Annotated in this window: 45 protein-coding genes and 2 pseudogenes; 19 read left to right on the top strand and 28 right to left on the bottom strand. The window is 71.1% G+C overall.

Features of this window, described 5'->3' with window-relative positions; translation table 11 throughout:
- Positions 1-317: 317 nt before the first annotated feature.
- Entirely contained in the window at positions 318-725 is a 408-nt protein-coding gene (locus ACFVX4_RS34690) for a hypothetical protein (protein ID WP_389985321.1), read from the top strand.
- Here the strand turns inward: ACFVX4_RS34690 and ACFVX4_RS34685 are convergent.
- Positions 651-1,532 (bottom strand): universal stress protein, encoded by an 882-nt coding sequence (locus ACFVX4_RS34685; RefSeq protein ID WP_389985318.1) that lies wholly within the window; start codon positions 1,530-1,532, stop codon positions 651-653. The genes ACFVX4_RS34690 and ACFVX4_RS34685 overlap by 75 nt on opposite strands.
- Before the next feature lie 515 nt (positions 1,533-2,047).
- On the opposite strand from ACFVX4_RS34685, the gene ACFVX4_RS34680 reads away from it, so the two are divergent.
- The 4 genes from ACFVX4_RS34680 (at position 2,048) to ACFVX4_RS34665 (ending at position 5,436) form a co-directional block, all read left to right on the top strand.
- Positions 2,048-2,944, top strand: coding sequence for a pyridoxamine 5'-phosphate oxidase family protein (locus ACFVX4_RS34680; RefSeq protein ID WP_389985315.1), 897 nt, complete (start codon positions 2,048-2,050; stop codon positions 2,942-2,944).
- Between the two features lie 142 nt (positions 2,945-3,086).
- Entirely contained in the window at positions 3,087-3,908 is an 822-nt protein-coding gene (gene ppk2 / locus ACFVX4_RS34675) for a polyphosphate kinase 2 (RefSeq protein ID WP_266424005.1), read from the top strand.
- A gap of 396 nt (positions 3,909-4,304) precedes the next feature.
- Positions 4,305-4,766 carry a cyclic nucleotide-binding domain-containing protein gene (locus ACFVX4_RS34670; protein ID WP_389985312.1) on the top strand — a complete coding sequence of 154 codons (462 nt, stop codon included), beginning with the start codon at positions 4,305-4,307 and terminating at the stop codon, positions 4,764-4,766.
- 46 nt (positions 4,767-4,812) lie between these two features.
- The gene (locus ACFVX4_RS34665; RefSeq protein WP_389985309.1) at positions 4,813-5,436 is read left to right on the top strand and encodes a CBS domain-containing protein; all 624 of its coding nucleotides are present in this window, start codon (positions 4,813-4,815) and stop codon (positions 5,434-5,436) included.
- 173 nt (positions 5,437-5,609) lie between these two features.
- Here the strand turns inward: ACFVX4_RS34665 and ACFVX4_RS34660 are convergent, their stop codons facing one another.
- The 3 genes and pseudogenes from ACFVX4_RS34660 to ACFVX4_RS34650 form a co-directional block, all read right to left on the bottom strand.
- Positions 5,610-6,638: a zinc-binding alcohol dehydrogenase family protein gene (locus tag ACFVX4_RS34660; RefSeq protein WP_389985306.1), complete on the bottom strand. Its 1,029-nt coding sequence runs from the start codon at positions 6,636-6,638 to the stop codon at positions 5,610-5,612.
- Positions 6,639-6,796: 158 nt separating this feature from the next.
- Positions 6,797-7,008 (bottom strand): annotated as a pseudogene (locus ACFVX4_RS34655) (hypothetical protein); the annotation flags it as partial.
- A gap of 352 nt (positions 7,009-7,360) precedes the next feature.
- Positions 7,361-8,242, bottom strand: a complete 882-nt coding sequence (locus ACFVX4_RS34650; protein ID WP_389985303.1) for a universal stress protein — start codon at positions 8,240-8,242, stop codon at positions 7,361-7,363.
- Positions 8,243-8,705: 463 nt separating this feature from the next.
- On the opposite strand from ACFVX4_RS34650, the gene ACFVX4_RS34645 reads away from it, so the two are divergent.
- Positions 8,706-9,167 carry a cyclic nucleotide-binding domain-containing protein gene (locus ACFVX4_RS34645; RefSeq protein WP_389985300.1) on the top strand — a complete coding sequence of 154 codons (462 nt, stop codon included), beginning with the start codon at positions 8,706-8,708 and terminating at the stop codon, positions 9,165-9,167.
- A 359-nt stretch (positions 9,168-9,526) separates the two neighbouring features.
- Here the strand turns inward: ACFVX4_RS34645 and ACFVX4_RS34640 are convergent, their stop codons facing one another.
- The 3 genes from ACFVX4_RS34640 to ACFVX4_RS34630 all read right to left on the bottom strand — a co-directional run bounded on the left by ACFVX4_RS34640 (position 9,527) and on the right by ACFVX4_RS34630 (position 12,274).
- Complete coding sequence (locus tag ACFVX4_RS34640; protein WP_389985297.1) at positions 9,527-10,717, bottom strand: acyl-CoA dehydrogenase family protein; 1,191 nt, start codon at positions 10,715-10,717, stop codon at positions 9,527-9,529.
- A 121-nt stretch (positions 10,718-10,838) separates the two neighbouring features.
- Positions 10,839-11,996: a methyltransferase gene (locus ACFVX4_RS34635; RefSeq protein ID WP_389985294.1), complete on the bottom strand. Its 1,158-nt coding sequence runs from the start codon at positions 11,994-11,996 to the stop codon at positions 10,839-10,841.
- Between the two features lie 77 nt (positions 11,997-12,073).
- Positions 12,074-12,274 carry a hypothetical protein gene (locus ACFVX4_RS34630; protein ID WP_266423914.1) on the bottom strand — a complete coding sequence of 67 codons (201 nt, stop codon included), beginning with the start codon at positions 12,272-12,274 and terminating at the stop codon, positions 12,074-12,076.
- A 250-nt stretch (positions 12,275-12,524) separates the two neighbouring features.
- Between ACFVX4_RS34630 and ACFVX4_RS34625 the strand changes: the two genes are divergently transcribed.
- Positions 12,525-13,349, top strand: coding sequence for an endonuclease I family protein (locus ACFVX4_RS34625; RefSeq protein ID WP_389985291.1), 825 nt, complete (start codon positions 12,525-12,527; stop codon positions 13,347-13,349).
- A 101-nt stretch (positions 13,350-13,450) separates the two neighbouring features.
- On the opposite strand, the gene glsA is transcribed toward ACFVX4_RS34625, so the two are convergent.
- The 3 genes from glsA to ACFVX4_RS34610 all read right to left on the bottom strand — a co-directional run bounded on the left by glsA (position 13,451) and on the right by ACFVX4_RS34610 (position 15,760).
- The gene (gene glsA / locus ACFVX4_RS34620; RefSeq protein WP_389985288.1) at positions 13,451-14,806 is read right to left on the bottom strand and encodes a glutaminase A; all 1,356 of its coding nucleotides are present in this window, start codon (positions 14,804-14,806) and stop codon (positions 13,451-13,453) included.
- Between the two features lie 12 nt (positions 14,807-14,818).
- Positions 14,819-15,385, bottom strand: coding sequence for a hypothetical protein (locus tag ACFVX4_RS34615; RefSeq protein ID WP_389985284.1), 567 nt, complete (start codon positions 15,383-15,385; stop codon positions 14,819-14,821).
- A 144-nt stretch (positions 15,386-15,529) separates the two neighbouring features.
- A complete protein-coding gene (locus ACFVX4_RS34610) occupies positions 15,530-15,760 on the bottom strand; it encodes a DUF1269 domain-containing protein (RefSeq protein ID WP_389985281.1) in 231 nt (76 codons plus the stop codon).
- A gap of 144 nt (positions 15,761-15,904) precedes the next feature.
- On the opposite strand from ACFVX4_RS34610, the gene ACFVX4_RS34605 reads away from it, so the two are divergent.
- Together ACFVX4_RS34605 and ACFVX4_RS34600 are read left to right on the top strand one after the other, a co-directional pair.
- A complete protein-coding gene (locus ACFVX4_RS34605; RefSeq protein WP_389985278.1) occupies positions 15,905-17,020 on the top strand; it encodes a chemotaxis protein in 1,116 nt (371 codons plus the stop codon).
- A gap of 299 nt (positions 17,021-17,319) precedes the next feature.
- Positions 17,320-17,643: a plasmid stabilization protein gene (locus ACFVX4_RS34600; RefSeq protein ID WP_266423899.1), complete on the top strand. Its 324-nt coding sequence runs from the start codon at positions 17,320-17,322 to the stop codon at positions 17,641-17,643.
- A 27-nt stretch (positions 17,644-17,670) separates the two neighbouring features.
- Here ACFVX4_RS34600 and ACFVX4_RS34595 read toward each other — a convergent pair whose 3' ends face one another.
- The 7 genes from ACFVX4_RS34595 to ACFVX4_RS34565 all read right to left on the bottom strand — a co-directional run bounded on the left by ACFVX4_RS34595 (position 17,671) and on the right by ACFVX4_RS34565 (position 26,535).
- Positions 17,671-20,058: a phosphoketolase gene (locus ACFVX4_RS34595; protein ID WP_389985275.1), complete on the bottom strand. Its 2,388-nt coding sequence runs from the start codon at positions 20,056-20,058 to the stop codon at positions 17,671-17,673.
- 22 nt (positions 20,059-20,080) lie between these two features.
- The gene (locus ACFVX4_RS34590; protein ID WP_389985272.1) at positions 20,081-21,505 is read right to left on the bottom strand and encodes an NADP-dependent succinic semialdehyde dehydrogenase; all 1,425 of its coding nucleotides are present in this window, start codon (positions 21,503-21,505) and stop codon (positions 20,081-20,083) included.
- Between the two features lie 179 nt (positions 21,506-21,684).
- On the bottom strand, positions 21,685-22,188 hold the full coding sequence (locus ACFVX4_RS34585; protein WP_389985269.1) for an ATP-binding protein: 504 nt from the start codon (positions 22,186-22,188) through the stop codon (positions 21,685-21,687).
- Positions 22,189-22,338: 150 nt separating this feature from the next.
- A complete protein-coding gene (locus ACFVX4_RS34580; protein WP_389985266.1) occupies positions 22,339-24,438 on the bottom strand; it encodes a xanthine dehydrogenase family protein molybdopterin-binding subunit in 2,100 nt (699 codons plus the stop codon).
- Positions 24,439-24,480: 42 nt separating this feature from the next.
- Entirely contained in the window at positions 24,481-25,467 is a 987-nt protein-coding gene (locus tag ACFVX4_RS34575) for an FAD binding domain-containing protein (protein ID WP_385327786.1), read from the bottom strand.
- The gene (locus tag ACFVX4_RS34570; protein ID WP_389985263.1) at positions 25,464-26,030 is read right to left on the bottom strand and encodes a 2Fe-2S iron-sulfur cluster-binding protein; all 567 of its coding nucleotides are present in this window, start codon (positions 26,028-26,030) and stop codon (positions 25,464-25,466) included. Before ACFVX4_RS34570 ends, ACFVX4_RS34575 begins: the two co-directional genes overlap by 4 nt.
- 115 nt (positions 26,031-26,145) lie before the next feature.
- On the bottom strand, positions 26,146-26,535 hold the full coding sequence (locus tag ACFVX4_RS34565; protein WP_389985260.1) for a hypothetical protein: 390 nt from the start codon (positions 26,533-26,535) through the stop codon (positions 26,146-26,148).
- A gap of 258 nt (positions 26,536-26,793) precedes the next feature.
- Between ACFVX4_RS34565 and ACFVX4_RS34560 the strand changes: the two genes are divergently transcribed.
- Both ACFVX4_RS34560 and ACFVX4_RS34555 read left to right on the top strand, forming a co-directional pair.
- Entirely contained in the window at positions 26,794-27,126 is a 333-nt protein-coding gene (locus tag ACFVX4_RS34560) for a DUF6479 family protein (protein ID WP_266423879.1), read from the top strand.
- Positions 27,127-27,263: 137 nt separating this feature from the next.
- Positions 27,264-28,091, top strand: coding sequence for a VOC family protein (locus ACFVX4_RS34555; RefSeq protein ID WP_389985257.1), 828 nt, complete (start codon positions 27,264-27,266; stop codon positions 28,089-28,091).
- 24 nt (positions 28,092-28,115) lie between these two features.
- Here ACFVX4_RS34555 and ACFVX4_RS34550 read toward each other — a convergent pair whose 3' ends face one another.
- A complete protein-coding gene (locus ACFVX4_RS34550; RefSeq protein ID WP_389985254.1) occupies positions 28,116-28,631 on the bottom strand; it encodes a DUF6328 family protein in 516 nt (171 codons plus the stop codon).
- Between the two features lie 211 nt (positions 28,632-28,842).
- Here ACFVX4_RS34550 and ACFVX4_RS34545 point away from each other — a divergent pair, with 211 nt between their 5' ends.
- On the top strand, positions 28,843-29,232 hold the full coding sequence (locus tag ACFVX4_RS34545; protein WP_389985252.1) for a VOC family protein: 390 nt from the start codon (positions 28,843-28,845) through the stop codon (positions 29,230-29,232).
- A gap of 70 nt (positions 29,233-29,302) precedes the next feature.
- Here the strand turns inward: ACFVX4_RS34545 and ACFVX4_RS34540 are convergent, their stop codons facing one another.
- The 4 genes from ACFVX4_RS34540 to ACFVX4_RS34525 form a co-directional block, all read right to left on the bottom strand.
- Complete coding sequence (locus ACFVX4_RS34540) at positions 29,303-29,794, bottom strand: GNAT family N-acetyltransferase (RefSeq protein WP_389985249.1); 492 nt, start codon at positions 29,792-29,794, stop codon at positions 29,303-29,305.
- 55 nt (positions 29,795-29,849) lie between these two features.
- Complete coding sequence (locus ACFVX4_RS34535) at positions 29,850-30,254, bottom strand: DUF1992 domain-containing protein (protein ID WP_389985246.1); 405 nt, start codon at positions 30,252-30,254, stop codon at positions 29,850-29,852.
- A gap of 136 nt (positions 30,255-30,390) precedes the next feature.
- Complete coding sequence (locus tag ACFVX4_RS34530) at positions 30,391-31,332, bottom strand: hypothetical protein (protein ID WP_389985243.1); 942 nt, start codon at positions 31,330-31,332, stop codon at positions 30,391-30,393.
- A 168-nt stretch (positions 31,333-31,500) separates the two neighbouring features.
- A complete protein-coding gene (locus ACFVX4_RS34525; RefSeq protein WP_389985240.1) occupies positions 31,501-32,298 on the bottom strand; it encodes a tyrosine-protein phosphatase in 798 nt (265 codons plus the stop codon).
- A gap of 505 nt (positions 32,299-32,803) precedes the next feature.
- Between ACFVX4_RS34525 and mutA the strand changes: the two genes are divergently transcribed.
- The 3 genes from mutA to meaB are packed head-to-tail and all read left to right on the top strand — an operon-like array spanning position 32,804 to position 37,869.
- Positions 32,804-34,666: a methylmalonyl-CoA mutase small subunit gene (gene mutA, locus ACFVX4_RS34520; RefSeq protein WP_389985237.1), complete on the top strand. Its 1,863-nt coding sequence runs from the start codon at positions 32,804-32,806 to the stop codon at positions 34,664-34,666.
- Positions 34,666-36,867 (top strand): methylmalonyl-CoA mutase, encoded by a 2,202-nt coding sequence (gene scpA / locus ACFVX4_RS34515; RefSeq protein ID WP_389985234.1) that lies wholly within the window; start codon positions 34,666-34,668, stop codon positions 36,865-36,867. The genes mutA and scpA overlap by 1 nt, the downstream gene beginning before the upstream one ends.
- A 12-nt stretch (positions 36,868-36,879) precedes the next feature.
- Positions 36,880-37,869: a methylmalonyl Co-A mutase-associated GTPase MeaB gene (meaB, locus tag ACFVX4_RS34510; RefSeq protein WP_389985232.1), complete on the top strand. Its 990-nt coding sequence runs from the start codon at positions 36,880-36,882 to the stop codon at positions 37,867-37,869.
- Positions 37,870-37,937: 68 nt separating this feature from the next.
- On the opposite strand, the gene ACFVX4_RS34505 is transcribed toward meaB, so the two are convergent.
- The gene (locus tag ACFVX4_RS34505; RefSeq protein ID WP_389985230.1) at positions 37,938-38,819 is read right to left on the bottom strand and encodes a GNAT family N-acetyltransferase; all 882 of its coding nucleotides are present in this window, start codon (positions 38,817-38,819) and stop codon (positions 37,938-37,940) included.
- Positions 38,820-39,195: 376 nt separating this feature from the next.
- On the opposite strand from ACFVX4_RS34505, the gene rho reads away from it, so the two are divergent.
- A complete protein-coding gene (gene rho / locus ACFVX4_RS34500) occupies positions 39,196-40,353 on the top strand; it encodes a transcription termination factor Rho (protein WP_389985227.1) in 1,158 nt (385 codons plus the stop codon).
- Positions 40,354-40,438: 85 nt separating this feature from the next.
- Positions 40,439-41,437, top strand: coding sequence for an aldo/keto reductase family protein (locus ACFVX4_RS34495; protein ID WP_385327811.1), 999 nt, complete (start codon positions 40,439-40,441; stop codon positions 41,435-41,437).
- A gap of 61 nt (positions 41,438-41,498) precedes the next feature.
- Here ACFVX4_RS34495 and ACFVX4_RS34490 read toward each other — a convergent pair whose 3' ends face one another.
- The 5 genes and pseudogenes from ACFVX4_RS34490 to ACFVX4_RS34470 form a co-directional block, all read right to left on the bottom strand.
- Positions 41,499-42,860 carry an NAD(P)/FAD-dependent oxidoreductase gene (locus ACFVX4_RS34490; protein WP_389985224.1) on the bottom strand — a complete coding sequence of 454 codons (1,362 nt, stop codon included), beginning with the start codon at positions 42,858-42,860 and terminating at the stop codon, positions 41,499-41,501.
- Between the two features lie 131 nt (positions 42,861-42,991).
- A complete protein-coding gene (locus tag ACFVX4_RS34485; protein ID WP_389985221.1) occupies positions 42,992-43,333 on the bottom strand; it encodes a hypothetical protein in 342 nt (113 codons plus the stop codon).
- Positions 43,334-43,362: 29 nt separating this feature from the next.
- The gene (gene ctaD, locus ACFVX4_RS34480; protein WP_389985219.1) at positions 43,363-45,093 is read right to left on the bottom strand and encodes a cytochrome c oxidase subunit I; all 1,731 of its coding nucleotides are present in this window, start codon (positions 45,091-45,093) and stop codon (positions 43,363-43,365) included.
- A gap of 456 nt (positions 45,094-45,549) precedes the next feature.
- A pseudogene (locus ACFVX4_RS34475) lies at positions 45,550-45,864 on the bottom strand (SDR family oxidoreductase); the annotation flags it as partial.
- Between the two features lie 272 nt (positions 45,865-46,136).
- Positions 46,137-48,359 carry an NADP-dependent isocitrate dehydrogenase gene (locus ACFVX4_RS34470; RefSeq protein ID WP_266423832.1) on the bottom strand — a complete coding sequence of 741 codons (2,223 nt, stop codon included), beginning with the start codon at positions 48,357-48,359 and terminating at the stop codon, positions 46,137-46,139.
- 234 nt (positions 48,360-48,593) lie between these two features.
- On the opposite strand from ACFVX4_RS34470, the gene ACFVX4_RS34465 reads away from it, so the two are divergent.
- Positions 48,594-49,523, top strand: coding sequence for an LLM class F420-dependent oxidoreductase (locus ACFVX4_RS34465; RefSeq protein WP_389985216.1), 930 nt, complete (start codon positions 48,594-48,596; stop codon positions 49,521-49,523).
- 144 nt (positions 49,524-49,667) lie between these two features.
- On the top strand, positions 49,668-50,161 hold a 494-nt coding region (locus ACFVX4_RS34460; protein WP_389985213.1), incomplete at its 3' end, for a hypothetical protein.

Raw genomic sequence — 50,161 nt, 5'->3', positions numbered from 1 at the left:
TACCGCCTCCACGGCCGCACGACGGAAAAGCGACCTCGCGAACGATCATCGCGGACCCGCCCTCACCCCCGCAGTGAATTGGGCAGCAGAGTCCTGACCGACTCCAAAACCCTGCCGGACCGTCGCACGCTCTTCTGGGACGTCCGGCTCTCGTCCCGCTGTCCGACCATCGAGGTGCGGGCCGCCGACATCCCCGTGATGGCCGAGGAGAGCGCCCTGCCGGCCGTGCTGGTGCGGGCGCTGACCATCACCGCCCTGTGGGCCGTCGAGCGGGGTGACCCCGGCCCCGAACCGTCCGCCGAACTGCTGCGGGCGGCGTGCTGGCGCGCGACGGGCTGCGCGGCGAGACCATGGATCCGCGAACGGGGCAACTGTCACCGGCCGACGGCCAGGTCCTGTCCCTGCTGCGCCACATCGGCCCCGCTCTGGAGGAGACCGGCGACCGGGAGACCGCCGTCGCGCTGCTCCGCCGGCTGACGGCCACCGGCACGGGTGCCGACCGGCAGCGCGCCGTCCACGCGCGCCGCGGTTCGCTCCTCGACGTCGTGGACGCACTGGTGGCGCAGTCCCCTGCCGTCGGGTTGCGCCGCCCCCGGGCGGCCGGACCGGCGGCGCCGGCTTTCCGGACCGGCTCCGTGCGGTCGCCCGGATCAGGGGTGGGGGACGACGGCGACGGGGCAGCGGGCGTGATGGATGGCGGCCTGGGCGACGGATCCCAGGTGTGATGCCGGGGCGGCATGGTGCTTGCGCCGGCCGACAACCAGCAGCCCGGCGCCCTGGGCGGCGCCCACGACAGCCTTGGCGGGGCTTTCGAGAACGATGCCGTCGTCCACCTCCACGTGCGGGAATTTGTCCCGCCAGGGGCGGAGGATCTGATCGAGTTGCTTCCGCGCGTCCTGAGCGATTTCTTCCGCCACGTCGTGATCCACACCCCAGGGCGTGTACGCGGCCACCGGCAGGCTCTGGCCGTGGACGGCCCGAAGAGGCACGCCTCGCGCCGCAGCGGTGGTGAAGGCGAATTCGAGGAGGTGGTCGCAGGGGCCGTGCAGTTTCAGTGCCACCACGACACCGCCTTCCTCAGCCGGTGCGGGTGCGGGGTGCGGCCCCCGTCCGGTCGTCCCGGCGCGTACCAGGACCACCGGCCCGTCGGCCCGCGCCACGACGGGCATGCTGATGTCTCCGAGGAAGTAGCTCTCGACGGGCACGAGTCCACGCGAACCGAGCACGGTCATCTCGGACTCCGCCGCCGCTCGAAGCAGCGCGTGCTGGGCGTCGTCGGCGACCAGGCTGCCGACGACGGGAAGGCCGGGGTGGCGCTTCTGGAGCTCCGCCCGCGCCTTGTGCACGATCCGCCTCGCCCAGTAGTTCTGATCCATCTCCGACGGGACGTGGGCCGGCTCCGGCACCAGCAGCGGCCACGCGTGCAGGAGGCGCAGCGTGAGCTTGCGCCGCTCGGCTTCGTCGGCGGCCCAACGAGCGGCGGCAAGGCTCTCGGGTGAGCCGTCGAGGCCCACGGTGACGACTGGCTCCATGGCGTCTGTCTCCGTCTCGTGAGTCCCGTACGGCCTCGTGAAGGCCGGAATGACGGCGAGCGGGGCCGCCTGCCCCGCCTGCTGTCGTCCCTGTGCCCTCGGCCGTGACCGGCCGGACGGGATGAGCGGCCGTCGATGGTGCGAGCATCCGCGCCGGCGAGCCGATCACGGCTTCTTCTCCTTCGAGGAGTACCGCAAATCTCCTGATGCCGCATGCCGACCCCGGTGCGACAGAACCCGTGGGGCCGGGGATTCCCGCACGGCCCTGCCCCAATGCCTCATGGGCCGGTGGTGCGGGAAGTCCGGACGTCGTCGGTGCGGTGGGCGACGGGCCGAGCGGATCGGGACCGGTCGGCCGCGAGCGGCGCAGGTGGGCCGCCCCGGCTCGCCGGTGGGCCGACGGGCCCGGTGCCGGCCCGCTCGGCCCCGCGGAATCACCGCTTCCCATCCCGTGCGACGGCACGTCACGCGTGGCACGTTGGGTACAGCAACACGATGAGGAAACGGCGGCGATCATGCGAGCTCACCTCGGCGATCAGCTTGTTGTCGAAAGCCAGACCACCGGCGCCGGCAGGCGCGACGGCGAGATCGTCGGCCTGCACCATGAGGACGGAACCCCTCCCTACGACGTGCACTGGTCGGACACCGGCCAGGTGACGCTCGTGTTCCCCGGGCCCGACGCCCATGTCCGTCACCTCAAGGACAGACCACTCCCGCCGGCCATGGCGGCCGGGGACGGTGCCGAGTCCGCCGGGGCCCGGCCCGACGGGGCACTCAACCCCGGCGACATCGGCCGGCGCTTGGCCATGGAACGCGAGCGACAGGGGCTCAGCCGCGCAGAAACGGCCCGCCGCGCCCGCATGGCGCCGGACTACCTGGCCTACCTCGAACAACGGCCCGCCGACCCGAGTCCGGCGAGTCTCATCAGCCTGGCCGACGTGCTCGGCACCACCGTGGAGGCCCTGCGCGGAGGCGGCATCGATCTGCCACCCGGCCGGGGCCGGGCGCCCCTGCATCCCCGGCTGGAGGACCTGGCCCCCGACGAATGCCGCGCCCGGCTCTCCACGCACGGCGTAGGACGCATCGCGGTGTCGGAACCCGACGGCCCGGCGGTCTATCCGGTGAACTACGAGGTCATCGATGACACGATCGCTTTCCGGACCACGCCCGAATCGGCGCCCGTGAGAGCCGGGGGAACCGATGTCGCTTTCGAGGTCGACCACGTGGACGAGGCCATGAGCCAGGGCTGGAGCGTGCTTGCCGTGGGCCCGGCCCGGATCGTCACGGAGCCCGACACACTGCGGCGGCTTGCCGAGGGCGCCCACACCACGCCCTGGGCGGGGGGCGACCGCACGACGTGGGTGTCGATCCGGCCCACGCGCCTCACCGGGCGGCGCATCGGTCCGGCCTGATCGGTGACCGACCGGCAGCGGACCGCCGCCGGTCCGGTGGTCTTCCCAGGCCACGATCCGGTCCTGACCGCACAGTGGTCCCGGCAGCCCGCTCGGCGCTGACACTTGACTTCGGGGGTGGTCCCCTCCGTAACGTCGTCCCATGTCGGACGAGAAGAGCTCGGGCACGCCCGGAAAACTGCCGCGCTCGCTGTACGAGCGGGAGCTGTACCGGCTCCAGACCGAGCTGGTGAAGCTTCAGGAGTGGGTACGCGCCGAAGGCGCCCGGCTCGTCGTGGTGTTCGAGGGACGTGACGCGGCGGGCAAGGGCAGCACCATCAAGCGCGTCACCGAGCACCTCAATCCCCGAGTGGCACGTATCGTCGCGCTGCCGCGGCCCACCGAGCGCGAGCGCGGCCAGTGGTACTTCCAGCGCTATGTCGAGCACCTTCCGGCGGCGGGGGAAGTGGTTCTGTTCGACCGGAGCTGGTACAACCGCGCCGGCGTCGAGCGCGTCATGGATTTCTGCACCATGGAGGAGCACCAGCGGTTCCTTCGCCAGTGTCCGATCTTCGAGCGCATGCTGGTGGAGGACGGCATTCTGCTGCGCAAGTACTGGTTCTCGGTCAGTGACGCGGTGCAGCAGGAACGGTTCCGGCGCCGGCTGCGGGATCCCACTCGCCGGTGGAAGCTCTCGCCGATGGACCTGGAGTCGATCACCCGCTGGGAGGCCTATTCGCGGGCGAAGGACGACATGTTCATCCATACCGATATCTCGGAGGCTCCGTGGTACGTCGTCGAGAGCGACGACAAGCGCCGGGCCCGGCTGAACATGATCGCCCATCTCCTGTCGACCGTGCCGTACGAGACAGTCGCTCCGCCGGTGATCGAACTGCCCCCGCGACCTCCGGCCACCGGGTACCAACGGCCGCCGAGAAGCCTTCAGACGTACGTGCCCGACCACGCCTCACGTCTCGGGAAGTGAGGCGAGGCGGGGCTCGCACGATCGGGCCGCGAGAGGTACGACGGCCACCGGGCCGGTCCGGCCGGACACGGAACGTTCGCCTCGTCGTGGTCCGGCCGGACCGCACGCACGACGTGCTCCTCGGCAACAGCGGGACGGGCGTCGGATGTGCTCGTCGCCGCCCCGCGTCCGGTTGGCCCACGAGGCGCGTCGGGCCATAGTGGAGGGACCGGGCGGCCCGGTCCCTCCCGCGATCGGGCGCAAGGGGTGACTCGGCCGACAGGGCCGCCAAGTGCTCCGGGATCGCAGAGCCTGCCCTCCCAGGGCCGGACGGCCCCGCGGCAGGGGCCGGACGGCCCATGTCCGCGTACCGACTGCCCGGCGATGCTGAACCGGAGACCACAGAGGAGGCCGCCGATGAACGCTTCTCCGACTCGCATCACGGCAGCTCTGCCCGCCGAGTACCGTGCCCGTCTGATGGGGATCGGACAGGAGGTCAATTTCGCCCAGGGAACCCGTCTCTTCCAGGAAGGGGATCACGCGGACCGCTTCTGGATCCTGCGCTCGGGCACCGTCACCCTGGACATCCGCGTGCCGGGCAGTGTCCCGGCGGCGATCGAGAGCCTGGGTTCCGGCGAACTGGTCGGCTGGGCCTGGCTGTTCAAGCCCTACATCTGGCACCTCGGGGCAGAGGCGATGACGCCGGTCCGTACCCATGAGTTCGACGCGGAGACGGTGCGCACGATGATGGACGCGGATCCCGCCTTCGGTTCGGCCATCGGCCATTGGGTCGGGGAGGTCCTCGCCCACCGGTTGCAGGCCACCCGGATCCGTCTGCTCGATCTCTACGCCCCTCATGGCAGCGGTGGGTTCATGTGAGTGCGCCGTCGTGCCACCACCCAGGAGTCATGCCCGAGGAGCACCCATGGCCGCGTCCCCGTACACCGTCGATGACGTCATGACCCACACGGCCGTGGCCATCGGTCGCGAGGCCTCGTACAAGGAGATCGTCGAGCTGATGCATCGGTGGAGGGTCAGCGCCGTGCCGGTCCTTGAGGGCGAGGGCCGCGTCGTCGGGGTCGTCTCCGAGGCGGACCTGCTGCCGAAGGAGGAGTTCCGGCAGGACGACCCGAAGCTGCCCGGCCAGTTGGAGGAGGCGTCCAAAGCCGACGCCGTGCTGGCCGAGGAGCTGATGTCGAGTCCGGCCGTCACCGTTCACGCCGACGCCACCCTTGCCGAGGCCGCCCGCATCATGGTGCGCAGGCGAGTGAAGCGACTGCCCGTCGTGAACGATCTCGGCATGCTGGAGGGCGTGGTGAGCCGCAGCGACCTGTTGAAGGTGTTCCTGCGCCCGGACGAGGAGATCGGCGAGGAGATCCAATCCGCTGTCGTCGCCGAAATGTCTCCCCCGGACCAGGTGGAGTTCACTGTGCTGGACGGTGTCGTCACCGTTCGAGGGCCTGTCCGGGACCGTGCTCTGGTGCCACTGCTGGCTCGGGCCATTCGTGCGGTCGAAGGCGTCGTGGACGTACGCATGGAGCTTGGCTGAGGCAACCCGGAGGGCGGCTTCCCAGGCCGCCCGGAGCATGCGGACCGGCCCGGGACCGGCCCGGACGGCAGCTCGACCGCGACCGAGCCGTCCGCTGCACTCCGCCGTACGCGGATGCCGTACACAGTTGCCGTACGCGGATCCAGCCCCGCCGCTGAGCACGTCGCGGCGGGTCAGCCGGGCACGAGGACGGCGGCGCCGCTGACCCGGTCGGCGGCCAGGTCCCTCAGCGCCCGGTCGGCACGGCTCAGCGGATACGGGCTGACGGTGACCCGTATGCCGATCCGCGCGGCGGTGTCCAGGAAGTCGCGTCCGTCCTGCCGGGTGTTGGAAGTGACGCTGCGCAGGTTCCGTTCCTCGAAGAGATGGCGCCGGTAGTTGAGCACGGGGATGTCGGTGAGGTGGATGCCCGCGACGGCGAGCGTTCCCGAACGGTCCAGTGCCTCCAGTGCCACGGGCACCAGATCACCTACCGGTGCGAACAGGATCGCGGAATCCAGTGGTTCGGGCGGTCGGTCGTAGGCGCCGCTCACCGAGGAGGCGCCCAGGTCTAGGGCGAGTTCGCGGGCGCGTGCCGAACGGGTCAGCACGTGCACGGTCGCTCCTTCGGCCAGGGCGACCTGCGCCGCCAGATGGGCCGAGGCCCCGAAGCCGTAGATCCCGAGCCGGCCGCCGGGCGGCAGGGCGCTGCGGCGCAGAGCCCGGTAGCCGATGATCCCGGCACACAGCAACGGCGCCAGCAGCGCGGCGTCCTGGTCGTCCGGGAGCCGGTAGGCGTAGTCCGCCGGAACGAGGGTGACATCGGCGAAACCGCCGTCCGCGTCCCAGCCGGTGTAGAGGGAGGCCGGGCAGAGGTTCTCGCGACCGGCCCGGCAGTAGCGGCAGTGGCCGCAGGTGCTGCGCAGCCACGCCCCACCGGCCCGGTCACCGACCCGGAACCCCGTGACGGACGCGCCGACGGCGGCCACCCGGCCGACGATCTCATGGCCGGGAACGGTCGACGCCCGGTGCGGGCGCAGGTCTCCTTCGGCAAGGTGCAGGTCCGTGCGGCAGACGCCGCACGCCTCCACGCTCAGCAACAGCTCACCGGGCCCCGGCGAGGGCACGGCACGCCACACGGGCACCAGTGGGCCGTCCGCCATCGGACCAGGACTCTGAACAGCCCACCCGGTCAGCACGTTCGAAGCCGGTTTCCCGACCATGTTCCCAGCCTGGCGCCGGCCGACGGGCCCGGCAAACGCAGGCGGGACAAGCCGGCTCGGCAGGACTGCGCCGCCATGGCGCCGATGTGGTCGTCACCGACCCCGCGAGCTGCTGCCCCCGGAGAGGACCGAGGTCAGGGCCCGGAAGGGTCAGCCCGGCCGTGCACCAGGCTGCTGAGGGGCGAACCGTGACTGGTGCGAGCCAGGTAGCAGAGCCGACCGTCCCGTGCCGCCTCTCGTCGTCGAGCCGGTATCCGAGACGGTCGAAGAGGGACCTCAGCCCGGCGGGGCGGAAGAGGTGGCCGGGCATGAGTGCGTCGGCCTGCTTGGACGCCTGATAGCGATTGGCCGTATCCCCCTCGGGCTCCAGGCTGGTCCGGCACGGCTTCCGGGGACCGATCCCGACCAGCGCCCACACCGCCCGGCCTCGCCGAGAACGGCGGCCTCGGCCGCCCCGGCCCTCCGCTGCTGCTGCCTCCGGAGCGGTTCCCGGGTGCCGAGGTGCTGCTCACGGAGTCGGCGTACGGCGGCTGCGCACCCCACACGACCTATGTGGTCCACGACGGACACCACCCACGGTCCACCGCCTCGGTCCGGTGGGTCACGCGGTGCTGCACTACGCGTCCGGCCCCGTCGCCGTGGTCCCGGACACCCGCTGAGCGCGTCCGCGGCAGCGGCGCTCGACGGGCGCCTCTGATCACGTGCTCCCTTTGATCAAGCGGTCAAGGATGGGGAACGAGGACGACCGGGCAGTGCGCGTGGTGCAGGACAGCATGCGTCACACGGCCGAGCGGCGAGCCGACGGAGTGGGAACGCCGACGTGATCCGATGACGATCATGTCGGCGTCGGCGGTCGCTGCCACCAGCACCTCGGGGACGGACCCGGCACGAACGACGTGTTCGGTCACCGTGAGGTCCGGGAAGTCCTTGCGCACGGGCGCGACGAGCCGGGCCGTCGCGGTCGCCTGATCCGCGGCGAGCCGGTCCACACCGTCGAACATCGTCGCCATGCTGCCGACGTTCTCGAGGAGGACCCATGTGCTGAGCACCCGGAGCGAGACACCTTCCCGGGCGGCCAGAGAGGCGGCGACGCGCAGCGTTTCCTCGTCACGCTCGTCCCGGACCGCGGCCAACACGACACCTGCCGGTTCACGGTCCTCACCGCCAGGCACGACGACGACCGGGACCTGGGAGCGCGCGGCCACCCGGAGCGAGTCCGAACCGACCAGCAGGAAGGCGAATCCGCCGCGTCCACGGGAGCCCACGACGATCGTGGCATCGGAACCGGCTTCACCGAGCAGGCATGCTGTCGTCTCGCTCTCGCACACGGCCGTCGTCACGGGGACGGCGGGAGCAAGTCGACGTACGAGCGCGGCAGCCTCTTCCAGCACGCCTTCCGCGAAGCCGTCGATCTGCTGGATGTCCGCCCTGGAGAGGTACAGACCTCCGTGGCTCGTCCCGGTGGCGTACACGATCCGCAGTGGCCGACTGCGAGCAGCAGCCTCGCCCGCGGCCCACCGCACGGCCCGCGCCGCATGGTCGGAACCATCGGTGCCGACCACGACCGGTCCCGTCACGGTCACGCTTGATCGAGTGCTGTCCATGGTCTCTCCTCGAAGTCACGAGTGCCGATCCGCCGGCGTCTTCGTAACTGCGCGGGCGGCTCGGCCTCCACCTCGTCCCGCTCCGTCTCCCCCCGGCACCTGATGCGCTGTTGTCGTCATCCAAGCGTGGTCCGGATCGGTACCGTGGCGCCAGCCAACCCCATGCCTGCGGGCAGGAGCGGACGCCACCGTCTGTGTGCGCCGTGCGGCCCGCGGCATGGGCTGAGCGGGTCGCGGAACCAGGCCAGTGGGCCCAAGCGCCATCCGTCCCGGGCGGCACGCGATGAAGTGGACGTGGAGCAGCGGAACAGCGGCGGGCCCGCTGGCTGGACCGGATTCCCATGAAGGACGCGTGGGCATGACGCTCCGCGCCACCCGGCACGGCCGAGCGCCCCTCCGGAAGCACGCCTATCGTTCAGAGCGGGCGTGCGGGTACACACCGCCCGCCGGGAACGGAGGTTCCATGTCAACGGCCAGAAGTCTGCTCGACGTGATCCCGCCCGGGAGCCGGGCCCGCCTGCTCGACGAGGCGGCCTGCGAGGTGCCGCTGGTCCTCGGCGCACGGCTCTTCGAGGAAGGCAGAAGGGCCGACCGCTTCTGGGTCATCCGCTCGGGGCAGGTCGAGGTCGACCTCCATGTGCCCGGCCGCCGTGCGGCGGTCGTCGAGACGCTGGGACGGGATGATCTGCTGGGCTGGTCCTGGCTCTTCCCCCCGCACGTGTGGCACCTGGGTGCGCGTGTGATCCAGGCGGGGCAGGCAGTGGAATTCGATGCCGCTGCCGTCCGCTCGCTGTGCGAGGCCGATGCGGCACTGGGCCGGGCGGTGTACAGGTTCGTCGCCGAGACGGTCGCGGAGCGCCTGTACGGAACACGGACACGGCTGCTGCAGCTGTACGGTCCCCGGGCCGACGCTCCCGAGGCCTGAGCGGACCGGGGAACGGGCCGTTCGGCCCTGGTGATCGCCCGGCAGCGTGCCCAGCCGACGGTGCGCCTCTCCGCAGTGGCCGGATCCCCTTGTCGCCCTTGCCGCCCACGGTGCCTCCGTCGTGGCCCGCACGCAGCGTGGCGGGCCACACCTTCACGGCAGTGGCCCCGCGCCGAGAAGCATCCGGTGGACGGCGACCGGCCCGGACGAGCGTCTCGGGCGTCGTTCCCGGCCCCTGCCGCGCTGTGCCGGGGGCCGACGCGGCCGAGGACCGGGCGGCAACGGCCCATGACGGGCTCGCGGAGCACGACGGCCAGTTCCGGGACCGGGTGTCGTCCGCCGGGGAAGGCCGCCCGTCCTCACCGCCGTACGCGCGGCATCCCCAGGCCGATCCAGGAGATGATCTCCCGCTGGATCTCGTTGTTGCCGCCGCCGAAGGTGAAGATGACGGCGGAGCGGTACCCGCGTTCCAGTTCGCCGTGGAGCACGGCGCCCGCCGAGCCTTCCTTGAGCGGTCCCGCCGAGCCGACGACCTCCATCAGCCAGACGTAGGCGTCGCGGCGTGCCTCGGAGCCGTAGACCTTGACGGCGGAGGCGTCCTGCGGGGTGAGGGTTCCGTTCTGGACCGCGGAGACCATCTGCCAGTTGAGGAGCTTCATGGCGTCGAGCCTGGTGTGGGTGCGGGCCAGCAGGGCGCGGACCCAGCCGAGATCGATCACGCGGCGGCCGTCGGCGAGCCGGGTGTCAGACGCCCAGCGCTGGACGTTGTGGAGGGCTCGGATCGCCATGGTGCCGTGGGCGGCGAGGGTGACGCGTTCGTGGTTGAGCTGGTTGGTGATGAGCCGCCAGCCCTTGTTCTCGTCGCCGACGCGGCGGGAGACGGGGACGCGGATGTTCTCGTAGTAGCTGGCGGTGGTGTCGTGCGAGGCGAGGGTGTTGATCAGGGTGCAGGAGTAGCCGGGGTCCGTGGTCGGGACGAGCAGCATGGTGATGCCCTTGTGCGGCGCCGCGTCCGGGTCGGTGCGGACGGCGAGCCAGACCCAGTCCGCGGTGTCGCCGTTGGTCGTCCAGATCTTCTGCCCGTCGACCGTGTAGTGGCCGGTGGCCTCGTCGCCCTCGCGCACGGCCCGGGTCTTGAGGGCTGCGAGGTCGGTGCCCGCGTCGGGTTCGCTGTATCCGATCGCGAAGTCGATCTCGCCCGCGAGGATCTTCGGCAGGAAGTACGCCTTCTGCTCGTCGGTGCCGTACCGCATGATCGTCGGGCCGACGGTGTTGAGGGCCATCAGCGGCAGCGGGACGCCCGCCTGTGCGGCCTCGTCGAAGAAGATGAACTGTTCCATCGGGGACAGTCCGCGTCCGCCGTACTCCGTCGGCCAGCCGACGCCGAGCCAGCCGTCGGTGCCGAGGCGGCGGATCGTCTCCCGGTAGAAGGTCTTCTGGGCCGCCGGGGCGGCGTAGCGCGCATATGCGTCGTCGGGGACCAGCCCGGCGAAGTAGCTGCGCAGCTCGGCGCGCAACTGCTGCTGTTCAGGCGTGTATTCGAGGTGCACGGCCCCTCCGGGAGTCTCGCGGTCGCGTCGTCCGTGTGCGGCGGCGCACACAGTAGAACGTGTTGCAAGAATCCGGAAGGGCCGGGAAGGTTCCGGCGGGGTCGGTGCCTGGCGGCGGGGGTCAGCGCTTGACGGCTCGCAGCACGACGAACTTCGGGTCACCGGCGACCGTGACGCAGTTGCCGAAGATGCGACGGAGCCGGGTGTGGTAGCCGAGGTGCCGGTTGCCGACGACCCACAGTTCGCCGCCGGGCCGCAGTGCGGTGCGGGCCCCGTGGAACATGGTGCGGGCCGTCGCGTCGGTGGTGGCCTGGTGGGAGTGGAACGGCGGGTTGTTGAGGACCAGGTCCACACTGGCGGGCGGCAGTTCCGCCGGCCCGTCGCCGACCAGGAACTCGGCCTTGGCGTCCGGGCCGGTGTTGGCCCGGAAGGTCTCCTCCGCGGAGGCGACCGCCTGGTACGACTCGTCGATGAAGGTGACCGCCGACTCGGGGTTGGCGAGCGCCGCGGCCAGCCCGACGACGCCGTTCCCGCAGCCGAGGTCGACGACCCGGTCGGGGCCGCTGCGCGCGGGGAGATGGCCGAGGAAGAACCGGGTGCCGATGTCGAGGCGCTCGGCGCAGAAGATCCCGGCGTGGTTGGTGACGGTCCGGCCGGAGACCGGGCCGAGCCCCTCGGGCAGGTCGTAGCGGTACGGCCAGGGGCTGGGCGTACGGGCCGTTCCCGGGCCCGGAGTGCTGAAGATGAGCCGGGCCTTCTTGACGGCCAGGGAGGTGCGGGTCGGACCGATGATCCGCTCGAAGAGCTTGAGGGTGGAGGTGTGGATCTCCTTGACCATCCCGGTGCCGATCACAACGGTGCCCGGGTGGACGGCCGGCGCGAGCCGGTGCAGCTGGTCCTCCAGGAGCGCGAGGCTCTTCGGGACACGCACCAGCAGGACGTCGATGCGGTCCGGCGGCGTGTCCCTGGCCGACAGCAGGCGTACCGCGTCCGCGGCCACGCCGTTGCGGTCCAGATTCGCCAGGGTCGCGCGCTGCGCCAGGTAGGAGTCGGTGATCTGTACGGGCCGGTGCCCGGCGAGTACGGTGCTCAGCGCGCCCCAGCGGTCGCCCACCACGACCACGGCGCCCGACAGATCGACCGGATCCGTCCCGTCGGCCCCTTCCAGTCGCCGCAGCAGATACTCATCGGCAGCGTCCCAGGCGCGGAACGGGTCGCGCGGGTCCTCGGGGTAGCGGGCGAGCTCGAACCCGGCCCCTGACGTCGTCAAACGGTTCATTGTGCACCCAGGCTAGCCGAGCCGCGGGGAGCGCCCATACACTCCCCGCGCGCCGGCCACCGGGCCGCCGTGTCCCGCTACGGCAGCGCCTTGTCGATCGCCGACCGGCCCTCCCGGGCGAGCCTGCGCTCCGCCCACTGAAGATTCTTCGGAGTCAGGTCCCGCCCGGAGGCGAGCACCAGGTCCTCTGCCGACGGATTGTCGCTGCCGCCGGTGTGCAAGAGGCTGTCGGGAGTCACTCCCCGAGATGCGAATACGGATTCGGGCTCGTCGCTCATGCCGCCTCCTCGTCCTTTCGGTCATTCTCGCCCCGCGCCAGGTCCGCCGCATCCGAGGCCCCGCGATCCGCTCCCGGCGTCGCAGTCGAGCCATCACTTGACCTGCACATGATAGGTACGCGCTGTTCACACCATGGTCACGGTGCGTGTGGAAGGCTCCCGGCTACCACGTACCACACGATCGCCGCGGCGCCGCCCCCCACCTTGTGACGGTGTCGTGGCGCACGCATTTCCGGAGAGGACACCCCACATGTCCCGTCGTCACCTTCGTTACCGGCGCCCGCTGCTGGCGACCCTTGCCGCCTTCGCGGTGCTCGGCGGCACCGCCGCCGCCGCACCGGCCGCCACGCCCGAGGCCACGCACACCACTGCGACACCGCTGCGGGTACTCGACGACACGTACTACCAGGACGCGCTCGGCAAGACCGGGACCCAGCTGAAGAGCGCCCTGCACGAGATCATCAGCAACCAGACCAAGCTCTCCTACAGCCAGGTCTGGGACGCCCTCAAGGACACCGACGAGGACCCCGCCAACAGCTCGAACGTGATCCTCCTCTACACCGGACGTTCCCAGTCCAAGAACTCCAACGGCGGTGCGGTCGGGGACTGGAACCGCGAGCACGTCTGGGCCAAGTCCCACGGCGACTTCGGCACCGCCACCGGCCCCGGCACCGACATCCACCACCTGCGCCCGGAGGATGTCACCGTCAACTCGATCCGCGGCAACAAGGACTTCGACAACGGCGGCAGCGCGGTCAGCGGCGCACCGGGCAACTACACCGACAGCGACTCCTTCGAGCCGCGCGACGCGGTCAAGGGCGATGTGGCCCGCATGCTCCTCTACATGGCGGTGCGCTACGAGGGCGACGACTCGTTCCCCGATCTGGAACCCAACGACAAGGTGTCCAACGGCTCCGCCCCGAACATCGGCCGCCTGTCGGTACTGAAGGCGTGGAGCCAGGAGGACCCGCCGGACACCTTCGAGAAGCGGCGCAACGACGTCATATTCGACCAGTACCAGCACAACCGGAACCCGTTCATCGATCACCCCGAGTGGGTCGAGTCCATCTGGTAGACCCGAGCGCCCCGGACGACCGGCGGACATCCGCCGGACCCGTTGCCGTCCCCGTCACGTCGCCGGCCCGCCCGTCGACGTGACGGCGCGGGCGGCGGCGCTCAGAGGCTGTCGGGCCCGCCGCCCGTGCACCAGGTCACGGCCTCCGCGCGGGTGGCGAAGCACCGCAGGGCCGTCGGTCCGTCCTGCCGTCCGGGGCCGGGCAGGGCGAGCCGGTGCGCCGGGTCGGCAACGGCGGTACGCACCCCGTCCGCCGCGATCCGGCCGAGCCCGCCGCGCAGCATCGCCCGAGCCACCCCGTCGACGCCGGTCACCTGTCCCAGGTCCAGGACGACCGGTTCCGTCGCCCGGGGGCGCGACTCGTCCAGCGCATACAGCACCCGCTCGGCCGCGGTGAAGTCGATGGCGCCCTGGGCGGCCACGACGGCGACCCGTTCGCGCGGGACACGGTCCTGCGGAGCGGCCCCGGCGGCGGGCAGCTCGTCGGCGGTGGCGACGAGTGTGACGGTGGTGCCGGCCAGCGCCGGATTGTGCATCAGATGCAGCCCGAGCCGCTCCGACAGGGCACCGAGAGCGGCGCGCCCGCGCACCGAGGTGCCGGTCGGGTCCAGCCGCGGGCTGTAGGTCGCCAGGCCGAACCGCGCGGGGCCGGCGGCGATCAGCCCGCCGGACACACCGCTCTTCGCGGGCAGCCCGACGCGCAGCAGCCAGTCGCCCGAGGCGTCGTACATGCCGCAGGTCGCCATCACCGCCAGCACCTGCGCGGCCACCGGCCCCGGGACCACCGCGTCACCGGTGAGCGGGTTCACGCCGCCGTGCGCGAGGGTGGCGGCCATCGCGGCCAGGTCCAGTGCGGTGACCCGCACCGCGCACTGCCTGAAGTACGTCTCGACCGCCGCGACCGGGTCGACGGGCAGCGGGCCGGTGCTCCGGAGCAGATAGGCGAGGGCACGGTTGCGGTCGCCGGTGGCGGCCTCGGAGGCGTACACCCGCTCGTCCACGTCCAGCCGCCGGCCGGCGAACCGGCTCAGGCAGGCGAGGATGCGGTCGAACCTCGGGACGTCGGGGGTGTCCGGGATCAGCGCGGTGGTGATGATGGCCCCCGCGTTGACCATGGCGTTGTCGGGTCGCCCGGTGTCCGGTTCCAGACTGATGGCGTTGTACGCCTCGCCGCTGGGCTCGGCATTGACCCAGCGGCCCACCTCGTCGAGCCCGAGGACGGACAGGGCGAGGGCGTAGACGAACGGTTTCGACACGGACTGCATGGTGAACGGGGCCTCGGCGTCACCCGCGCTGTATCGGTGGCCGTCCATGCTGATCAGCGCCAGCCCGAAAGCATCCGGGTCGGTCAGGGCCAACTGCGGGATGTAGTCGGCGGGTCGGCCGTCCCGCAGCCCGGTGAACCGTGTGTGCAGTTCCCGCAGGGCGTCGGTGACGGCGTCGGCGGCGGCACTCACCCGGCCCGGCCGTCAGCTGCGCTCGGCCTGGGCGATCCGGGGGAAGGTCTTGACGCCGGCCGCCTTCCGGCTGTTGGCGTGCTGGCTGACGGTCCGTCCGGGCGGGGCGTCCGGGAAGCCGAGCACCACGGAGTCGAGCAGCTTCCCGGACGCGTCGACGAAGTCCACCTTGACGGCGTAGAAGGCGGCCTTGTCCGTCGGGTTGGTGACGCGGACGAGGGCGCTGCGGAACCGCTCGGACTTCGCGACCGGCTGCCCGGTCACCGAGACGTCCTTGACCGCGTTGCCCCGACCCTGCACGCCCGCGAGCCGCTTCACCGCCTGCTGCCGGTTGCGCTCGGCAGCGGCGGAGACCGAGGCGGCGAATTCCCGCTGGGTACGGGGGGTGGGACTCGCGGAGGGGGTCTTGGCCGGTTCGGGGGAGACCGTACGGGTGCTCCTGGCCGTGCCCGTCGAGGTGGTGTTGGAGCCGCCGCAGGCGGCGGTACCGGTGATGATCACCGCGGCCAGCACGGCCGGGGTCAGATTGCGGACTGCGCGGCCGCCGAGGGCGTGCCGCAAGGGACTGGTCGGGTTCACGGACGCTCCGTCTGCTCGGAAGGGCCTAGGAAGAGGGAGGGACAGGGAAAGGGAAGAGGGACAGGGGAAAGGCAGGAGGGACAGGGGCATGAGGGAGAAGGGGACAAGTGCGGGAGAGCGCGGTCGCCGCTCTCCCCCGGCCGGTCAGGCCGCTTCGTCACCGAAGACCTCGCGCAGCCGCTCCTCGCTCCGCGCGTCCAGGTTGCTGTGGAGCAGTTCGGCACCGCCGTCGGGCAGCGCGTCGCCGATCCGGTCGGGCACCTCGTTCGTGGTCAGCAGGAACAGGGCCGAAGTGCCCGGTGTCATCCCGTCCTCCTGAAGGGACTTGAGCGACGTCTCCATGCTCTCCGCGCCCTCGGCGACCGGAACTTCCACACGGTGAGCGTGGACATCGCATGCACCTCCTGAGAACAACAACGAAGAACTCGCTCATATTAGGATCAAAAGGTATGAATTGACTCGTCGAGTTCACCCGCTTCGCTCGGGAGCGGATACCGGCCGAAACCCTGGGAGAGAACGATGGATACGGACGCCCTGACCGTCGGCCTGTTGCAGGAACTACGGGCGGTCAAGCCCTATCCGGCCCTGTCCCTGACCATGCCGACCCACCGCCGCGCTCCGGACAATGCCCAGGACGCCGTTCGGCTGCGCAACCTGGTGGCCGAGGCCGCCGGACGGCTGGAAGCGGACCCCGAGGTCACCCGCGAGGCCCGGACCGCGCTCAAGGAGCAGCTCGACCGGGCGGTCACCGAGGTGGACCCCCGCCGGGCCCTGGACGCCCTGGTCCTCCTCGTCACCGCCGACGAGCACCAGATCTGGCAGCTTCCGCGCACCGCGCCCGAACGGGTGGTGCTCAGCGACACCTATCTGACCCGCAACCTGGTCGCCGCGAAGGCACAGGCCCAGCCGTTCTGGGCACTCACCGTGTCGGCCGACCGGGCGGCCCTGTGGAGCGGCACGACGGACGCCCTGCGCCAGGAGCAGGCCGACGGGTTCCCGCTGACGGCTCCGCAGGAGGCGCCCAACCCACAGCGCGAGGAGCGGATCGGCGACACCCCGAGCACCTTCAGCGACGAGGAGACGCGCAATTTCCTGCGCACGGTCGACGAGAAGTTGCGCGCGGTGCTGGCCGCGGACCCGCGGCCGCTCTATCTGATGGGCCTCGCCCCCGCGCTCGCTCTGCTGGACGAGGTCGGTGAGGGCGCCAAGTCGGCCGTCGGCCGGGTCACCAAGGGTGCGCCCGCCGACATGACGCCGGGCGACCTGCACAAGGAGCTGCGGCCGGCGCTCGACGAGCGGCAGCAGCGGTTCGCGGCGGAGATCGACGGCAAGCTGGACGAGGCCCGCGGCCGTCGTGCCTTCGCCGGCGGTCTCGACGAGGTGTGGGCCGCCGTGCGGGAGGGCCGTGCCGGGCTGGTCGCGGTGGAGGAGCACTTCCAGCAGACCGTACGGGTGACGGACGAGCACCTGGAACCGGTGAGCGACGAAGCCGCGGACCTCTCGGACGGCGCAGTCCGTGAGGACATCGTGGACGAGCTCGTCGAGGCGGCCCTGGACAGCGGCGCCGACGTGGTCTTCCTCCCGGACGACTCGCTCGCGGAGCACGGACGGATCGCGGCGGCCCTGCGCTACTGAACCGGACCGGCGCGACGCCGTAACCCCTCCACGGGCCCGCACGCCTCAGAGCCTGTCGGGTGACCTCGGATCGGATAGCGGACGCGGTCTGGTGCGTGCGATTCCAAGGCGGAGGAGGGAGTCAACGCGGAGCGTTGGCGACCGACGACAACGCGGGAAGCGCGCGTGCCAGGGCGTGGCCGCCCGGTCGGAGGTCACCCGACAGGCTCTCAGGCGTGCGGGCCCGTGGGGTCGCTGGGAGACTGAGGAGGGGCCCGCCGGGCCCCGGGGCAGGTCCCAGGGAGAGGGGTGATCGCACCATGCCACGCGGATACGACGCCAAGCGCGAACGGCAGTACGAGCACATCAAGGAGAGCGCGCAGGAGCGCGGGGTCAGCGAGGAGCGGGCCGAGGAGATCGCGGCCCGTACGGTCAACAAGGCACGCGCCCGCGCCGGTGAGTCGAGGACGGCGAGCCGTACCTCCATCGAGGACATGTCGTCCTCGCGGCGCGGCGGTCTGCGCTCCCGCAGCGGAGCGGAAGGGCCGACCCGCGACCAGCTCTACGAAGAGGCGAGGAAGAAGAACATCCACGGGCGGTCGAACATGACGAAGGCCCAGCTGGCACGCGCGGTCGGCCGCTGAGCCCACGTCGTGGGAACCGGGGCGGTGTCAGCCGCTCCAGGTCCAGCCGGCCACCTCGGGCAGGTCCGTGCCGTGCTCACGGATCCAGGCGTGATGGCGGGTGCGGACATCCGCCATCGCCTGGCGTACCGCCACGGCGCGCACACCGAGGCCGGGCACCCGGTCGATGACGTCCATGACCAGCCGGTAGCGGTCCAGGTCGTTGCGGACCACCATGTCGAAGGGCGTCGTGGTGGTGCCCTCCTCCTTGTAGCCCCGCACATGCAGCTGCGCATGGCCCGCCCGCCGATAGGCGAGCCGGTGGATCAGCCACGGATAGCCGTGGTAGGCGAAGATCACGGGGGTGTCCCTGGTGAATACCGCGTCGTATTCGGAGTCCGGCATTCCGTGCGGGTGCTCCTCGCGCGGCAGCAGCCGCGCCATGTCGACCACGTTCACCACCCGTACCGCCAGTTCCGGCAGGTGCCTGCGCAGCAGGTCGGCGGCGGCCAGTGTCTCCAGCGTGGGTACGTCGCCGGCGCAGGCGAGCACCACGTCGGGTTCGCGGCTGCCGTCCTCCGTACCCGCCCACTCCCACACACCGGCGCCGCGGGCGCAGTGCGCGCGGGCCTGGTCCATGGTGAGCCAGTCGAAGGACGGCTGTTTGCCGGCCACGATCACATTGACGTAGTCGCGGCTGCGCAGCGCATGGTCGGCGACGGAGAGCAGGGTGTTGGCGTCCGGCGGCAGATAGACCCGTACGACCTCGGGGCTCTTGTTGAGGATGTGGTCGACGAAACCCGGGTCCTGATGGGAGAACCCGTTGTGGTCCTGGCGCCAGACGTGCGAGGTGAGCAGGTAGTTGAGCGAGGCGATGGGGCGGCGCCAGGCCAGTCGGCGGGATGTCCTGAGCCATTTGATGTGCTGGTTGACCATCGAGTCGACGATGTGGGCGAACGCCTCGTAGCAGGAGAAGAGACCGTGCCGCCCGGTGAGCAGATATCCCTCCAGCCAGCCCTGGCACAGATGCTCGGAGAGCACCTCCATGACGCGGCCGTCGCGGGAGAGGTGCTCGTCGGTGGGCAGCATCCGTTCCTGCCATGCCTTGGCGGTGGCGCCGTAGAGGGCGTCGAGCCGGTTCGAGGCGGTTTCGTCGGGGCCCACGACACGGAAGTCGCGGCGCTCGGCGGTGGCGGCCATGACGGCCTCCAGCAGACCGCCGAGCACCCGCGTCGGCTCGTGCAGCACGGTGCCGGGCTTGTCGACCTCGACGGCGTGGTCGTCCAGCGGCGGGATGGGCAGGTCGCGCAGGAGCAGACCGCCGTTCGCGTACGGGGTCGAGCCGAGCCGGGCGTCGCCCTCGGGCACGCAGGCGAGCACCTGGGCGCTGGGCCGCCCCGACGCGTCGAAGAGCTCCTCGGGCCGGTAGGAGCGCATCCACGCCTCCAGCTGCCGCAGATGGTCCGGGTTGTCCCGGACCCCGGGCAGCGGGACCTGATGGGCGCGCCAGGTGCCCTCGACGGGCACCCCGTCGACCTCCACCGGGCCGGTCCAGCCCTTGGGGGTGCGCAGCACGATTATCGGCCAGTGCGGGCGGCCGGTGTCGCCGCCGGTGCGGGCTGCGGCCTGGAGCTCCCGGATCCGGTCGACGGCCCGGTCCATCGCGGCGGCCATCGCCCGGTGGACGTTGAGCGGGTCGTCGCCGCCGACGTACAGGGGGTCGTGCCCGTAGCCGCGCAGCAGGGCGTCGAGCTCCGTCTCGGGGAGGCGGGCGAGCACGGTCGGGTTGGCGATCTTGTAGCCGTTGAGGTGGAGGACCGGGAGGACGGCTCCGTCGTGCACCGGGTCGAGGAACTTGTTGGAGTGCCAGGACGCGGCGAGCGGTCCGGTCTCGGCCTCGCCGTCGCCGATGACGCAGGTGACGAGCAGGTCGGGGTGGTCGAGGGCGGCCCCGTAGGCGTGGGTGAGGGCGTAGCCGAGTTCGCCGCCCTCGTGGATGGAGCCGGGTGTCTCCGGTGCCACGTGGCTGGGCACCCCGCCGGGGAAGGAGAACTGCTTGAACAGCAGCCCCATGCCTTCGGCGTCGCGGCCGACGTCGGGGTACGTCTCCGAGTAGCTGCCCTCCAGCCAGGAGTTGGCGAGGACGGCGGGTCCGCCGTGGCCGGGGCCCCAGACGCAGAGGCCCTGGACGCCGCGGGACCTGATGATCCGGTTGAGGTGGGTGTGGACCAGGTTCAGCCCGGGTGAGGTGCCCCAGTGGCCGAGCAGCCGCGGCTTGATGTCCTCCCGGGCGAGCGGCCGGGTCAGGAGCGGGTCGGCCATCAGATAGATCTGGCCGACGGCCAGGTAGTTGGCGGCCCGCCAGTGCGCGTCGAGTGCCGCGATCTCTTCGTCGGACGGGCCGGACGGGACTGCCGGGCCGGGGGCGTTGCTCATGGATGTCTCCAGCCGAAGGGCTCTAGGACGTGGCACCGACGGGCTCGGGGCCGTACCAGACCGTGGTCGCGTTGCAGAATGCGCGGATGCCCTGACCGGCGAGCTCACGCCCGTAGCCGGAGCGTTTGACGCCGCCGAAGGGCAACGCGGGATGGGACGCCGTCATGCCGTTGAAGAAGACACTGCCCGCCTCCAGATCGCGTACGCAGCGACGCGCCTCGTCCGGGTCGCGGGTCCATACGTTGGAGCTGAGGCCGAAGGAGCTGTCGTTGGCGAGCGCCACGGCTTCGTCCAGTCCGTCGACCCGGTAGAGCGAGGCGACGGGCCCGAAGGTCTCCTCACGGTGGATGCGCATGGCGGGGGTGATCCCGGTGAGGACGGTGGGGGCGTAGAACCAGCCGCGCTCCAGTTCCGGGGCCAGACCGTCGGGCCTGCCGCCTCCGCACAGGGCGCTCGCGCCCTGCCGCACCGCGTCGTCCACCAGCTCCTCCAGGTCGGTGCGGCCCTGTTCGCTGGCGAGCGGTCCGATGTCGGTGGACTCCTGCATCGGGTCGCCGACCGTCAGATCGCTCATGCCCACGGTGAACCGCTCGGCGAACTCCTCGTACACCTCCGTGTGCACGATGAACCGTTTGGCGGCGATGCAGGACTGCCCGTTGTTCTGCACCCGCGCGGTGACGGCGGTGCGGGCGGCCCTGGCGACGTCCGCCGAAGGCATGACGAGATACGGGTCGCTGCCGCCCAGCTCCAGGACGGTGTGCTTCACCTCGTCGCCGGCGATCGACGCGACCGAGCGGCCGGCCGGTTCGCTGCCGGTGAGGGTGGCCGCGGCGACCCGGCGGTCCCGCAGGATCGACTCGACCGCCCCCGATCCCACCAGCAGGGTCTGGAAGCACCCCGCCGGGAATCCGGCCCGGCGGAACAGGCCCTCCAGATACATCGCCGTCTGCGGGACGTTGGAGGCGTGCTTGAGCAGGCCGACGTTCCCCGCCATGAGGGCCGGGGCGGCGAACCGTACGACCTGCCAGAGCGGGAAGTTCCACGGCATCACGGCGAGCACGGCGCCGAGCGGCCGGTAGTGGACGTAGGCCCGGGAGGCACCGGAGTCCCGCACATCGGCGGCGGACGGATGCTCGTCCGCGAGGAGTTCCTCCGCATGGGCCGCGTACCAGCGCATGGCCTTGGCGCATTTGGCGGCCTCCGCGCGGGCCGCCTTGACGGGTTTGCCCATTTCGGTGGTCATGGTGCGCGCGATGTCCTGCTGGTCCTCGTCGAGCAGCCCCGCGGCCTGGTGCAGCAGACGGGCCCGTTCGGCGAATCCGGTGGTCCGGTACTGCCTGAACGCGGCGTCGGCGGCGTCGAGCCGCTGCTCGATCCCCGCCTCGTCCAGCGCTTCGAACGTTCTGAGGGTTTCGCCGTTCGCGGGATTGACCGTCGCGATGGGCATGGCCGTGTCCTCCTAGCCTCGGTTCTTCGACCGTGCCGCGCCGTGCGCCGTGCCGCAACGCGGGCCCCGCCGGGCGGACACCCGGCCGGCGCGGTCCGTGCGTACCGTGTGCACGTCGTCCGCGCCGGGCGGGGAGGCGTTTCAGCGGGGGCGCAAGCCGGCGGTCCCGGTGGCCCGTCTCAGACGAGAGCGGGGTCGGCTGCCGTCGCGGGCTCGGCGACGGGGGCGGCGACCGTGTCGGGCGGGCGGCGGAACTCGCGCACACCGGGCAGAGGCGAGAGCGGCGTCAGGTCGACGCTGTACGGCTCCTCGGCGTACCGGGTGAACCAGACGACCTTGCCCTCGGCCGTACGGCAGGTGCCCCAGCTGTCGCTCAGGGCCATGACCCGGCTCAGGCCACCGCCGCCGGTGCTGAGCAGCTTCGGCATCTCGGAGCCGTTGTCGGCGACGGAGACCGTGAGATGCCGCCCGGACCAGCGGAGTTCGACGACGCAATTGTTGTCGTCACCGACATGCCGGTGGACATTGGTCAGCAACTCCTCCACGCCCCGGCACACCGGCCGGACGTGGAGTTCGAGACTCCAGTGGCGGAGGTGCGCCGCGATTATTCGCCGCAGCTGGGACACACGCTCTGTCGAAACCTGGAGTTCGACCAGATAGTGCCGGTCGAGTGGAACGGTCATCGTCGAGGCTCCTCACATCGAGGCTCACTGGCTTCGCCCTGTCGGACGAACGACCCCCGGACGCGAAGAGTGAGCAGATGTAACTTCTGGGTCACTCAACAGGGTGACCCGGCGGAACCGGTCCCGCAACACAGGGGACGACCGCCCAGGTCACAGCAGATACGGCAACAGCGCGTCCGGGGTGAGCGGGAGGCTGCGCAGTCTGATACCGGTGGCGTGCCGGACGGCGTTGCCGAGGGCCGCCGCGGCGCCGACGATGCCGATCTCGCCGATGCCCTTGCTGCCCATCGGGTTGAGATGCGGATCCTCCTCGTCGATCCAGTGCGCCTCGATCTCCGGCACATCGGCGCAGGCCGGCACATGGTAGGAAGCGAGATCGTTCTCGGTGAAGTCGCCGAAGACGGGGTCCATGGTGCAGGCCTCGGTCAGTGCCATGCCGATCCCCATGGTCATGCCGCCGATGAACTGGGAGCGCGCGGTACGGGAGTTGAGGATGCGTCCGGCGGCGAAGACGCCGAGCATCCGGCGCACCCGCACTTCTCCGGTGCGGGAGTCGACGGCGACCTCGGCGAATTGCGCACCGAAAGCGTGGCGTGCGTACGAGGACTGCCCGGAGGTCTCCTGCCCGGTATTCGCGAAGGCCGTCAGCCCCTCGACGGGAAGGGGGCCGGTGCGCTCGCGCAGCTGTCCCAGCAGGGCGGTGGACGCCTTGTGCACGGACCAGCCCCAGGAGGCCGTACCCGAGGAGCCGCCGGCCAGCGGGGCGTCGGGCAGTTCGCTGCTGCCGATGTCGATCCTGACGTTCTCCACCGGGGTGTCCAGTACGGAGGCCGCGATCTGCGCGAGCACGGTGCGGGCGCCGGTACCGATGTCGGTGGCGTTGACCTGGACGCGGTACGAGCCGTCGGGTGCCGCGTGCGCCGAGGCGCTGGAGCCGAAAAGGTACACGGGATACGTGGCGGACGCGACGCCCGTACCGACCAGCAGCGGACCCTCCTCGCGAACCGCGGGGCGCGGATCGCGGTCGTACCAGCCGAAGCGTGCGGCACCCGACTCCAGACAGGCGGCGAGACCCCGGCTGCTGAACGGGCGGCCGGAGTCGGGTTCGTCGGCCGGATCATTGCGCAGGCGCAGTTCGACGGGGTCGATGCCGAGGGCCGCGGCGAGTTCGTCCATGGCGGATTCCAGCGCGTACATGCCCGGGGCCTCGCCCGGTGCGCGCATCCAGGAGGGGCTCGGCACATCCAGGGCGGTCACACGATGGGTGGTACGGCTGTGAGCCGACCCGTACATGATGCGGGCCGGGACGGCCGCCTGCTCCACGAACTCCTTGATCGTGGAGGTCTGGGTGATGACCTCGTGGGAGACCGAGGTGAGGGTACCGTCGAGTTCGGCACCGAGCCGGAGGCGCTGCACGGTGGGCGGGCGGTGGCCGACCACGGCAGCCAACTGGCGCCGCGGCAGGGCGACCTTGACGGGGCGTCCGGTGTGGCGCGCGGCCATGGCCGCCAGGACGGCCTGCGGGCGTGTGGTGCCTTTGCAGCCGAAGCCGCCCCCGACGTGTTCGGAGACCACGGTGACCTGCTGCGGCCGGAGCCCGAAGGCGGCGGCGAGGCTCTCGCGGGCCGCGGTGGACCCCTGATTCGAGTCATGGACGTGCAGATGCCCGTCCTCCGTCCACTGCGCGGTGGAGGCGTGCGGCTCCATGGGGTGGTTGTGCAGGGCGCCGATGATGTAAGTGGCGTCGACCTGTACGGGTGCCATGGCGAAGGCCCGGTCGGCGTCGCCGCGTTCGCGGACGGCGGGGTACTCGCCGTTGACGGTCTCCGGCGTGTACAGGCCGGGGTGGTCCTCGGACAGGAGGACATCGTGCTCGGTGGTTTCGTACGCGATCTGCAGCGCCTCGGCCCCGGCACGGGCGTGGTCGAGCGTGTCGGCCACCACGAGCGCGACGGGCCAGCCCCGGTGCGGGACCAGGTCGTTCTGGAGGACGGCGAGGATCGGGTCGTCGGGCTCCTTCAGCCGGGGCGCGTTGTCGTGGGTGAGTACGGCGTGCACACCCGGCAGGGCCAGTGCCTCGTCCGCGCGGATGGCGTCGACGCGGCCGCGGGCGATCGTGGCGGGGACGGGCCGACCGTACAGACACCCCGGCGGAGTGTGCTCGGCGGCGTAGCGGGCGGTGCCCGTGACCTTGTCCCGGCCCTCACGGCGGACGACGGGGGTGCCCAGTGGTGGCGGGGCCTGGCTCATGACGGGGTCCTCACGGCAGGGGGTCGGCGTGGGTGCGGTTGCTCAGCTGTCGGCGGCGAGTTCGGCGAGTGCGTCGACGGCCAGATTGCGGGCGAGGCCCACCTTGAACGCGTTGTCGCGCAGCGGCCGGGCCGCGGTGAGTTCGGCGTCCACGGCCCGTGCGAAGGTCTCGTCGGTGGCCGGTGCGCCCCGGAGCACGTCCTCGGCGGCCCGTGCGCGCCAGGGCCGGTGGGCAAGTCCGCCGAAGGCCAGCGCGGCGTGCTCGATCCGGCCGTCGCGGACGCTCAGTACGGCGGCGACGGACGCGAGGGCGAAGGCGAAGGAGGCGCGGTCGCGGGCCTTGCGGTAGAGGGAGGCGGCGCCGCCGGGGCTCGGTGGCAGGGTCACTTCGGTGATGAGTTCGCCCGGCCGGATCTCGGTGTCCCGGTCGGGGGTGTCGCCGGGCAGGCGGTGGAATCCGGTGGCGGGCACGGTCCGCGCGCCGTCCGGTCCGTGCAGGTGGACGGTGGCGTCGAGGGCGGACAGGGCGACGGCCATGTCGGACGGGTGGGTGGCGACGCACTGCGCGGAGTGGCCGAGTACGGCGAGATCGCGCTGGGCGCTGTCGCGGGCGGGGCAGCCGGTGCCGGGTTCCCGCTTGTTGCACGGCTTGGAGGTGTCCTGGAAGTACGGGCAACGGGTGCGTTGCAGCAGGTTGCCGCCTGTCGTGGCGGTGTTGCGGAGCTGCCCGGAGGCGCCGGAGAGCAGCGCCTGCGACAGGACGGGGTACCGGGTTCGTACCGCGGGATGGGCGGCCAGGTCGCTGTTGCGCACGGTCGCGCCGATCCGCAGGCCGCCGTCCGCGGTGTCGGCCACGTGGTCCAGCGGCAGCCGACGGATGTCGATGAGCAGCTCGGGGGCTTCGACACCGAGCTTCATCAGGTCGACGAGGTTGGTGCCGCCGCCGAGGAACACGGCGCCGGGGCGGGCGGCGCTCTCCTGGACCGCTTCCTCGGTGGACCGGGCGCGGAGGTAGGCGAAGGGCTTCATGGCGCCACGTCCTCGATCGCCTCGACGATACGGGGGTACGCGCCGCAGCGGCACAGGTTGCCGCTCATCCGCTCGCGGATCTCGTCGGCGCCGAGCGGTGCCGGGGCCGATACGGGTGCGCTCCGGGGTGTGACATGGGACGGGAAGCCGTCCGCCGCCTCGCCGAGCATGCCGACGGCCGAGCAGATCTGGCCGGGGGTGCAGTAGCCGCATTGGAGGGCGTCGCGGTCCAGGAAGGCTTCCTGGAGGGGGTGGAGGAGGTCACCTTCGGCGAGGCCCTCGACGGTGGTGATGGCGGCGCCGTCGTGGGCGACGGCGAGCAGCAGGCAGCTGTTGGCGCGCCGCCCGTCGACGATGACGGTGCACGCCCCGCACTGTCCGTGGTCGCAGCCCTTCTTCGCACCGGTGAGGTCGAGATGCTCGCGCAGGGCGTCCAGGACGGTGGTGCGGTGATCGAGCGTGAGCGTCCGCTCGGTTCCGTTGATCTGCAGTGTCAGGGTGGAACGGTCACCGGTTGCTCCCGGCTGTTGCGCACCGTCGTCCCGCCCGTGAGAGGGGTCCACGCACTCGCACCTTTCAGGGGTGGTCTTTTGTCCGCTTTCTACCAGACGTGCGGTGGCTTCCCGCCTCATTGCTCCGCCGCCGGGCCGTGGCCCTCCGGACTGTCGGTCCATCGGTCTACCGGCTCGCCAGACGCAGCCGCACCTCTTCCTCCTGGTCACCGGAGACGGTCCCGACGACCTTTACGTCGAAGGCGTGCGCCAGGCTCTGGCGGAGCCGCTCCACCGCCCAGTAGCCGCCCTGCACATCGACGCTCACGGGCGCGCCGAGCGCGACCGGCCCCGAGACCACCCTCGCCTCGGTGACGTCGACGGTCACCACCCAAGCGGTGGGGCGCTTCCCCGCAAGATCCTGCGGTACGTCGGCCGAGGCCCGGTCGGTGGTGAACGCGGCACGCAGCACGTCGAAGACCATCCGCGCGTCGGCCTTCTCGCACCCGCTGATGACGACCGAGACCTCCTGGCCGTACCCGCTCTCCTCCGTCTGCTTCTCCTTGATGGTGTTCACCGCGGTTCCTTCCGCTCGGTGTTCCGCCGCGCGCCCCGCCCCCGGGACCGATGGCCCCGACGGCGGGCGTCGTGCCCTGAGGCGATTCGAAGCTGTCTCCAGGCTCGCCCCTTGACAGGGCAACGGCGACACGAGACCGCCGCCGCACGAGCCGATCGCGGCCCCCCGACGCGAAACACCTTTTAGTTCATATCCACTTAAAACATGAATTCATGTGAATTATCGACTGAGGTCTCCGCCTAGGGGTATCCGGCAAGCATGGACGTTTCGAGCGCAGACCTGAGTTCGCTGGCCCTCGTCCTTGCCGACGGCCGGGGCGCGACCGGGTCGGTGATGGGCATTGTCGGAGTGGTGCTGGTGGCCGTGCTGATCGGCGCGGTCTGGCTGGGGAAGCGGCGCCGGGCCGAGGAGCTGCCACCACCCAGACCCGACGAGCAGCCACCACGGCCGGACCACCGCAGCCACATCGAGGAACGCGACGTGCACGGCGACGACCACTTCCCGCCCGACGGCCGTGGCCTTTCGCCCTATGAGCTCGGCGACCACGGGAGCGAGACCATCCGTCGCGAGACCGACGAGCAGCGCGACTGACCCTCTGACCTCCCCGGCAGCGGTCCTCGGGGAAGGGCGTCGCGTGTTGCGGGGGCGGCCGCCCCCGGTGAGGCTGGTGAGGGCCCCGACGGCCACGGACGGACGCAGACCTCGGAACCGATGAAGGCAGTAGGACCATGACCGGAAGCCACCCGGGGAGGGCGCCGACACCGGCGCCGCTGACCGGATCCGCAGCGCCCTGCTGGGTCAACCTCATGACCCGCGATCTGGAATCGGCGCAGGAGTTCTACGCCGCTGTGCTGGGGTGGACCTTCCGTCCGGGCAAGCTGGGGCAGGAGTTCTCGGTCGCACGCCGGGGCGACGTACCGGTCGCGGGCATCGGCGCGGTGGCGACCGCCTACCGGGTGGCCGTGGCCTGGACACCCTATTTCGCCGTCGCCGACGCCGACGCGGCCGCCTCACGCATCCGTGAGCGCAGCGGCACGGTCGCCGTGGGGCCGATGGCGCTCGGCAAGGGGCGCGGGGCGCTGGCGGCGGACCGGGACGGTGCGGTGTTCGGCATCTGGGAGCGGACCGAGCCCGCGACCTCGCCGCCCGCGCCGGACGGCTATTCGCACGCCTGGCTGCGTCTGCACACCAGGAACGCCTTCGATGCCGCGATCTTCTACGGAGAGGTGCTCGACTGGGCGAGCGGGCGCCCGGGGTGCTGCGAGGTGTCGTACGAGAAGGACGAGGTCATCATCGACTGCGACGGGCGCCGGCTCGCCCGGATCAGCTCCGGCGCGGTGGAGGCGGCGCCCGATCCGCTGGTCCGCCCCCACTGGCAGGTGCACTTCCCCGTCACCGATGTGGCGGCCACGGTCGCTGCGGCGAGGGAGTACGGCGGCAGCCTGGTCGAACAGCGGCCGCTGGCGCGGGGCAGCGAGGCGACCCTGCTGGACCCGGACGGCGGCCTCTTCACGGTCACGGATGTCCGGGGGCTCGCGGCAGGCGACTCCGGCTGACCGTTCCGCTCCCCCGCGCCGCGGTCATTTCTCGTGCCCGGACGAGGAGCGGGCCAGCGCCCAGGCCGGGAAGACGAACCAGCAGATCAGGAACCACAGCGCCATGCCGCCGACCAGCCACAGGGCGGCGGAGTTGTGCAGGGCCACCCGCAGGATGAGCAGCAGGGCGGAGCACATGGTGCAGAACAGCAGGACGAGCCCGAGCACGGTCATGCGTGACGCCCAGGTGACCGTCTGCGGTTTGAGCCGCCGTCCGGTCAGCAGCCGGTGGTACGAGACGGGCCCGATCAGGGCGGCGGCGGTGGCCGATCCCAGCAACACGGTGACCACGTAGATGGTGCGGTCGGTGTCCGAGAGCTCGGCGAAGCGGGGCTGGAAGACGACGGCGAGCAGGAAGCCGAACAGGATCTGGACGCCGGTCTGGGCCACGCGCAGTTCCTGGAGCAGATCGGTCCACCGCCGGTCCGCTCGTTCCTCGGGCGTCTCGTGGCGGCCGTCGTCGCTGCCCTGACTGTCGGGAAGACGTGCTGTGGAGGTCACCGGGAGCCTCCGTCCGAATACCCGGAGTACTTCGCGTTTCCCCCTCCCCCACCGTAGCCGGTCACCGGGGCCGGGGGGATGGCCGGATCGATCACCGGCTCTCGACGACCAGTTCGACCTCACCTAGGATCTTATGTACGGCATCGCGCGTCGGTCACCGGCCGGGTGAGGCGTGGAGGTGCCCGGAGATGCCTGTTGGAGGCATTCCACAGTGTCAGTCCAGTTGAATCACACCATCGTTCACGCCCGGGACAACCGGGAGTCCGCCGAGTTCCTCGCGGACATACTGGGGCTGGAAGTCGGCGCGGAATGGGGCCCGTTCATCGCGGTCGAAACCGCGAACGGGGTCACCTTGGACTTCGCGACCATTCCCGAAGCCTCGATCGTCATGCAGCACTACGCCTTCCTCGTCTCGGAAGCGGAGTTCGACACGGCGTACGCCCGGATCAAGGAGCTCGGGCTCACGTACTACGCGGATCCGCACCAGAAGCATCCGGGCGAGATCAACCACAACGACGGCGGCCGAGGTGTGTACTTCCTCGATCCCGCCGGTCACGCCATGGAGATCATCACGCGCCCGTACGGGGGCTTCCCCTCGTAGCACGGCGACCCGGTAAGGGGGTTCGGCCGGGGCTCGTGCACGGGTGCCGGCCGGACCGCTCCGTGCGGGTTCAGGCGATCGGCAGCAGCAGTTCGGGCCGGTCCCACATCACCGCGGGCGGGTTGGCCGCCAGGGTGCCGGTCCGCCGGGCACCCACGCTCCGGTAGAAACCCTCGGCGGGCGGGTGCGAGACGACGCGGACGCCGGTGAGGCCGGCGCGCTCCGCCTCGCCACGCAGATGCCCGACGAGGAGCCGCCCGATGCCGAGTCCCTGCGCATCATCGGCGACGAACATCAGGTCGAGTTCCGGCGGTGCGAGAACGAGCGAGTAGAAGCCGAGCAGCCGCTCGGTGCCGGGCTCCACGGCCACGAAGACCCGGTGGGTCTCTATGTAGTCGGGACCCACCCGGTATCCGGCGACCATGGCGGCGTACTGCCCCTCGTAGGCGCGGGAAGTCCTGACCAGCCGGGTGAGCCGCTTCGCGTCCCGGGCGGTCGCCCGCCTGATGCGCACGGTCTCCCGTCGCGCCTCGCCATCCCGGCGCGTAATGCTCGATGTCATGGATGGAGTATTACGCATCCGGCGGCCGGGCACCGACCCACGGGCCCGTCGAGGGCTACGAGGGATCGCGCGTCGTGCGCCACTCGTCGACCACGGCGTCGATGTCGAACGGCTTGAGGTTCAGCGGCGGTCCCGGCGGCAGCCGCCTGATGGCCGCCCGGATCTTCTCGTTGACCTCTGCCAGCATGCGCCGCACCTCGGCCTCCGTCCGCGCCCCTGGCACGGCTTCGGCCACGTCCTCCGCCTGTTTGCGCAGGGCCAGCGCCGGCGGGAGCACCGACACCCCCTCGCGCTGCATCTTCTGCTTGATCCACCAGTTCTCGTCGTAGGGAGCCTCGAGACTTTCGAGCGGCTTGCCGAATCCCGGCAACTGCGAGATGTCGCCGCGCTGCTCGGACTCCCGGATCTGCCTGTCGACCCATGATTCGAAGCTGACGCCCGCAGGCTTGCGCTCGGTCAACGTACGCCCCTCTCGGAGGATTCGAAATCCGGTCCTTTCACGATACCCAGGAGCCGAGGGGGAACCCGGCGCACCCCAGCCCCCACGCCTCAACCCGCCTCGGCACAGGGCCATTTCGGGAGCCGGGTCGTCCGCGTCAGTGCGCGTGTGCGGCGGGCGCCCCGGTGCCGCTCTCCCGGTGCCCGTCGCCGTCGTCGCCCGGCTCCGCCACCCGGACGGTGAACGCCGCCGTGCGCACCTTGCCCTCGTGCTTGAAGTCGAGGAAGAGCCGGTAGGTTCCCGCACTGGGCGCCGTCGCGGTGAAGGACACCGCCGGACCCGGACCTCCATCGTTCGGGTGGACATGCAGATAGGCCAGGTCGCCCGAGCGCAGGGCGACCAGATGCCCGTACGCGCCGAGGTAGGGCTGGAGATCGGTGACGGGCCGGCCGTTCCTGCTGATGGCGAGCTCGAGTCCGCCGGCCCGGCCGGCGCGGAGTTCGCCGCCGAGTGCGACTCGGTAGCCGTCGACCTCGGCGGTGGCGCTCGGGGCCGGGAGAGGGGCGGGACGGTAGGCACCGGAGACGGCCAGATCCGCTCCCAGCGTGAGGTTCTCGGCACCCGCGGCCGCCGGGGTGAAGTCGGCGAACACCCGGTAGCCACCGGCTTCGGGAAGGTCGACCGGGGTCGACCAGGTGCCGTCGGCCGCACGGACGGGGTGCAGATGCCGGTACTGGGTGAGGTCGGTGGAGGCGAGGATGAAATGCAACTCCTTGCCGTGCTCACGCCGATAGGCGGTGACCTTGCGCCCGCTGTCGTCCTTGACGGCGAACCGGATCCCGGCCCGGACCCCGGCCCGGACCGTCGGTGTCTCCAGGGCCAGCGTGTAGCCGCCGTCGGAGATCTGCAGTCCGCCGGCCGCATGGTCCGCCGCCGCCTTCACCCCACCCCCCTCTCCCTCGCCGTGGCCGCCGTGCTGCCCAGCAGGGCGGTCCTCGGCGGCCACCAGCGGGTCGACGCCCCTGCCCACTCCGTAGGCGGTCCCGAAGGTCGCGGCGAGCGCGGCGGCGAAGGCGGTGATCCTCAGTGCGTTGTTCATGACGGGTTTCCTCCATCGGGTCGACCGGGAGGCAGCGCTTCCCGATGGACCACAACATACCCCCTGGGGGTATCAAGTCAACCCTGGAGCGCACCATCACTTCCTGGGTGCGCGGGAGGAGGTGTGGCCACTTCCGTCAGGAGGGTCGGCCGGGTCGAGGCCCGCCGCTCAGGCGGGCACCACCAGTCCGCCGCGCAGCCGCGCCATCGCCGCTTCAGGAATGCGCAGGCCGTCGCGCACATACCCGTCGAGCCCACCCCACCTCTCGTCCATGGCGTCGAGTGCCGTGTCGAGATAGCGGGGGCGGACCTCGGTGATGGCGGACGCGATCTCCGGGTCGCCGCCCGCGTCGAGGAAGTCCTGCACATAGGGCGCGAAGGCGACCCGCACCACCGGGTTCACCGCAAGGAACTCGGCGCGCACGACATCGCGTGACGCGCCGATCATCATCAGGAGGAGGGCGGCGGCCCAGCCGGTACGGTCCTTGCCGGCCGTGCAGTGGAAGAGCACCGGCCGGGCGCGGTCGTCGGCGACCGTCTCGGCAAAGGCCCGGTAGGCGGCGGACGCGCCCGGCGAGAGCACCATCTGCCGGTAGGTGTCCGCGAACAGCCCCTCCGCCTTCCCGCCCCCCAGCATCCGCTCCGCCTCGACGGGGTCGGCGAGCAGCGCGCGCAACCGGGCGGGCGCCACACCCGGATTGTCCCCGAGCACATCGGCGACGAACAGCCGCGCCCGGGGAGGCAGCCGGTCGGGTGCGGCGGCACGCTCGTCGGCGGTCCGCAGATCGACGACGGTGCGGATACCGAGCGCGGCCACCTGCGAATCCTGCGCCGCGTCGAGCCCGCTGAGCTGTCCGGACCGCAGCACGACACCCGCCCGGACCCGTTGGTCCGGGCCCAGGGCGATGCCGCCCAGGTCGCGCAGGTTGAGGACGGTGGATGACGGGACGGCCCTGGCTGTCTGCACGATGAACTTCCCCTTTTCCCGACGCGTATCCGAATTAATTCGGCCTGGCCGGATCAAACGTCGCACGCAGCCGGGAAATCGACAAAGTAAAACGCCGGACGGTATCGATCGGGGGCACGTCCGGAGATAAAGGAAATGTGAAATCGAAACCGCCCTCACCCAGGTCAGGGGCGCATCACACCAATAGCGGCATGTTCTCCGAAAACCCGCCCGAAGGGCAACACCGGTCGATGCGCGGAACGGTACACCGACCCTCATATTCCTGGCGCCGCGATTCCCTTCGGGACACGGGGCGGGCCGGATCCGGGAATCTTCGCCTTCAAGTGGATGGCGACAGCGACCACGGCCCGCCTCGGCGCTCTTCCCGGGCGCATCGGAGGAATCACCCGAGTGCCGGGCCCGGTCGTCTACGCGACGCTGGGTGAAGGATCAAGTGCGCTCGGAGAGGGCAAGGTCACAAGCGGAACCCATGCTGCCCTCCAGCGCCCTGACCTAGCATCTGGGCATGACGGTCCTGCCTGCCGACGGGCTTTCGTTGGCCGCCGAATTCCCCGCTCCCGCCCATGAGCACTGGCAACGCCTCGTCGAAGGCGTGCTGCGCAAGTCGGGCAAGGACGCCGCGGGTTCGGCCGCCGAGGAAGCACTGTCCACCACAGTGGAGGACGGGCTCATCACCCGCCCCCTCTACACCTCGCGCGACAGCGCGCCCGATGCCGGATATCCGGGCTTCGCCCCGTTCACCCGCGGCAGCAAGGCCGAGGGCAACGCGGCGGGCGGCTGGGACGTACGGCAGCGGCACACGCTCCCGGATCCCGCGCGCCTCAACGAGGCGGTGCTCGCCGATCTGGAGAACGGCGTCACCTCGCTGTGGCTGACCGTGGGCGGTGCCGCGGGTGTTCCGGTGTCAGCGCTGGCGGGAGCCCTGGACGGTGTCTACCTCGATCTGGCCCCCGTGGTGCTCGATGCCGGCGGCGAGACCGACGCCGCGGCGACGGAGTTGCTGCGGATCTGCGCGGAGCGGGGCGTCGATGCGCGAAGTGTGCGCGGCAACCTGGGCGCCGACCCGTTCGGGCAGGCCGCCCGCAGCGGCGCCGAACCCGATCTGTCGGCCGCGGTCCACTGGGCACAGCGGTGCGCACAGGAGTTTCCCGGACTGCGGGCGCTGACCGTCGACGCGCTGCCGTACCACGAGGCCGGCGGTTCGGCGGCCGAGGAGCTGGGTGCTTCGCTGGCGACCGGTGTCGCCTGTCTGCGGGCACTGACGGACGCCGGGCTGTCGGTCGAGGACGCCTGCGGGCAGCTGGAGTTCCGGTTCGCGGCGACCGCCGACCAGTTCCTGACCATCGCCAAGCTGCGGGCCGCGCGGCGGCTGTGGTCCCGGGTGGCCGAGGTGTGCGGGGCGGCCGGAGCCGGTGCCCAGCGCCAGCACGCGGTGACGTCGTCGGTGATGATGACGCGGCGCGATCCCTGGGTGAACATGCTGCGCACGACGCTGGCGTGTCTGGGTGCGGGTGTCGGCGGCGCCGACTCCGTCACCGTGCTGCCCTTCGATCACGCCCTGGGCCTGCCGGACGCGTTCGCCCGGCGCATCGCCCGTAACACGTCGACGATCCTGCTGGAGGAGTCGCACCTGGCCCGGGTGATCGACCCGGCGGGCGGCTCCTGGTACGTGGAGCGGCTCACCGCCGAACTCGCGGACGCCGCATGGTCGTTCTTCCAGGAGATCGAACGGTCCGGTGGCCAGGCCGCCGCCCTTCGCTCCGGAATGATCGGCGAGCGTCTCGCGGCCACCTGGGCGGCGCGCAGCAAGGACCTGGCGCGCCGCAAGGAGCCGATCACCGGGGTCAGCGAGTTCCCGCAGCTGGCGGAACGCCCGGTGGAGCGCGAGCCGGCCCCCGCCGTACCGGCCGAGGCATCGGGCGGTCTGCCCCGGGTCCGCCGTGACGAGGCGTTCGAGGCGCTGCGCGCCCGGTCGGACACCCACCTCGCGGCGACCGGGCAGCGGCCCAAGGTGTTCCTCGCCGCGCTCGGCCCCGCCGCGGCGCACACCGCGCGGGCGTCGTTCGCCGCCAACCTCTTCCAGGCCGGGGGCATCGAACCGGTCCACGACCCGGTCTCGGTCGACGAGACCACGGCCGCCGACGCGTTCAAGGCCAGCGGGGCCACCGTGGCCTGCCTCTGCTCCAGCGACGCGCTCTACACCGAGCAGGCCGCGGCGGTCGCCGAGGCGCTGGGTTCGGCGGGTGCGCTGCGGGTGTTCCTCGCCGGCCGCCCCGGCGAGTACACCGGCGTCGACGAGTACGTCTTCGCGGGCTCCGATGTGGTGGCCGTGCTCTCCTCCCTCCTCGACCGTATGGATGTGGCGTAATGCGTATCCCTGACTTCTCCGGCATCGAGCTCGGTCCGGGCGCCGCCGCCGAGGTGTCCGAGGAGCGGTGGCGCACCTCGGTGAAGGAGTCCTCCGGCAGTTCCGACGGCGACCTGCTGTGGGAGACCCCGGAGGGCATCGCGGTCAAGCCGCTGTACACCGGACACGACCTCGAAGGGCTCGACTTCCTCGGTACGTATCCGGGCATCGCCCCGTATCTGCGGGGCCCGTACCCGACGATGTACGTCAACCAGCCCTGGACGATCCGGCAGTACGCCGGCTTCTCCACCGCCGAGGAGTCCAACGCCTTCTACCGCCGCAACCTCGCGGCCGGGCAGAAGGGCCTGTCCGTCGCCTTCGACCTGCCGACCCACCGCGGCTACGACAGCGACCACCCGCGGGTGACCGGCGATGTCGGCATGGCGGGCGTGGCGATCGACTCGATCTACGACATGCGGCAGCTCTTCGACGGCATCCCGCTGGACCGGATGTCGGTGTCGATGACGATGAACGGCGCGGTGCTCCCCGTACTGGCGCTGTACATCGTGGCCGCGGAGGAGCAGGGCGTCGGGCCCGAGAAGCTGGCCGGGACCATTCAGAACGACATTCTGAAGGAGTTCATGGTCCGCAACACCTACATCTATCCGCCGAAACCCTCGATGCGGATCATCTCCGACATCTTCGCGTACACCTCGCAGAAGATGCCGCGCTACAACTCGATCTCCATCTCCGGCTATCACATCCAGGAGGCGGGTGCGACGGCCGATCTGGAGCTGGCGTACACCCTCGCGGACGGGGTGGAATATCTGCGGGCCGGACGGGACGCCGGTCTCGACGTGGACGCGTTCGCGCCCCGGCTGTCGTTCTTCTGGGCGATCGGCATGAACTTCTTCATGGAGATCGCGAAGCTGCGGGCGGCCCGGCTGCTCTGGGCCAAGCTGGTCAAGGAGTTCGGGCCGAAGAACGCCAAGTCGCTGTCGCTGCGCACCCATTCGCAGACGTCGGGGTGGTCGCTGACCGCGCAGGACGTGTTCAACAACGTCACCCGGACCTGTGTGGAGGCGATGGCCGCCACTCAGGGGCACACCCAGTCGCTGCACACCAACGCGCTCGACGAGGCGCTCGCCCTGCCGACGGACTTCTCCGCCCGGATCGCCCGGAACACCCAGCTGCTGCTCCAGCAGGAGTCGGGCACCGGCCGGGTGATCGACCCGTGGGGCGGCAGCGCGTACGTGGAGAAGCTGACGTACGACCTGGCGCGCCGGGCCTGGCAGCACATCGAGGAGGTCGAGGCGGCGGGCGGTATGGCGCAGGCCATCGACGCGGGCATCCCGAAGCTCCGGGTGGAGGAGGCCGCGGCCCGCACCCAGGCGCGGATCGACTCCGGGCGCCAGCCGGTGATCGGGGTGAACAAGTACCGGGTGGAGACCGATGAGCAGATCGATGTGCTCAAGGTCGACAACTCGTCGGTGCGCACCCAGCAGATCGAGAAGCTGCGCCGGCTGCGCGAGGAGCGCGACGAGTCGGCCTGCCGGGCCGCGCTGGACGCGCTCACGGCCGCGGCCGAGCGGGATCCCGGTCCCGGCCTCGAAGGCAATCTGCTGGCCCTCGCCGTCGACGCGGCACGCGCGATGGCGACCGTGGGCGAGATCTCCGACGCACTGGAGAAGGTGTACGGGAGGCATGCGGGCCAGATCCGTACGATCTCCGGTGTGTATCGCAACGAGGCAGGTGAATCCCCTTCCGTGGACCGGACCAGGGCGCTGGTGGACAGGTTCGAGGAGGCCGAGGGGCGCCGTCCGCGCATCCTGGTCGCCAAGATGGGACAGGACGGCCACGACCGGGGCCAGAAGGTGATCTCGACGGCCTTCGCCGACCTGGGCTTCGACGTCGACGTCGGCCCGCTGTTCCAGACGCCGGCCGAGGTGGCACGGCAGGCGGTCGAGGCGGACGTGCACATCGTGGGCGTCTCCTCGCTGGCCGCCGGGCACCTCACGCTGGTGCCGGCGCTCCGCGAGGAGCTGGCGGCCGAGGGGCGCGAGGACATCATGATCGTGGTGGGCGGGGTGATTCCGCCGCAGGACGTCGAGGCGCTGCACGAGGCGGGCGCGACGGCCGTGTTCCCGCCCGGCACGGTCATTCCGGATGCCGCGTACGACCTGGTGACGCGGCTCGGTGCCGCGCTCGGTCACGAGCTGTGAGCCGCTGACCCGATGGCTCCGAAGATCGATATCGACAGCTATGTGAAGGGGGTGCTCGACGGGAAGCGGGCGCAGATCGCGCGCGCCATCACTCTCGTCGAGTCCACCCGCCCCGATCACCGGGCGCTGGCCCAGCAGTTGCTGCGCGAGCTGCTGCCGCACTCCGGCTCCGCGCGGCGGATCGGCATCAGCGGCGTGCCGGGGGTCGGGAAGTCCACCTTCATCGACGCCCTCGGCACGATGCTCACCGGGCTCGGGCACCGGGTCGCGGTACTGGCCGTCGATCCGTCCTCCAGCCGTACCGGCGGCTCCATCCTGGGCGACAAGACCAGGATGGAGCGGCTCGCGGTGGACCCGGCGGCTTTCGTACGCCCGTCCCCGACCGCCGGGACGCTCGGTGGGGTGGCCAAGGCGACCCGGGAGTCCATCGTGGTGATGGAGGCCGCGGGGTACGACGTGGTGCTGGTGGAGACGGTGGGCGTCGGACAGTCGGAGACGGCGGTGGCCAACATGGTCGACACGTTTCTGCTGCTGACGCTGGCCCGGACCGGCGATCAGCTCCAGGGGATCAAGAAGGGTGTGCTGGAGCTGGCGGACGCGATCACGGTCAACAAGGCGGACGGCCCGCACGAGCGCGACGCCCGCGCGGCCGCCCGTGAACTGGCGGGTGCGCTGCGGCTGATGCACCCGGTGGACGCGGCGTGGACCCCGCCGGTCCTCACGTGCAGCGCCCGTGAGTCGGCCGGTCTCGACACGCTGTGGGAGCGGCTGGAGCAGCACCGCGCACTGCTGGAGTCGACCGGCCGGCTCGCCGCGAAACGGCGTGACCAGCAGGTCGACTGGACATGGACGATGGTGCGGGACGAGCTGCTGGAGAGTCTGCGCGGGCATCCGGAGGTACGCGCGCTCGCTCCGGGGCTGGAACAGCGGGTGCGGGAAGGCGAGTTGACGGCCACGCTGGCGGCCGAGCGGATCCTGGCCGCGTTCCGGGGCACGGCCTGATCCGGACGTGAGGCGCCGTGGGCGGTCCGGCGGACGGGGCTCCACCCCGGCTGCCGGACCGCGGGCTCCTACAGATCCGACTGGTACTGGACCGACTTGTGTGTCGGCTCGTAGCCGAGCGCGTCGTTGATGCTCCGCATGTGCGTATTGCTGTCGGCGGTGTCCGTCAGCAGCCCTTCCAGGCCCGGGTGGCTTTCGCGGGCCTGGAGGATGGACCGCGTCTTCATCCACCGGCCGAGGCCGTGCCCCCGGTGCTCGGGAAGGACTCCGGTGCCGTAGTGCTGGCCGTCGCCCGTCCCGTCGCCCGGGACGACGAGTTCCGTGAAGCCCACGATCGTGGCGTCGGACTCGTCGACCGCCGCGACCGTGTGGAGCAGGTCGCCGCGAGCGGCGACGGCCGCCGCCGCGGACCGGAGCCGGTCCACGTCCCAGACGACCGTGCCGAAGTCGGTGTCGTCCATGGGCATGTCGTCCATGGCCCGGCGGGACGCGGCGAACGTCGGCGCGAGGTCGTCCGGGACGGTGCCGTCCCAGGAGATGAGCCGGTAGCCCGGATGCGGCTGCCCGACGGTCCGGCGCAGGGCCTCGGTGTCGGCCTTCGCCAGCGGAAGCCGGACGTACGTCAGGGCCAGCACCTTGCGCAGCCCCTTGGCCCGCAGGAAACGGTCCCCCGGGGACCCGGCCCCGACCTGCGCGATGACGCTGCGCCGGCCCTCCTCGCGGGCGGCGGCGACCGCCGTGTCGAACAGCCGCGAGCCGATGCCCTTGCGGCGCTCCGCCGGATGGACGTGGAGCTCCAGTTCCGCGAGGTGGTCCTGGCCCTCGCGGGTGAAGACGCGCAGGAACGCCGACCCGACGGGGCTGCCCTCGGGATCGGAGGCGAGCCAGACCAGACGGTGGCTGCCACTGGCCCGATCGGGGTCGGACAGTGCGGTGATGCGTAGGGACAAGGTGACTCCTCCGTGCCCGGGGCGCCGGTCGGGATGGGTGAGCGGGCGGGTGGCCCGGAGAACCACATCACTCCACGAACGCCGCGGCAACCGGATTTCGGGGCCTTCGGCCCGGCCCCGGTTCCCCAGGGTCGTGGTACGGTACCTTTGGTACTTGTGTCGGCCTCGCTTCGAGGCGCCGGTGCCGAGTCACTTCTCCGAAGCTGCCGCGCCCGTCCTTTTCCGACCGGCGATCCAGCTTTCGCACATCACATCATCCAGTTCGGACCGGATTCTTCTCCGTCCGGGCTTTCCCGCCCGTCGTGCGGGGCGTGATCTCTTCCGCCCGCGCCGTCCGGCCCCTTCATTCGCCATGTCCGCGAAAGGACCGCCCACCATGACCAGCACTCTCGAACACCCGCTGCTCCGACAGCAGTTGACCACCGACGCCACGACAGCGACCAGGACCGCCGGCGTCCTCGACATCACACACCAGGGAAACGGCGCGCTGCGCGTCCAGGACGGCCGCCCCTCCCCCGGCGACGTGGTGGTCCCGGTCGCCCTGATCCGCCGCCACGGCCTGCGCCGCGGCGATGCCGTCGAGGGGCTGTGCGACCGCCCCCGTACTCTCTCCGCCGTGGAGCGGGTCAACGGCCGCTCCCCGCAGGCGCTTCGCGGCCGGCCGCACTTCCGCGACCTCACCCCGCTCCACCCCGGGCACCGGCTGCGGCTGGAGACACCGTCCGGCGGTCCCGCGATGCGTATCGTCGACCTGATCGCACCGATCGGCAAGGGGCAGCGCGGGCTCGTCGTCGCGCCGCCCAGGACCGGAAAGACGGTGCTGCTCCAGCAGGTCGCCGCCGCCGTCGCCGCCAACCACCCCGAGTGCCACCTGATGGTGGTGCTGGTCGACGAACGCCCCGAAGAGGTCACCGACATGCGCCGGTCCGTACGGGGCGAGGTGCTCGCCTCGACGTTCGACCGGCCCGCGAAGGAGCACATCGCACTCGCCGAACTCGCGGTCGAACGTGCCAAGCGACTGGTCGAGCAGGGCCAGGACGTCGTCATCCTGCTCGACTCCCTCACCCGTCTGTGCCGCGCCCACAACAACGCCTCCGCCGCGGGCGGACGCACTCTCAGCGGCGGCGTCGACGCGGCCGCCCTGCTCGGCCCCAAGCAGCTCTTCGGCGCCGCCCGACTCGCCGAGGAGGGCGGCTCCCTCACCATCCTGGCCACGGCGCTGGTGGAGACCGGCTCCCGCGCCGACGACTACTTCTTCGAAGAGCTGAAGAGCACCGGCAACATGGAACTCCGGCTCGACCGCCAACTCGCGGACAGGCGCATCCACCCGGCCGTGAACATCCCGGCGTCCGGCACCCGGCGCGAGGAACTCCTCATGCCGGACAGCGAGTTGCGCGTGGTACGGGGACTTCGGCGCGCGCTGCACGCCAGGAACCCGCAGACCGCGCTGGAGACGCTGCTGGACCGGATCCGCCGCACCCCGGACAACGCGGCCTTCCTCCGTGCCGTCCACCGCACCGTCCCGGACGCCTGAGCCTGTCCGCGCGGCGCCTGCCCGGCGCAATAGCATGGCCGGGCCATGCATGATCCGCGCTCACGAGCACAGGGAGAGCAGCCACATGGAGTTCCGCCGACTCGGCCGCAGCGGTCTGACCATCAGTGAGATCGCCTACGGAAACTGGCTCACCCACGGCTCCCAGGTGGAGGAGGACGCGGCGGTCGCCTGCATCCGTGCCGCCCTGGACGCCGGAATCACCACCTTCGACACCGCGGACGTCTACGCCGAGACCCGGGCCGAGGCCGTCCTGGGCCGGGCGCTCAGGAACGAACGCCGTGAGGGTCTGGAGGTGTTCACCAAGGTCTACTTCCCGACCGGTCCCGGACACAACGACCGGGGGCTCGGCCGCAAGCACATCATGGAGTCCATCGACAATTCGCTGCGCCGCCTGCAGACGGATTACGTGGACCTGTACCAGGCCCACCGCTACGACCACTCGACACCGCTGGAAGAGACCATGGAGGCGTTCGCCGACGTCGTCCGCTCCGGCAAGGCCCTCTACATCGGCGTTTCGGAGTGGACGGCCGACCAGCTGCGCGCCGCCCATGGACTGGCCCGCGAGCTGCGGGTGCCGCTTATCTCCAACCAGCCGCAGTACTCGGCCCTGTGGCGGGTCATCGAAAGCGATGTGGTGCCCGCCTCCGAGGAGCTGGGCATCGGCCAGATCGTCTGGTCCCCGATCGCCCAGGGCGCGCTCACGGGCAAGTACAAGCCCGGTGCGCCGCTCCCGGCCGGTTCGCGGGCGACGGACGACAAGGGCGGCGCGAACATGGTCGCCGGCTGGCTGCGCGACGACGTGCTGGAGCGCGTCCAGCGCTTGCGGCCGCTCGCCGACGGCGCCGGTCTCAGTCTGGCCCAGCTCGCGGTCGCGTGGGTGCTGCAGAACTCGAACGTCTCCGCCGCGATCATCGGCGCCTCCCGGCCCGAGCAGGTGACGGAGAACGTCCGGGCGGCCGGTGTGACACTCGACGCGGAGCTGCTGAAGGGGATCGACGACATCCTGGACCCGGTGGTCGAGCGGGATCCCGCGCTGACGGCCGGGCACGCGGGCAACAGCTGATCCGACCGGCCTCCGCCCCGGCCCCGGCCCCGGCGCGAGCGGGGGCCGGGGCGGTGCGCGATCAGGTGCCGGTGTGCAGCGCGGCGGTGTACTCGCGGACCTGCGCCGGTGTGAGGTAGGAGTCGGTGTACTCGAAGTCGCGCAGTTTCGCCGGCTGACGGGACAGGAAGCCGGTGCGTACGAAGTCGTCGCCCGCGACCGCGTTGAGCACCCAGTTGGTCATGACCCGCGCCTTGGCGACATTGGTGCGCAGCGCCGACCAGTGGTACCCGCGGGCGACGGCCTGCGCGGGGATTCCGTGCATCTCGACGCCGAGCGGCTTGGAGACCGCGTCCTTGCCGCCGAGGTCCACGACGAGGCCGAGGTCCCTGTGGACGTACGGCTTCAGCGGCTGGTGCCGCAGTGTCGCGATGAGGTTGTCGGCGAGCCTGCGGCCCTGGCGCATGGCGTGCTGTGCGGTGGGCGGGCAGACTGCTCCGTCGCCCTTGCTCAGGTCCGGCACGGCCGCGCAGTCGCCGAGGGCGAAGACGCCGTCGAAGCCCGGCAGACTCATCTCGGGGGTGACGGCCAGCCGTCCGCGTACCGTCTCCGCGTCGAGCGTGTTGACCAGCGGGCTCGCGGTGACGCCCGCCGTCCAGATCAGGGTCCGGCAGGGCAGCACCCGGCCGTCGGTGAAGGTCACCTTCTCCGGGGCGGCCTCGGCGATCGAGACGCCGAGCGACACCTCGATGCCACGGGCGCGCAGCACCTCCAGGGCGCTGCGGCCCAGCTTGTCCCCCAGTTCGGGCATCAGCTTCGGGGCGATGTCGATGAGGTGCCACTTGATCAGCTTCGGGTCGAGCCTCGGGTAGTGCCTCACCGCGTTGCTGGTGAGGCGCTGCAGACAGGCTGCCGTCTCGGTGCCCGCGTATCCACCGCCGACCACCACGAACTGCAGGCGCGAGGCCCGTTCGTTCTCGTCGTGGCTGGCGTCCGCGAGGTCGAGCTGGGCGATCACGTGGTCCCGTACGTAAGCGGCCTCGGCCAGTGTCTTCATGCCCCGTGCGTTGTCCAGCAGGCCGGGGATGTCGAAGGTACGGGTGATGCTCCCGGCACTGAGCACGATGTAGTCGTAGGGCTCGTAGACGATCTCGTCGGTGATCTTGCGAATGACGCAGATCTTCGCCCTGGGGTCCACACCGATGGCCCCGCCCGGAATGATCCGGGTGCGGTGCTTGCGGCTGCGGCGCAGCGAGACGGCGACCGACTGCGGAGTGAGCACGCCCGCCGCCACCTGTGGCAGCAGGGGGAGGTAGAGCTGGTACGAGAACGGGGCGACGAGCGCGATCTCCGCCTCGCCGGGGATGAGCCCGCGCTCCAGACGGCGTACGCATTCCACTCCGGCGAATCCGGCTCCGACAACGAGGATCCTGGGTCGTGCCACAGTGTTCGTCCCTTCTCGGGCCTGTACCGGTCATCCGTTCGCCTGCCCCGTCGCACGCGCCCGTCGTCCCATCTTCACGAGCCTCGGGCGAGTCCGCCTGCTGGGGGCGGCGGAAGGACGACGCCACCCGGTCAGCGGGTCAGCAGGGTCAGTGCGGTACAGGTGCCGCCGACCGCGCCGACGAGCACGACGCCGGTGGCCACGCAGCGCGCCTTGAGCACGCGGTAGCGCGCCTCGTACTCGCCGTGCAGCGCGGTGGCGCGGGCGGAGATACGGCAGAGCGTCGCCCGTGATGCGGCGAGACGGTCGGCGGTGTAGACCCGTTCCACGTCCTCGCGCTGTGCCGTGGTGAGCCAGGGCAGCCCGTCGGTGAAGCGGCCCGCCATGCGGCGGGCCTCCTCGATCTCGGCGCTCCACAGCAGGTAGCCCTGCAGCTGTGCCAGGCCGCGGGCGCTGTCCTCGTCGGGGTCCACTCGCTTTTCCTCTCCCCGGGCCGTCGTGGTCACGCCCGCTTGTCCCCCGGGGCACGGGGCAGCTCCGTCTCCGGACGGTTGAGGGCTTCGTCGAGCGCGCGGACCGTGGGGTGGTGCAGGTCGAAGGCCGGGGATTCGGAACGGATCCGCGGAAGGGTGTGGAAGTTGTGCCGCGGCGGCGGGCAGGAGGTCGCCCACTCCAGCGAACGGCCGTAGCCCCACGGGTCGTCGACCCCGACGTTCTTGCCGTACTTGGCGGTCTTCCACACGTTGTAGAGGAACGGCAGCATCGACAGGCCGAGCAGGAACGAGGAGATCGTCGAGATCGTGTTCAGCGCGGTGAAGCCGTCGACGGCGAGGTAGTCGGCGTAGCGGCGCGGCATTCCCTCGGCACCCAGCCAGTGCTGCACCAGGAACGTGCCGTGGAAGCCCACGAACAGCGTCCAGAACGTGATCTTGCCGAGCCGCTCGTCCAGCATCTTGCCGGTGAACTTCGGCCACCAGAAGTGGAATCCGGAGAACATCGCGAAGACCACGGTGCCGAAGACGACGTAGTGGAAGTGCGCGACGACGAAGTACGAGTCCGAGACGTGGAAGTCCATCGGGGGCGACGCGAGGATGACACCGGTCAGGCCGCCGAAGAGGAAGGTCACCAGGAAGCCGATCGACCAGAGCATCGGTGTCTCGAAGGACAACGACCCCTTCCACATCGTGCCGATCCAGTTGAAGAACTTCACACCGGTCGGTACCGCGATGAGGAAGGTCATGAACGAGAAGAACGGCAGCAGCACACCGCCCGTGACGTACATGTGGTGCGCCCACACGGTCGCGGAGAGGCCCGCGATGGCGATCGTCGCGCTGATCAGGCCGATGTAACCGAAGATCGGTTTCCGGCTGAAGACCGGGATGACCTCGCTGACGATGCCGAAGAACGGCAGGGCGATGATGTACACCTCCGGGTGGCCGAAGAACCAGAAGAGGTGCTGCCAGAGCAGTGCGCCTCCGTTCGCCGGGTCGAAGACGTGCGCGCCGAACTTGCGGTCCGCCTCCAGCACCAGGAGGGCCGCCGCGAGGACCGGGAAGGCCAGCAGGACCAGCACAGCGGTCAGCAGGACGTTCCAGACGAAGATCGGCATGCGGAACATCGTCATGCCGGGAGCGCGCATGCAGATGATCGTGGTGATGAAGTTGACCGAACCGAGGATCGTGCCGAAGCCGGAGAAGGCCAGACCCATGATCCACATGTCGCTGCCGATGCCCGGTGAGCGGACCGCGTCGGTCAGCGGGGAGTAGGCGAACCAGCCGAAGTCCGCCGCGCCGTTCGGGGTGAGGAAGCCGGCGACCACGATGATCGAGCCGAAGAGGTACAGCCAGTACGCGAACATGTTCAGCCGCGGGAACGCCACGTCGGGCGCGCCGATCTGCAGCGGCATGATCCAGTTGGTGAATCCGGCGAACAGCGGCGTCGCGAACATCAGCAGCATGATCGTGCCGTGGATCGTGAACGCCTGGTTGAACTGCTCGGGCGAGACGATCTGGATCCCCGGACGCGCCAGCTCGGCGCGCATGACCAGGGCCAGCACACCGCCGATGAGGAAGAAGGCGAACGAGGTGACGAGGTAGAGCGTGCCGATCGTCTTGTGGTCGGTGGTGGTCAGCCACTTGATGACGACGTTTCCCGGTTCCTTGGCACGGACCGGAAGCTCGTTCGCGTACGCCTCCTCTTCGTCGGCTGCCCCTGTTGTGCCCGTCGTCGTCACTGGGACGCTCCTTCGATTGTCGTTCGCGGGTGGACCGAGCACCCGGCAGGGGCGCCGTTTCCACCGGGACGGCCGACAGACCGGTCCCGCGCGCGTCACGCCAGATTCCAGGTGCAGCAAATCAGCCGCGGGGCCGCTGTGCGTGGCCCGCCGCCCGCCGCCGCGTGACATTCACCCGTCAGGGCGCCCATGGGCAGGGGCGTGTCGACTGCGAGTGCGGGCCGGTGCCGTGGCGGTCCACGGCAGCGCGACGGACACCGTGACGGTCGTGCGCGCGGAACACGGAACGCGGGCCTTCCGTGCGGTCAACCGGCGGCGGAGGCAGGTCGTTTCATGCCGACGGTCCACCGTTGGCCGGGGAGCTGACGGCCGAACTCCTTTACGGTCCGGTGCCGTTGGCGAGCGATCCGGTGAACGCCCGGATCGGGGACCGGCGACGGGCTCCCCGGGCGGCGCTCAGGCCAGTCCGCCGGTCGCGCGGATGTTCTGCCCCGTGATCCATCGGCCGTCGTGGCCGGCGAGGAAGGCGACCGCATCGGCCACGTCCGCGGGTTCCCCCAGTCGGCGCAGCGGGGTCATGCCTGTGACTGCCTCCAGTGTCTGCGGCTGGTTGGTGCCGCGCAGCAGTTCGGTGTCGGTGGCGCCGGGCGAGACGGTGTTGACCGTGATCCCGCGGGCCCCGAGTTCATGGGCGGCGACGACGGTGAGCTGCTCGACCGCGCCCTTGCTGGCCACGTAGGCGGAGATGCCGGGGCCCGGCCGCACGGTGTTGGCCCACCGGTGACCACGGCGTTCCTGCCTGTCAGCACGGCCCCTCCTCCTCCACAGCACGGTTGGTCCGGGCGTCCGAACCTATCGCCGGAACGGCTCCCCGTGGCTCTGGCTGCGCGGAAAGTCTCCGAGTCGGCGGCCTGGCCGCGGTGCCGGTCCGGGACACGGAACCGCCCCGGCCGGGCATGGTGCCGACCGGGGCGGGAGGGATGGGGGCGACTGGACGCGCCCCTTCTCCGCAGGTGTTTCGTCAGACCGTCTCAGGCGTCTCGTCAGCCGATGGCGGCGATGGCCTGGACGAACGTCTCCGACGGACGCATGACGGCCGAGGCCTTGGCCGGGTCGGGCTGGTAGTAGCCACCGATGTCGACCGGCGAGCCCTGCACCGCGATCAGCTCGTCGACGATGGTCTGCTCCTGCTCGCCCAGCGTCTTCGCGAGCGCGGCGAACGCCTGCGCGAGCTGTGCGTCGTCGGTCTGCTGCGCCAGCTCCTGGGCCCAGTAGAGCGCCAGGTAGAAGTGGCTGCCGCGGTTGTCGATCCCACCCAGCTTGCGGCTCGGCGACTTGTCCTCGTTGAGGAAGGTGCCGGTCGCGCGGTCGAGGGTGTCGGCGAGGATCTGGGCGCGCGCGTTGCCCGTGGTCGCCGCCAGGTGCTCGAAGCTGGCCGCGAGCGCGAAGAACTCGCCCAGGCTGTCCCAGCGCAGGTAGTTCTCCTTGACGAGCTGCTGGACGTGCTTGGGCGCGGAGCCGCCGGCGCCCGTCTCGAACAGACCGCCGCCGTTCATGAGCGGGACGACGGAGAGCATCTTCGCGCTCGTGCCCAGCTCCAGGATCGGGAACAGGTCGGTCAGGTAGTCACGCAGCACGTTGCCGGTGACCGAGATGGTGTCCTCGCCGCGGCGGATGCGCTCCAGCGAGAACGCGGTGGCCTTCACCGGCGACATGATCTCGATCTGCAGACCGTCGGTGTCGTGGTCGGCGAGGTACGTCTTGACCTTGGCGATCAGCTGCGCGTCGTGGGCGCGGTCCTCGTCGAGCCAGAACACGGCCGGGACGCCGGTGGCGCGGGCGCGGGTGACGGCGAGCTTGACCCAGTCCTGGATCGGCAGGTCCTTGGCCTGGCACATGCGGAAGATGTCGCCGGCGCCCACGGCCTGCTCCAGCACGACGTCGCCACTGCCGTCGAGGACCCGCACCGTGCCGGTGGCGGGGATCTCGAAGGTCTTGTCGTGGCTGCCGTACTCCTCGGCCTTCTGGGCCATCAGACCGACGTTCGGCACCGAGCCCATGGTCGACGGGTCGAAGGCGCCGTTGGCACGGCAGTCGTCGATGACGACCTGGTAGACGCCCGCGTAGCTGCTGTCCGGCAGCACCGCGAGGGTGTCGGCCTCCTCGCCGTCCGGGCCCCACATGTGACCGGAGGTGCGGATCATGGCCGGCATGGAGGCGTCGACGATGACATCGCTCGGGACGTGCAGGTTGGTGATGCCCTTGTCCGAGTCGACCATGGCCAGCGCGGGGCCCTCGGCCAGCTCGGCCTCGAAGGACGCCTTGATCTCGGCACCCACGTGCGGCACCGAGTCCAGGCCCTTGAGGATGGCGCCGAGGCCGTCGTTCGGGGACAGACCGGCCGCGACGAGCACCTCGCCGTACTTGGCGAAGGTGTTCGGGAAGAAGGCGCGGACCACGTGGCCGAAGATGATCGGGTCGGAGACCTTCATCATGGTCGCCTTGAGGTGGACGGAGAACAGCACGCCCTCGGCCTTGGCACGGGCGACCTGCGCGGTGAAGAACTCGCGCAGCGCCGCGACGCGCATGACCGCCACGTCGACGACCTCGCCCGCGAGCACCGGCACCGACTCGCGCAGAACGGTGGTGCTGCCGTCGTCACCGGCGAGCTCGATGCGCAGCGAACCGGCCTCGGCGATGACCGTGGACTTCTCGGTGGAGCGGAAGTCGTCGACGCCCATGGTGGCGACGTTCGTCTTCGAGTCGGCGGACCACTTGCCCATGCGGTGCGGGTGCGCCTTGGCGTAGTTCTTGACCGAGGCGGGGGCACGGCGGTCGGAGTTGCCCTCGCGCAGCACGGGGTTCACCGCGCTGCCCTTGACCTTGTCGTAGCGCGCGCGGACGTCCTTGTCCTCGTCGGTCTGCGGGTCGTCCGGGTAGTCCGGGAGCGCGTAGCCCTGCGCCTGGAGCTCGGCGATGGCCGCCTTCAGCTGCGGGATCGAGGCCGAGATGTTCGGCAGCTTGATGATGTTGGCCTCGGGCCGCTTGGCCAGCTCACCGAGCTCGGCGAGCGCGTCGTCGATGCGCTGGCCCTCCTCCAGACGCTCGGGGAAGCCGGCGATGATGCGTCCGGCCAGCGAGATGTCACGGCTCTCGACATTGACCCCGGCCGTCGAGGCGTACGCCTGGACAACCGGCAAGAACGAATACGTCGCCAGGGCCGGGGCCTCGTCGGTGTGTGTATAGATGATGGTCGAGTCAGTCACCCTGTGCTCCGCTCCACGTCTGCAACATTGCTTGACATCAAGATATCTCGTGATCGCCCCGGCCTCGACAGGGCCCTGCTCTCATCGACGGCGAAGCGTGTCACCCCGGTCGCGCGGCGCACACCCGCCCCGGATCGTGATCGCATCCGACAACACCCCCGGCAGGAAGCTCGGCGGGCAACAGTCGAGTGTCATACGGTGGTTGCCCCACTGCCCGCCAGAAGGAGTGCGCACATGCCGGTCTCGCTGGGTCTCGGTCTTCCGCAGATGAAGCAGTACGACATCGGCCGCGATGTGGCCGCCGTGGCACGCGCGGCGGAGGAGGTCGGCTACGAGAGCCTGTGGGTCTTCGAGCGGATCATCTTTCCCGAGCCTGCCACGCAGGGGCTGTACGGCGTTCCGGGGCTGCCCTGGCCCGAGCAGTACCGCAGTGTCGCCGACCCGCTGATCACGCTCGCGCTGGCCGCCGGGGCCACGAGCCGGGCCAGGCTCGGCACCAGCGTCCTGGTCGCGCCGCTGCACGTACCGTTCCAGCTGGCCCGTTCGCTCGCCTCGCTCGATGTCGCGAGCGGCGGCCGGGTGATCGCGGGCATCGGCACGGGCTGGTCCCTGGACGAGTACGCGGCCGCCTCGGTCGCCCCCTTCGAGAAGCGCGGTGCGGTCCTGGACGAGCTGCTGGACGTGTGCGCGGCGGTCTGGGGCCCGGATCCGGTCTCGTACGAGGGCGAGCTGACCACCATCGCCCCGTCCGAGGTCGGCCCGAAGCCGGTGCGCCCCATCCCGGTCTATCTGCCGGCGAACAGCCCCCGGGCCACCCGCCGGCTGGTCGACCGGGCGGACGGCTGGATGCCCGTGGCCATGGGCGCCGCCCAGCTGGCCGAGCAGTGGAAGCGGGTCCAGGACCTGGCGGCCGAGCGCGGCCGGGAGCGTCCGGTCGGCGTCTGCGCCCGTGCCAACGCCAGGTACAGCGCCGAACCGGTCGGTGGTGCGGACCGCGCCCCCTTCCACGGCGATGTGGCCCAGATCGTCGAGGACCTGGTGGCCCATGCCGCGACGGGCGTTCCGGAGATCCTGCTGGATCTCCAGGGCACGACACGCGACGCCTCGGAGCTGATCGACGTGGCGGCCGAGGTGTACGGGGCGGCGCGGGCGGCGGGCGTCTGACAGCACGGCGACGGAACGTGTACGGGGCGACGGGCCGCGCGGAGCGGCGTCGGAGGCCGCGCGTCATCCGCGTCGGATCGCGCCCCGACGGCGGCGGGCCGGGTCAGGCGTACCGCGGGCGCACATGGTGCACCATGGTCCGCGATGCGACGAGGACTGATGCACGGCATGGCTTGGGCGCTGTCCACGGGGGCTGCGGTCACGCTGTCCTGGTGGGGCGTCCACACGGTGATGTCGGGGACCGCGTACGACCCGCCCCTCGCCCTGCCGATCGCGGACGCGGCACGCGCCGCGGACGAAGAAGCGAAGCCGCAGCCCTACTTCACGTACCGCCCCGAGAAGTCCCCGGAGCCGAGCAAGTCCGCGCCCGGCAGCGACGGGGGCGGCAAGGACGACACGGTCCGCAGGCCGTCGAGCGGCGCCCCGCGGAGCTCCGCTCCGACTCCCCTGCCGAGCCCGAGCGGCAAGCCGTCGGGCGGGGCCGTGAACGTGAAGGGCTACACCGTCGACGGGGGCCGCGTCGTCTTCGCCATCAAGCGGTCCTCGGCGGACCTGGTCTCGGCGACCCCCGAGTCGGGCTGGCGGATGCAGGTGTGGAAGACCGAGATCTCGCGGTCGTCCCGGGTGAAGGTCACCCG

Source organism: Streptomyces sp. NPDC058240, from assembly GCF_042882135.1.
GTDB lineage: Bacteria > Actinomycetota > Actinomycetes > Streptomycetales > Streptomycetaceae > Streptomyces.
Note: the sequence above shows the minus strand (reverse complement) of the source record. Positions and strands in the feature narration are given on the sequence as shown.

What these genes read in the sequence shown, in the direction of transcription:
- ACFVX4_RS34585 (WP_389985269.1), bottom strand. Translation starts at nt 22,188, where the DNA reads ATGACCGTTCCACTCGACCGGCACTATCTGGTCGAACTCCAGGTTTCG.
- ACFVX4_RS34680 (WP_389985315.1), top strand. Translation starts at nt 2,048, where the DNA reads ATGCGAGCTCACCTCGGCGATCAGCTTGTTGTCGAAAGCCAGACCACC.
- ACFVX4_RS34645 (WP_389985300.1), top strand. Translation starts at nt 8,706, where the DNA reads ATGTCAACGGCCAGAAGTCTGCTCGACGTGATCCCGCCCGGGAGCCGG.
- ACFVX4_RS34495 (WP_385327811.1), top strand. Translation starts at nt 40,439, where the DNA reads ATGGAGTTCCGCCGACTCGGCCGCAGCGGTCTGACCATCAGTGAGATC.
- ACFVX4_RS34530 (WP_389985243.1), bottom strand. Translation starts at nt 31,332, where the DNA reads ATGAACAACGCACTGAGGATCACCGCCTTCGCCGCCGCGCTCGCCGCG.
- meaB (WP_389985232.1), top strand. Translation starts at nt 36,880, where the DNA reads ATGGCTCCGAAGATCGATATCGACAGCTATGTGAAGGGGGTGCTCGAC.
- ACFVX4_RS34540 (WP_389985249.1), bottom strand. Translation starts at nt 29,794, where the DNA reads ATGACATCGAGCATTACGCGCCGGGATGGCGAGGCGCGACGGGAGACC.
- ACFVX4_RS34600 (WP_266423899.1), top strand. Translation starts at nt 17,320, where the DNA reads ATGCCACGCGGATACGACGCCAAGCGCGAACGGCAGTACGAGCACATC.
- mutA (WP_389985237.1), top strand. Translation starts at nt 32,804, where the DNA reads ATGACGGTCCTGCCTGCCGACGGGCTTTCGTTGGCCGCCGAATTCCCC.
- ACFVX4_RS34465 (WP_389985216.1), top strand. Translation starts at nt 48,594, where the DNA reads ATGCCGGTCTCGCTGGGTCTCGGTCTTCCGCAGATGAAGCAGTACGAC.
- ACFVX4_RS34605 (WP_389985278.1), top strand. Translation starts at nt 15,905, where the DNA reads ATGGATACGGACGCCCTGACCGTCGGCCTGTTGCAGGAACTACGGGCG.
- ACFVX4_RS34685 (WP_389985318.1), bottom strand. Translation starts at nt 1,532, where the DNA reads ATGGAGCCAGTCGTCACCGTGGGCCTCGACGGCTCACCCGAGAGCCTT.
- ACFVX4_RS34665 (WP_389985309.1), top strand. Translation starts at nt 4,813, where the DNA reads ATGGCCGCGTCCCCGTACACCGTCGATGACGTCATGACCCACACGGCC.
- ACFVX4_RS34590 (WP_389985272.1), bottom strand. Translation starts at nt 21,505, where the DNA reads ATGCCCATCGCGACGGTCAATCCCGCGAACGGCGAAACCCTCAGAACG.
- ACFVX4_RS34555 (WP_389985257.1), top strand. Translation starts at nt 27,264, where the DNA reads ATGACCGGAAGCCACCCGGGGAGGGCGCCGACACCGGCGCCGCTGACC.
- ACFVX4_RS34575 (WP_385327786.1), bottom strand. Translation starts at nt 25,467, where the DNA reads ATGAAGCCCTTCGCCTACCTCCGCGCCCGGTCCACCGAGGAAGCGGTC.
- scpA (WP_389985234.1), top strand. Translation starts at nt 34,666, where the DNA reads ATGCGTATCCCTGACTTCTCCGGCATCGAGCTCGGTCCGGGCGCCGCC.
- rho (WP_389985227.1), top strand. Translation starts at nt 39,196, where the DNA reads ATGACCAGCACTCTCGAACACCCGCTGCTCCGACAGCAGTTGACCACC.
- ACFVX4_RS34560 (WP_266423879.1), top strand. Translation starts at nt 26,794, where the DNA reads ATGGACGTTTCGAGCGCAGACCTGAGTTCGCTGGCCCTCGTCCTTGCC.
- ACFVX4_RS34630 (WP_266423914.1), bottom strand. Translation starts at nt 12,274, where the DNA reads ATGAGCGACGAGCCCGAATCCGTATTCGCATCTCGGGGAGTGACTCCC.
- ACFVX4_RS34670 (WP_389985312.1), top strand. Translation starts at nt 4,305, where the DNA reads ATGAACGCTTCTCCGACTCGCATCACGGCAGCTCTGCCCGCCGAGTAC.
- ACFVX4_RS34660 (WP_389985306.1), bottom strand. Translation starts at nt 6,638, where the DNA reads ATGGTCGGGAAACCGGCTTCGAACGTGCTGACCGGGTGGGCTGTTCAG.
- ppk2 (WP_266424005.1), top strand. Translation starts at nt 3,087, where the DNA reads ATGTCGGACGAGAAGAGCTCGGGCACGCCCGGAAAACTGCCGCGCTCG.
- ACFVX4_RS34635 (WP_389985294.1), bottom strand. Translation starts at nt 11,996, where the DNA reads ATGAACCGTTTGACGACGTCAGGGGCCGGGTTCGAGCTCGCCCGCTAC.
- ACFVX4_RS34650 (WP_389985303.1), bottom strand. Translation starts at nt 8,242, where the DNA reads ATGGACAGCACTCGATCAAGCGTGACCGTGACGGGACCGGTCGTGGTC.
- ACFVX4_RS34580 (WP_389985266.1), bottom strand. Translation starts at nt 24,438, where the DNA reads ATGAGCCAGGCCCCGCCACCACTGGGCACCCCCGTCGTCCGCCGTGAG.
- ACFVX4_RS34625 (WP_389985291.1), top strand. Translation starts at nt 12,525, where the DNA reads ATGTCCCGTCGTCACCTTCGTTACCGGCGCCCGCTGCTGGCGACCCTT.
- ACFVX4_RS34595 (WP_389985275.1), bottom strand. Translation starts at nt 20,058, where the DNA reads ATGAGCAACGCCCCCGGCCCGGCAGTCCCGTCCGGCCCGTCCGACGAA.